General features: G+C 64.9%; 64 protein-coding genes and 1 pseudogene (2 of these 65 running past the window's edge). 37 read left to right on the forward strand and 28 right to left on the reverse strand.

What is annotated here, in order from left to right; genetic code table 11:
• A protein-coding gene (locus C444_RS01470; RefSeq protein ID WP_004590414.1) for a PAS domain-containing sensor histidine kinase crosses the window boundary here: on the forward strand, positions 1-634 show its 3' portion. The gene continues 716 nt to the left of window position 1, outside the view; the window shows 634 of its 1,350 coding nt (coding positions 717-1,350); its start codon lies beyond the left edge, outside the window; the stop codon is at positions 632-634.
• Between the two features lie 70 nt (positions 635-704).
• Here the strand turns inward: C444_RS01470 and C444_RS01475 are convergent, their stop codons facing one another.
• The 6 genes from C444_RS01475 to C444_RS01500 all read right to left on the reverse strand — a co-directional run bounded on the left by C444_RS01475 (position 705) and on the right by C444_RS01500 (position 5,533).
• Entirely contained in the window at positions 705-1,187 is a 483-nt protein-coding gene (locus C444_RS01475) for a DUF7519 family protein (protein WP_004590415.1), read from the reverse strand.
• Positions 1,184-2,440 carry a DUF58 domain-containing protein gene (locus C444_RS01480; protein ID WP_004590416.1) on the reverse strand — a complete coding sequence of 419 codons (1,257 nt, stop codon included), beginning with the start codon at positions 2,438-2,440 and terminating at the stop codon, positions 1,184-1,186. The genes C444_RS01475 and C444_RS01480 overlap by 4 nt, the downstream gene beginning before the upstream one ends.
• On the reverse strand, positions 2,437-2,964 hold the full coding sequence (locus C444_RS01485; RefSeq protein ID WP_004590417.1) for a DUF7269 family protein: 528 nt from the start codon (positions 2,962-2,964) through the stop codon (positions 2,437-2,439). The genes C444_RS01480 and C444_RS01485 overlap by 4 nt, the downstream gene beginning before the upstream one ends.
• Positions 2,961-3,674 carry a DUF4129 domain-containing protein gene (locus C444_RS01490; RefSeq protein WP_004590418.1) on the reverse strand — a complete coding sequence of 238 codons (714 nt, stop codon included), beginning with the start codon at positions 3,672-3,674 and terminating at the stop codon, positions 2,961-2,963. Before C444_RS01490 ends, C444_RS01485 begins: the two co-directional genes overlap by 4 nt.
• A gap of 103 nt (positions 3,675-3,777) precedes the next feature.
• Positions 3,778-4,758, reverse strand: a complete 981-nt coding sequence (gene hemB, locus C444_RS01495; protein WP_004590419.1) for a porphobilinogen synthase — start codon at positions 4,756-4,758, stop codon at positions 3,778-3,780.
• A 46-nt stretch (positions 4,759-4,804) separates the two neighbouring features.
• Positions 4,805-5,533, reverse strand: a complete 729-nt coding sequence (locus C444_RS01500) for a competence/damage-inducible protein A (protein ID WP_004590420.1) — start codon at positions 5,531-5,533, stop codon at positions 4,805-4,807.
• Between the two features lie 171 nt (positions 5,534-5,704).
• Between C444_RS01500 and C444_RS22870 the strand changes: the two genes are divergently transcribed.
• Together C444_RS22870 and C444_RS01505 are read left to right on the forward strand one after the other, a co-directional pair.
• A complete protein-coding gene (locus tag C444_RS22870) occupies positions 5,705-5,833 on the forward strand; it encodes a hypothetical protein (protein WP_275039443.1) in 129 nt (42 codons plus the stop codon).
• An 87-nt stretch (positions 5,834-5,920) separates the two neighbouring features.
• Positions 5,921-6,667 carry a potassium channel family protein gene (locus C444_RS01505; RefSeq protein ID WP_004590421.1) on the forward strand — a complete coding sequence of 249 codons (747 nt, stop codon included), beginning with the start codon at positions 5,921-5,923 and terminating at the stop codon, positions 6,665-6,667.
• A 111-nt stretch (positions 6,668-6,778) separates the two neighbouring features.
• On the opposite strand, the gene C444_RS01510 is transcribed toward C444_RS01505, so the two are convergent.
• Positions 6,779-6,982, reverse strand: coding sequence for a hypothetical protein (locus tag C444_RS01510; protein ID WP_004590423.1), 204 nt, complete (start codon positions 6,980-6,982; stop codon positions 6,779-6,781).
• Between the two features lie 46 nt (positions 6,983-7,028).
• Positions 7,029-9,116: a (Fe-S)-binding protein gene (locus C444_RS01515; protein ID WP_004590426.1), complete on the reverse strand. Its 2,088-nt coding sequence runs from the start codon at positions 9,114-9,116 to the stop codon at positions 7,029-7,031.
• Between the two features lie 143 nt (positions 9,117-9,259).
• Here C444_RS01515 and C444_RS01520 point away from each other — a divergent pair, with 143 nt between their 5' ends.
• Both C444_RS01520 and C444_RS01525 read left to right on the forward strand, forming a co-directional pair.
• A complete protein-coding gene (locus C444_RS01520) occupies positions 9,260-9,880 on the forward strand; it encodes a hypothetical protein (RefSeq protein ID WP_004590428.1) in 621 nt (206 codons plus the stop codon).
• A 118-nt stretch (positions 9,881-9,998) separates the two neighbouring features.
• Positions 9,999-10,661, forward strand: coding sequence for a CRISPR-associated protein Cas4 (locus C444_RS01525; RefSeq protein ID WP_004590430.1), 663 nt, complete (start codon positions 9,999-10,001; stop codon positions 10,659-10,661).
• Positions 10,662-10,691: 30 nt separating this feature from the next.
• On the opposite strand, the gene C444_RS01530 is transcribed toward C444_RS01525, so the two are convergent.
• The 3 genes from C444_RS01530 to C444_RS01540 are packed head-to-tail and all read right to left on the reverse strand — an operon-like array spanning position 10,692 to position 12,066.
• Positions 10,692-11,276, reverse strand: coding sequence for an L-threonylcarbamoyladenylate synthase (locus C444_RS01530; protein WP_004590432.1), 585 nt, complete (start codon positions 11,274-11,276; stop codon positions 10,692-10,694).
• Positions 11,277-11,278: 2 nt separating this feature from the next.
• Positions 11,279-11,788, reverse strand: a complete 510-nt coding sequence (locus C444_RS01535) for a redoxin domain-containing protein (protein ID WP_004590434.1) — start codon at positions 11,786-11,788, stop codon at positions 11,279-11,281.
• A complete protein-coding gene (locus tag C444_RS01540) occupies positions 11,788-12,066 on the reverse strand; it encodes a glutathione S-transferase N-terminal domain-containing protein (RefSeq protein WP_004590436.1) in 279 nt (92 codons plus the stop codon). Before C444_RS01540 ends, C444_RS01535 begins: the two co-directional genes overlap by 1 nt.
• A 98-nt stretch (positions 12,067-12,164) precedes the next feature.
• On the opposite strand from C444_RS01540, the gene C444_RS01545 reads away from it, so the two are divergent.
• Both C444_RS01545 and C444_RS01550 read left to right on the forward strand, forming a co-directional pair.
• Complete coding sequence (locus C444_RS01545; protein WP_004590437.1) at positions 12,165-13,553, forward strand: hemolysin family protein; 1,389 nt, start codon at positions 12,165-12,167, stop codon at positions 13,551-13,553.
• A gap of 50 nt (positions 13,554-13,603) precedes the next feature.
• Positions 13,604-13,975 carry a cupin domain-containing protein gene (locus C444_RS01550; RefSeq protein WP_004590439.1) on the forward strand — a complete coding sequence of 124 codons (372 nt, stop codon included), beginning with the start codon at positions 13,604-13,606 and terminating at the stop codon, positions 13,973-13,975.
• A 27-nt stretch (positions 13,976-14,002) separates the two neighbouring features.
• Here C444_RS01550 and C444_RS01555 read toward each other — a convergent pair whose 3' ends face one another.
• Positions 14,003-14,215, reverse strand: coding sequence for a hypothetical protein (locus C444_RS01555; protein ID WP_004590441.1), 213 nt, complete (start codon positions 14,213-14,215; stop codon positions 14,003-14,005).
• Positions 14,216-14,328: 113 nt separating this feature from the next.
• Here C444_RS01555 and C444_RS01560 point away from each other — a divergent pair, with 113 nt between their 5' ends.
• The 3 genes from C444_RS01560 (at position 14,329) to C444_RS01570 (ending at position 15,394) form a co-directional block, all read left to right on the forward strand.
• A complete protein-coding gene (locus tag C444_RS01560; RefSeq protein WP_004590443.1) occupies positions 14,329-14,643 on the forward strand; it encodes a hypothetical protein in 315 nt (104 codons plus the stop codon).
• A gap of 30 nt (positions 14,644-14,673) precedes the next feature.
• Positions 14,674-15,087: an SRPBCC family protein gene (locus tag C444_RS01565; RefSeq protein WP_004590445.1), complete on the forward strand. Its 414-nt coding sequence runs from the start codon at positions 14,674-14,676 to the stop codon at positions 15,085-15,087.
• 100 nt (positions 15,088-15,187) lie between these two features.
• Entirely contained in the window at positions 15,188-15,394 is a 207-nt protein-coding gene (locus C444_RS01570) for a hypothetical protein (protein WP_004590447.1), read from the forward strand.
• On the opposite strand, the gene C444_RS01575 is transcribed toward C444_RS01570, so the two are convergent.
• The gene (locus tag C444_RS01575) at positions 15,391-16,671 is read right to left on the reverse strand and encodes a CobW family GTP-binding protein (protein ID WP_004590448.1); all 1,281 of its coding nucleotides are present in this window, start codon (positions 16,669-16,671) and stop codon (positions 15,391-15,393) included. The two genes, C444_RS01570 and C444_RS01575, sit on opposite strands and share 4 nt — an antisense overlap.
• A gap of 145 nt (positions 16,672-16,816) precedes the next feature.
• Here C444_RS01575 and C444_RS01580 point away from each other — a divergent pair, with 145 nt between their 5' ends.
• From C444_RS01580 to C444_RS01590, 3 genes are all read left to right on the forward strand, one after another.
• The gene (locus tag C444_RS01580; protein WP_004590450.1) at positions 16,817-17,113 is read left to right on the forward strand and encodes a hypothetical protein; all 297 of its coding nucleotides are present in this window, start codon (positions 16,817-16,819) and stop codon (positions 17,111-17,113) included.
• Complete coding sequence (locus tag C444_RS01585) at positions 17,113-18,087, forward strand: ArsA family ATPase (protein WP_004590452.1); 975 nt, start codon at positions 17,113-17,115, stop codon at positions 18,085-18,087. The genes C444_RS01580 and C444_RS01585 overlap by 1 nt, the downstream gene beginning before the upstream one ends.
• 173 nt (positions 18,088-18,260) lie before the next feature.
• Positions 18,261-20,126, forward strand: a complete 1,866-nt coding sequence (locus tag C444_RS01590) for a carbon starvation CstA family protein (RefSeq protein ID WP_004590454.1) — start codon at positions 18,261-18,263, stop codon at positions 20,124-20,126.
• Positions 20,127-20,165: 39 nt separating this feature from the next.
• Here C444_RS01590 and C444_RS01595 read toward each other — a convergent pair whose 3' ends face one another.
• The gene (locus C444_RS01595; RefSeq protein WP_004590456.1) at positions 20,166-20,765 is read right to left on the reverse strand and encodes a DUF6517 family protein; all 600 of its coding nucleotides are present in this window, start codon (positions 20,763-20,765) and stop codon (positions 20,166-20,168) included.
• The gene (locus tag C444_RS01600; RefSeq protein WP_004590458.1) at positions 20,762-21,445 is read right to left on the reverse strand and encodes a hypothetical protein; all 684 of its coding nucleotides are present in this window, start codon (positions 21,443-21,445) and stop codon (positions 20,762-20,764) included. Before C444_RS01600 ends, C444_RS01595 begins: the two co-directional genes overlap by 4 nt.
• Positions 21,446-21,620: 175 nt before the next feature.
• Here C444_RS01600 and C444_RS01605 point away from each other — a divergent pair, with 175 nt between their 5' ends.
• A complete protein-coding gene (locus tag C444_RS01605) occupies positions 21,621-21,836 on the forward strand; it encodes a hypothetical protein (protein WP_004590460.1) in 216 nt (71 codons plus the stop codon).
• Between the two features lie 5 nt (positions 21,837-21,841).
• Here C444_RS01605 and C444_RS01610 read toward each other — a convergent pair whose 3' ends face one another.
• Positions 21,842-23,041 carry an inorganic phosphate transporter gene (locus C444_RS01610; protein ID WP_004590462.1) on the reverse strand — a complete coding sequence of 400 codons (1,200 nt, stop codon included), beginning with the start codon at positions 23,039-23,041 and terminating at the stop codon, positions 21,842-21,844.
• Between the two features lie 125 nt (positions 23,042-23,166).
• On the opposite strand from C444_RS01610, the gene C444_RS01615 reads away from it, so the two are divergent.
• Positions 23,167-23,448, forward strand: coding sequence for a hypothetical protein (locus C444_RS01615; RefSeq protein WP_004590464.1), 282 nt, complete (start codon positions 23,167-23,169; stop codon positions 23,446-23,448).
• 82 nt (positions 23,449-23,530) lie between these two features.
• Here the strand turns inward: C444_RS01615 and C444_RS01620 are convergent, their stop codons facing one another.
• Positions 23,531-24,229, reverse strand: coding sequence for a DUF5828 family protein (locus C444_RS01620; RefSeq protein WP_004590466.1), 699 nt, complete (start codon positions 24,227-24,229; stop codon positions 23,531-23,533).
• Positions 24,230-24,420: 191 nt separating this feature from the next.
• On the opposite strand from C444_RS01620, the gene C444_RS01625 reads away from it, so the two are divergent.
• The 8 genes from C444_RS01625 to C444_RS23210 all read left to right on the forward strand — a co-directional run bounded on the left by C444_RS01625 (position 24,421) and on the right by C444_RS23210 (position 32,129).
• Positions 24,421-25,113: a type 1 glutamine amidotransferase domain-containing protein gene (locus tag C444_RS01625; RefSeq protein WP_004590468.1), complete on the forward strand. Its 693-nt coding sequence runs from the start codon at positions 24,421-24,423 to the stop codon at positions 25,111-25,113.
• Between the two features lie 199 nt (positions 25,114-25,312).
• Positions 25,313-26,365, forward strand: a complete 1,053-nt coding sequence (locus C444_RS01630; protein ID WP_004590470.1) for a TAXI family TRAP transporter solute-binding subunit — start codon at positions 25,313-25,315, stop codon at positions 26,363-26,365.
• Between the two features lie 61 nt (positions 26,366-26,426).
• On the forward strand, positions 26,427-26,915 hold the full coding sequence (locus C444_RS01635) for a DUF1850 domain-containing protein (protein ID WP_004590472.1): 489 nt from the start codon (positions 26,427-26,429) through the stop codon (positions 26,913-26,915).
• Positions 26,912-29,713 (forward strand): TRAP transporter permease, encoded by a 2,802-nt coding sequence (locus tag C444_RS01640; RefSeq protein ID WP_004590474.1) that lies wholly within the window; start codon positions 26,912-26,914, stop codon positions 29,711-29,713. The genes C444_RS01635 and C444_RS01640 overlap by 4 nt, the downstream gene beginning before the upstream one ends.
• Positions 29,714-29,753: 40 nt before the next feature.
• On the forward strand, positions 29,754-30,431 hold the full coding sequence (gene upp, locus C444_RS01645; protein ID WP_004590476.1) for a uracil phosphoribosyltransferase: 678 nt from the start codon (positions 29,754-29,756) through the stop codon (positions 30,429-30,431).
• 264 nt (positions 30,432-30,695) lie between these two features.
• Positions 30,696-31,133 (forward strand): hypothetical protein, encoded by a 438-nt coding sequence (locus tag C444_RS01650; protein ID WP_004590478.1) that lies wholly within the window; start codon positions 30,696-30,698, stop codon positions 31,131-31,133.
• Positions 31,134-31,179: 46 nt separating this feature from the next.
• Entirely contained in the window at positions 31,180-31,764 is a 585-nt protein-coding gene (locus C444_RS01655; protein WP_004590480.1) for a DUF7090 family protein, read from the forward strand.
• 206 nt (positions 31,765-31,970) lie between these two features.
• On the forward strand, positions 31,971-32,129 hold the full coding sequence (locus tag C444_RS23210) for a DUF7563 family protein (RefSeq protein WP_044952319.1): 159 nt from the start codon (positions 31,971-31,973) through the stop codon (positions 32,127-32,129).
• A 104-nt stretch (positions 32,130-32,233) separates the two neighbouring features.
• Here C444_RS23210 and glmM read toward each other — a convergent pair whose 3' ends face one another.
• Together glmM and C444_RS01665 are read right to left on the reverse strand one after the other, a co-directional pair.
• The gene (gene glmM / locus C444_RS01660) at positions 32,234-33,550 is read right to left on the reverse strand and encodes a phosphoglucosamine mutase (protein WP_004590481.1); all 1,317 of its coding nucleotides are present in this window, start codon (positions 33,548-33,550) and stop codon (positions 32,234-32,236) included.
• 82 nt (positions 33,551-33,632) lie between these two features.
• Complete coding sequence (locus C444_RS01665) at positions 33,633-33,809, reverse strand: hypothetical protein (RefSeq protein WP_004590482.1); 177 nt, start codon at positions 33,807-33,809, stop codon at positions 33,633-33,635.
• 58 nt (positions 33,810-33,867) lie between these two features.
• On the opposite strand from C444_RS01665, the gene rpiA reads away from it, so the two are divergent.
• Positions 33,868-34,554, forward strand: a complete 687-nt coding sequence (rpiA, locus tag C444_RS01670; protein WP_004590483.1) for a ribose-5-phosphate isomerase RpiA — start codon at positions 33,868-33,870, stop codon at positions 34,552-34,554.
• Positions 34,555-34,601: 47 nt separating this feature from the next.
• Here the strand turns inward: rpiA and C444_RS01675 are convergent, their stop codons facing one another.
• The gene (locus C444_RS01675; RefSeq protein ID WP_004517708.1) at positions 34,602-34,769 is read right to left on the reverse strand and encodes a hypothetical protein; all 168 of its coding nucleotides are present in this window, start codon (positions 34,767-34,769) and stop codon (positions 34,602-34,604) included.
• A 288-nt stretch (positions 34,770-35,057) separates the two neighbouring features.
• On the opposite strand from C444_RS01675, the gene larB reads away from it, so the two are divergent.
• The 4 genes from larB (at position 35,058) to C444_RS01690 (ending at position 37,875) form a co-directional block, all read left to right on the forward strand.
• Positions 35,058-35,822 carry a nickel pincer cofactor biosynthesis protein LarB gene (gene larB / locus C444_RS01680; RefSeq protein WP_049909023.1) on the forward strand — a complete coding sequence of 255 codons (765 nt, stop codon included), beginning with the start codon at positions 35,058-35,060 and terminating at the stop codon, positions 35,820-35,822.
• Between the two features lie 102 nt (positions 35,823-35,924).
• Complete coding sequence (locus C444_RS23215) at positions 35,925-36,074, forward strand: DUF7563 family protein (protein WP_420182198.1); 150 nt, start codon at positions 35,925-35,927, stop codon at positions 36,072-36,074.
• Between the two features lie 27 nt (positions 36,075-36,101).
• Complete coding sequence (locus C444_RS01685) at positions 36,102-36,386, forward strand: GIY-YIG nuclease family protein (RefSeq protein ID WP_049909024.1); 285 nt, start codon at positions 36,102-36,104, stop codon at positions 36,384-36,386.
• A gap of 91 nt (positions 36,387-36,477) precedes the next feature.
• Positions 36,478-37,875, forward strand: a complete 1,398-nt coding sequence (locus C444_RS01690; protein WP_004590486.1) for a phosphoglucomutase/phosphomannomutase family protein — start codon at positions 36,478-36,480, stop codon at positions 37,873-37,875.
• Between the two features lie 2 nt (positions 37,876-37,877).
• Here the strand turns inward: C444_RS01690 and C444_RS01695 are convergent, their stop codons facing one another.
• From C444_RS01695 to samp2, 3 genes are all read right to left on the reverse strand, one after another.
• The gene (locus C444_RS01695) at positions 37,878-38,453 is read right to left on the reverse strand and encodes an RDD family protein (protein ID WP_004590487.1); all 576 of its coding nucleotides are present in this window, start codon (positions 38,451-38,453) and stop codon (positions 37,878-37,880) included.
• An 84-nt stretch (positions 38,454-38,537) separates the two neighbouring features.
• Positions 38,538-38,918, reverse strand: coding sequence for a GNAT family N-acetyltransferase (locus C444_RS01700; RefSeq protein WP_004590488.1), 381 nt, complete (start codon positions 38,916-38,918; stop codon positions 38,538-38,540).
• Positions 38,919-38,948: 30 nt separating this feature from the next.
• Entirely contained in the window at positions 38,949-39,149 is a 201-nt protein-coding gene (gene samp2, locus C444_RS01705) for a ubiquitin-like small modifier protein SAMP2 (protein ID WP_004590489.1), read from the reverse strand.
• A gap of 79 nt (positions 39,150-39,228) precedes the next feature.
• Here samp2 and C444_RS01710 point away from each other — a divergent pair, with 79 nt between their 5' ends.
• The 4 genes from C444_RS01710 (at position 39,229) to C444_RS01725 (ending at position 44,314) form a co-directional block, all read left to right on the forward strand.
• Entirely contained in the window at positions 39,229-40,206 is a 978-nt protein-coding gene (locus tag C444_RS01710; RefSeq protein WP_004590490.1) for a replication factor C small subunit, read from the forward strand.
• Positions 40,207-40,298: 92 nt separating this feature from the next.
• A complete protein-coding gene (locus C444_RS01715) occupies positions 40,299-40,928 on the forward strand; it encodes an archaellin/type IV pilin N-terminal domain-containing protein (protein ID WP_049909027.1) in 630 nt (209 codons plus the stop codon).
• Positions 40,929-40,991: 63 nt separating this feature from the next.
• Positions 40,992-43,775: an alanine--tRNA ligase gene (alaS, locus tag C444_RS01720; protein ID WP_004590492.1), complete on the forward strand. Its 2,784-nt coding sequence runs from the start codon at positions 40,992-40,994 to the stop codon at positions 43,773-43,775.
• Between the two features lie 347 nt (positions 43,776-44,122).
• The gene (locus C444_RS01725) at positions 44,123-44,314 is read left to right on the forward strand and encodes a DUF7511 domain-containing protein (protein WP_004590493.1); all 192 of its coding nucleotides are present in this window, start codon (positions 44,123-44,125) and stop codon (positions 44,312-44,314) included.
• Positions 44,315-44,332: 18 nt separating this feature from the next.
• Here C444_RS01725 and C444_RS01730 read toward each other — a convergent pair whose 3' ends face one another.
• Positions 44,333-46,195 (reverse strand): cation:proton antiporter domain-containing protein, encoded by a 1,863-nt coding sequence (locus tag C444_RS01730; RefSeq protein WP_004590494.1) that lies wholly within the window; start codon positions 46,193-46,195, stop codon positions 44,333-44,335.
• A gap of 82 nt (positions 46,196-46,277) precedes the next feature.
• Between C444_RS01730 and C444_RS01735 the strand changes: the two genes are divergently transcribed.
• From C444_RS01735 to C444_RS01755, 5 genes and pseudogenes are all read left to right on the forward strand, one after another.
• Complete coding sequence (locus tag C444_RS01735; RefSeq protein WP_004590495.1) at positions 46,278-47,039, forward strand: alpha/beta fold hydrolase; 762 nt, start codon at positions 46,278-46,280, stop codon at positions 47,037-47,039.
• A 42-nt stretch (positions 47,040-47,081) separates the two neighbouring features.
• On the forward strand, positions 47,082-47,669 hold the full coding sequence (gene hisB, locus C444_RS01740; protein ID WP_004590496.1) for an imidazoleglycerol-phosphate dehydratase HisB: 588 nt from the start codon (positions 47,082-47,084) through the stop codon (positions 47,667-47,669).
• A 66-nt stretch (positions 47,670-47,735) separates the two neighbouring features.
• Positions 47,736-48,048, forward strand: a pseudogene (locus C444_RS23080) (amino acid-binding protein); the annotation flags it as partial.
• A gap of 72 nt (positions 48,049-48,120) precedes the next feature.
• On the forward strand, positions 48,121-48,588 hold the full coding sequence (locus C444_RS01750; RefSeq protein WP_394324804.1) for a 2Fe-2S iron-sulfur cluster-binding protein: 468 nt from the start codon (positions 48,121-48,123) through the stop codon (positions 48,586-48,588).
• A gap of 58 nt (positions 48,589-48,646) precedes the next feature.
• On the forward strand, positions 48,647-49,249 hold the full coding sequence (locus C444_RS01755) for an IMPACT family protein (RefSeq protein WP_004590499.1): 603 nt from the start codon (positions 48,647-48,649) through the stop codon (positions 49,247-49,249).
• Positions 49,250-49,255: 6 nt separating this feature from the next.
• Here the strand turns inward: C444_RS01755 and ygfZ are convergent, their stop codons facing one another.
• From ygfZ to mutL, 4 genes are all read right to left on the reverse strand, one after another.
• Complete coding sequence (ygfZ, locus tag C444_RS01760) at positions 49,256-50,341, reverse strand: CAF17-like 4Fe-4S cluster assembly/insertion protein YgfZ (RefSeq protein WP_004590500.1); 1,086 nt, start codon at positions 50,339-50,341, stop codon at positions 49,256-49,258.
• 38 nt (positions 50,342-50,379) lie between these two features.
• A complete protein-coding gene (locus C444_RS01765; protein WP_004590501.1) occupies positions 50,380-51,552 on the reverse strand; it encodes a carboxypeptidase regulatory-like domain-containing protein in 1,173 nt (390 codons plus the stop codon).
• 114 nt (positions 51,553-51,666) lie between these two features.
• Positions 51,667-52,611, reverse strand: a complete 945-nt coding sequence (locus C444_RS01770) for a PfkB family carbohydrate kinase (RefSeq protein WP_004590502.1) — start codon at positions 52,609-52,611, stop codon at positions 51,667-51,669.
• Positions 52,612-52,691: 80 nt separating this feature from the next.
• Positions 52,692-53,541, reverse strand: the 3' end of a protein-coding gene (gene mutL, locus C444_RS01775) for a DNA mismatch repair endonuclease MutL (RefSeq protein WP_004590503.1). It continues 1,304 nt past the right edge of the window; 850 of the gene's 2,154 nt are visible here — the last part of the coding sequence; its start codon lies off the right edge, out of view; it ends in the stop codon at positions 52,692-52,694.

Below are 53,541 nucleotides of genomic sequence, written 5' to 3' on the forward strand. Positions count from 1 at the left end.
CATGTTCGGGACGTCCGAATACGTTCGTGCCCACGCAGCCGACTCGTCCGTCTCGCTGGCCGCCTCCCGCGCCCTCGACGCGGCTGACCGCCTCGCCGCCGTCAGCGAGAAAGCCCGGAGCGTCGAAACCGCGCTCGACGGGGACGCCGACCAGTCGGTCGACGCGGCGGCATTGGCCCGGTCTGTCGCTGATAGCTATCGCCCGGATGCACCGGTCGAAACGGCACTCCCGAGCACACTCCCTGTCACTGGTGGGACGGCCGTCTACGACGCCGTCGACAATCTTGTCGAGAACGCAGTCGAACACACACTGCCGGGTACGGCCGTCCGAATCACAGCTGAACAGGCCAACGGCGACGCGTTCGTCCGTGTTCTCGATGACGGCCCCGGTATTCCCGCCGCCGAGCGAGCCGTCGTGTTCGAGGACGCGGACATCACGAACCTCCAGCACGGGAGTGGCCTCGGTATCTGGCTCGCCCGGTGGGTCGCCGAGACGGCCGGCGGCAGCATTGAGTACGACCGAACCGACGGGTGGACGACCGTCTCGCTTCGGTTCCCGCTGTCCGATGCCGATACCGAGGACGTGCTTACAGTGCTCGATGCCCCGGAATCAGCGGCCGAGCCGACGCGGTAGTCGCTGCGACGCTCTCAGAAGTATCCTGCCCCAGTAGCCACGGCCGGCGAGGCCGACGCAGACCGGGACGTTATCGCCTGAGCGCCGCAGTGAGTGCGATTGCACCCAGCACGACGCTTGCCAGCGCCAGCGGCGACAGCGGCGGTACGTCGAGCTGAAAAAGCAGCGTCGTCACCACGACAGCTCCCCCGACCAGCCCTGTCGTCCCCGCGATGTGGGTGAGTTCGACGGGCGTACCGGGTGCTGTTCCGAGGTCCGCGTAGAGGTCGATAGCCGCATGGGCAAACGTCCAGGCCAGCACCGTCGCACCGCCGGCGACCAGCACTGTCGTCGTGGTTGCTCCCTGAAGCGCGGCCACCAGCAGTGCCAGAAACAGCGACGCGCTGGCGAAGTCGACCAGCCGTCCGGACTGAATCAGTTGCCCGCCAGCGAGCAGGACCACGCCGACGAGGGCGGCGGCAGTCGAGACGGCGCTGATACCGGCGACGAACAGCGTCACAACGCCCGCCGCCAGCGCCGCACTGCCACAGACGACCCCGGTCCGGGTACTCATCGGCCACCCCGCTGGGCCCGTTCAGTGACTCGTTCCAGCGACTCCGCCGCGGGCCAGTCGTGGACGGCGATGCCAGCGGCTCGCAGTCGACGGAGCCGTTCGCGGCGTTCGAGCCGCGCCAGCCGGTGGCCCGCCGTATCCGTCGCAGTCGGGTCGGGGCTCAAGACCGTCACCGGGTGGCCGCTGGCGGCGAGTCGGCGGACCAGCGCCTCGCTGTCGTCGTCACACAGCGGGCCGAGAAAGACAATGTTCGCCGCCGTCGGCAGTTGCGCGATGAGCTTCGTCGTATCCGGTGTTCGGGTGACTGATGTCGCGGCGAACGCACGGTCGGTCCTGAGCAGGTCCCGGGCCTGTTGCTGGTGTGCGGCGCTCGTGCCTGGTGCGAGCCACGCGCCATGTGGCGAGTACGCCGCGACGCCGACCTCGTGGCCGTCTTCCGGGAGTCCCTCGACGAGGGCGACGGCGGCCATCGTGGACCGCTCGATTGCCGTCTCGGCATCTGGACGCGGCGCGAGCGCGGCGGCTGCTCTGGCGTCGACGACCACGACGACCGTCGCCGACTGTTCGCGGCGGAACTCGACGGTCCGCAGGTCGCCCGTACGGGCGTACTGATTCCAGTCAACGCGGGAGAGCGGGTCGTTCGAACGGTGCTCCCTGACCGCGTAGAAGGAAACTCCTTCGCCGCCCTCGTCGACAGGCACCGTCCCGGGCCGGCGAGCCACTGCGGGGACCAGCGGCAACAGTGCCGAACTGGCCGGCTGCTCCCAAGTAACGGTATCAGGCTCGGCCGTGACGGTCGTTCGTCGGGCGACGACGCCGACCACGTCCCTGACGACGACTGTCGCCGGGTCGAACACGCAGCGGTCGGTCCCCCCGGTAATCTCGTAGGTGATTGTCGTCGATGCGCCGGGGCGCAGCGCCGCCCCCAGTGACGCCGATCCCTCAACGACGCGGACGGAATCCGGGACGCCATCGGCGAGCCGGAGGTCCGGAATCGTCCGTGACCCGTCGTTGCGGACCGTGAGTGCGACAGTCACTCGCTCACCCAGTGCCGGTTCAGTCGGTGTGATGGACCGCTGTATCGACACGTTCGCGGCTGGCGGGACGGCGACGCGGTCGTACGCGCTCAGCGTGACGCCGAGCCCGCCCAGCAACACGAGCGCGGGGACCTGTCCCACAAGCCCGACGCCGACGGCGACCAGCGCGGCCCCGGCCAGCCCGAACCAGCGGCCGGTGCGGTGAACCTCGCTCATCGCTCCTCGTCGCGCCGTCGGAGTTCCGCCGTCGCGTGAGCGACACGCCGCTGGAACGGGTGGATGCCCGAGAGCCACCCGGACAACCGCGCCCGGAGCGATATCGGCGTCCCGTCGAACAGCTCCCGGGCCGGCTCCCTGTCCGCCCACGCGCCGGATCGGAGCGCGTCCGTCGCCTCGTCGGGCGAGAGCCCGTTGCGCTGGAGGACGGTGACAGCGACCCCCTCGACACGTTTCCGAATGGCTTCTTGCCCGGCCCCGGCACTAAGCGCCTCGTCGATGTCGTCGCCAGGGACCGTGACGTACTGGCTGTCAGTGTCCGGGAGCGCCATCCCGCGGTCGCTGTCGAGGGAGCGAACGAGGAGCGCCAGCAGTGCGACACCGCCGGCGAAGACAGCCGCGGCGAGTATCGGGAGATCCGAGACAGCGCCAGCGGGCAACAGCGGCGCGCCGATGGCAGCGAGACCGACACCGATGGCTGTTGCGACGAGGCCGAGTGCCAGCGGAACCCGGCGCAGTGTCACGTCTCTGCCTCCCCTGCGTACTTGTCGGCGTCTTTGTTCTCAGAAGCCACGTCGTCGGGATTCGCTGCGATGTCGTCCGTATCGTTGGTCGCCCGTTCCAGCGCCTCGCGGGCCTGCGATTCCAGAGCCGCGTCCAGCTGGTCTCGGCCGTAGCGGACCCGTTCGAACGCCGACCGTAGCGAGGCGACGGCGTCGGGGTCGGCACCAGCCGCTGTCGCGTCCGCCTCGATATCCTGTGGCGTCGAGGAACTGCGGTCCGGGGCTACCGCGTCTTCGAGGGCGGCCCACGCGCGGTACACGTCGTTGGTAAGTGGGATATCTATCTCGGCAGCGCTATGCGACGGGCTCCTCGCGGACTCCGCCGTTGCGACGGCTGGCGTCTCGCCGCCTGTTTCGTCGATTGTCCGGCTCTGGCCGGCCAGTCGCCACAGCACCGCGAGCCCGACCGCGAGGCCGACGGCGAGCGCACCGACTGCCGGGGCGGGGACACTCGGCAGCAGCGCGCGGGCACCGTTCTCGCTTTCGGGCGGGTCGATGCTACCTGGTGGGTCGCTGAGGCCCTGTCCGTCGGGGTTGTCGATCTCGCTGTCGTCCCGGGTCATCTCCGCCTGATCGGACCCGGTAGCCGCGTCGAGGCTTGCGGCCCCGACGCTGAACGACAGCAGCGCAATCGCGGCGACAACCGCCACGAGGAGGGACTGTCGCTGCATACAGCCACTCCGCTCCTGGCACATGAATAGGTTAGGGACCTGTCGTTCGCTGGAACGCTCCACGGGCGCGATTCGAACAGGTACACGCGGAGAACGGCCCCGCTCAGAGTTCGTCTGCGAGGTCCTCGGCGAAATAGGTGAGAATCAGGTCCGCGCCGGCGCGTTTGATCGATAGCAGTGACTCGTAGGCGACCGCTTCGAGGTCGAGCCAGCCTTTCTCGGCGGCGGCGTGCAACATCGCGTACTCGCCGGAGACGTTGTAGGCGGCGACGGGGTGGTCGTAGGACTCCCGGACCTCCTTGACGATGTCCAGGTACGGCAGCGCCGGCTTGACCATCAGCACGTCCGCGCCCTGCTCGACATCCAGGTCAACCTCGCGGCGGGCCTCGCGTGCGTTCGCGGGGTCCATCTGGTAGTGCCGGCGGTCACCGAAGGCCGGCGCGCCGTCGGCGGCGTCCCGGAACGGGCCGTAGAAGGCCGACTCGTACTTCGCGGCGTAGCTCATGATCGGCACGTCGGTGTTCCCCTGGGCATCTAAGGCCGCCCGGATCGCGCCGACCATGCCGTCGATCATGCCCGACGGCGCGACCATATCGGCTCCGGCCGCGGCGTGGCTCGCGGCGATTTTCCCCAGCAGGTCCAGCGTCTCGTCGTTGCGCACCGTCAGCCGCGGGTCCTCGGCGGCGGCGTCTTCGAGGACGCCGCAGTGGCCGTGGTCGGTGTACTCACAGAGACAGACATCCGTGATGACGTAGGCGTCGGTTTCGTCGGTGATCCGGCGGGTCGCCTCCTGCACGACGCCGTCCTCAGCCCAGGCACGGCTCCCGCGCTCGTCTTTCGACTCCGGGACGCCGAACAACATCACCGCTTCGACGCCAGTTTCGAGAACTTCTTCGACGCGATCCACGGCGTCCGCAACAGGGACCCGCTCGTGGCCCGGCATCGTCTCGATGGGGACGCGCTCGTCGGTCGTCGCGTCCACGAACACCGGGGCGATGAGGTCCGACGCCGAGAGGTCCGTCTCGCGTACCAGCGGTCGAACGCCGTCAGTCCGCAGGCGGCGCGGGCGCTGTGTCAGGTTCATACTGCCCTGTCAGTCCGTGGGCGGCATCAACCCACCGCTTACCGACCTACTCCGTCTCGATTCGCTCGCGGAGCCAGGCCGCCGCGTCGGCGACGGCCGCCGGGTCGTCGCCGGTGATCTTCACCCGCCCCGGCGTGTCGTCCTTGCGGGGATAGCTCCCGACAGCCACGTCGAACTGCTCGCGGGCCGCAGTGATGTGGGTGACGAGCGCGCCTTCGGGCGCGGGCGTGTGCATCGTCTCCGTCGTCCGGTCGCCGTCGAACTCGTCGGCCACGGTCTCGTACATCGCTTGCAGTTCCTCGGGGATGCCCGGGAACACGTACACGCGGTCGATGACACAGCCGGCGGCGAAGCTCTCGTCGGTCAGCAGCGCCTGCCCGCCCTCGGGGACCGACGCCCACGCGTCGAGATCCAGGTCCATGTCGTAGCGGTCCACCATCTCGGGGTTATCGTCGGCGAACTGTTCGGCCTTCGCTTCGAGATGGGCCCGAACGTCGTCCGGAACGACGAGGTCACGGCCGAACGCCCGCGCTACGGCTGCTTTCGTCACGTCGTCCGGCGTCCCGCCGATGCCCCCAGTGACGATGACCGCGTCGAAGGCGTCGTGATACCGCGCCACGGCTTCGGCGATGACCGCCTCGTCGTCGGGCACAGTCAGGACGCGGGTGACAGTGGCTCCTGCGGCCGTGAGCCGGCGGCCCAGCCACGACGCGTTCGTGTTCTCCGTGTCGCCAGCAAGCAGTTCGTCTCCGACGGTGAGCAGTGCGACCTCCATTACGTCGTCGTGGGTGGCTGGCGGCGTTAAGGGTTTGGCCGGTCGGCAATCCGTTCTCCGGATACACCGCCATGTTACGGTCCAATCGGTATTAATGGTATATTATGACATTAGATCTAGTCTAGCCATATTTCGGTAACATACATATACTGGGTCCTGTTAATCTATATCATGGTACTTGTCAGCAATTGCGTCGACTGCCTCAAACCCGTCGACCCGGACCGACACCGCTCGGCGAACACAGCTAGTGAAAACCGCGGCGAGGAATCCGAGACACGCCCGCGGGAAGTGACAGACTGACCGCACAGCCGACAGCGGAGTGATTCGTCGCCACGCACCGACACCGCCCAGTGTGGCGGGACCGGACAGCCGTAGACAGCTACAGCAATGGGACTCGCTAACAGTACAGACACGGACCGGTCGCTGCTCCGGCGGCTCGCCCGACCGGTGCTCGCGTTCGTCGGGCTGGTCGTCGCCGGTGTGGTCGGGTTTGTCACGCTCGGCGGCGTCGGCGTCGTCAACGCACTGTTCTGGCTGCTCGATCCCACGAGCATCGAACTCCACTTTCAGAGTCACGACGGACCGGCAACGCTGGTCAAGAGCTACGCTATCGTAGTGCTTACTGGTCTCGTCATCGCCGGTCTGTGGACCGGCGAGACAGCGCTATCGGCGGCCTTCGGCGGCCGGATTCAGGAAGAACTCACACGCATGCAAATCGCACAACGAATCGAGGACCTGGAGGACCACGTCGTCGTCTGTGGCTACGGAACGTTCGGACAGACCGTCGCCGACCAGATCGGCGACACGGACACACCGGTGGTGGTCCTCGAACACGAGACCGACCAGTACGAACGGGCGCTTGACGACGGCCATCTCGCCCTGGAGGCCGATGCGAGCCGCGAGGACGCGCTGACAGATGCGGGTGTCAAGCGAGCCGACACGGTCATCGGTGCAATCGACGACACGAACGCAAACATCCAGATCGCGGTGCTGGCGAGCCAGCTCGCGCCCACGGTCCGGCTCATCGTTCGAGCCGGGGACCAGCAGGACGAGACCGTGGCCCGCCGCGTCGGGGCAGACGAGGTGATAATCCCCGAGGTCGTGAGCGGGAAGCAGGTCTGTGAACGGCTGTAACTCAGGCCTCGCCAGCCGCTTGTGTCAGCAGTTCGGTCACGCCGATGGCGAGTAGTGCGACGGTCAGATCTATAATTGGGAGTCGACAAACGGAATATACCGGGTCGGTCGTTACTCCTCTGACAGCTTGGATTCGAGTGTTTCGACCTGGCTTTCGAGTTCGGAAATGCGCTTTTCGTAGCCGCGTTTGCCGTCGAGAAAGTTGTAGATGAGTATCATGCCGGCGGCTGGCAGTCCGACATACATCGCTAATACCATCACCATGACGATGAGTTCCGTTGTGCCGGGTAACCCTGCGACTAGGAGGAGGGCCATGCTGGTCTTTTTCCTTTAAGCTACTTGGAAATTTATATCCGAGCGATCAGACTTCCTCTTCGCCGACCGCTTCAGCGAGCAACTCCGTCACCCCGACGATTTCGAGGTCGTCCTCGTAGCCACCGGTCTTGCGCCCGTCCTCGTACATCGTCATGCACATCGGGCAGGCGACGACGAACTTCTCGACGGCCGCACCCGCCTCGGTGTCTTCGAGGGCCTCGCGCAGGCGTTCCTCACTGGGCTTCGTCTCCTCTTCGAGGTCCATCCAGAGGCCGCCGCCGCCACCGCCACAGCAGAAGGAGTCGTCCCTGTTGCGGGGCATCTCGTGGAGGTCAGCCCCGGTCGCGCGGATGAGGTCCCGCGGGGCTTCGAACTCACCGTTGTACCGCCCGAGGTGGCAGGGGTCGTGGTACGTGACGGTGTAGTCGAGTTCCAACCCGGAGAGGCCAAGCGCGCCCGAATCTGCGAGATCGGCGACGACCTGCGTGTAGTGGAACACGTCGTCTTCGCCCCACTCGCAGGCCTCGAACTCGGGGTACTCGTTCATGAACGTGTTGTAGGCGTGGGGGTCCGTCGTGACGATAGACTCGAACTCACAGTCCAGAATCGCCTCGGCGTTGTCCTCGACGAGCATCTCGTAGAGGCCCTCCTCGCCGACGCGGCGCACGTCGTTGCCGTCGGTCTGCTCGGCCTCGTAGAGGATGCCGTAGTCCACGCCGGCGGCCTCGAAGACGCGAGCCAGCGCGCGCGCTATCTTCTGATTGCGCTCGTCGTAGCTGGGGTAGTCGCCGACGTACCAGAGGTATTCGACCGGTTCGTCACGAGCATCTGGAACTTCAAAACCGAGGTCCTCGGTCCAGTCCGGCCGGGCGCGCTCGGGGTCGCCGAAGGTGTTGCCGTGCTGGAACACGTTCATCATCGCGTCCTGGACGTGTTCGTCCATCTCGCCGGCCTCGGTCAGCCGGCGGTTCATCTCGGTGAACTGCGTGACGTGTTCGATATCGACCGGGCAGGCGTCCATACAGGCCATACAGGACATGCAGGACTCCATCGTGTGGGCGTCGATGACCGAGGTACCGCCGTCGGCAATAATAGGTACGTCTTCGCCGCCGGCGTCGCGCTCCTCACGGTAGCGTTTCAGGTCCAGAATGACGTTCCGTGGGTCCAACGGCCGCCCAGACGCCTTGGCCGGACAGACCGACGAACATCGGCCACACTTGGTGCAGGCGTCGTGGTCAAGCAACTGTTTCCAGGAGAAGTCGTCGATGTCGCTGGGGCCGATCTCCTCGGGACTCGCGTCGCTTGGCACGCCCGGCAGTCGCACCCCGGCCTTCTCGTCACGGGCGATAAGGTTGGCAAACGACGAGAGCATGTGGAACGGTTTCGCGTAAGGAATCCAGGCGACGAACCACAGCGCGACGAGCGAGTGGCTCCACCAGACAAAGGGGTACGCGCCCGCTGCCATCTCCGGTGTCATCCCGGCCGTGACGAGCACTTCCTTGACTGACCAGCCGACGAAGCTCACCGTCTCGAAGGAGACATCCCGGACCGTCGAGGTGCCGAGAATCCGAATGCCCTCAGTCAGGTAGCCACCGACGCCAAGCACGAACAGCGCGCCGAGAAACAGGTCGTCCTCGCGGGAGGTGTGGCGGTCGTGGAGGCGGTCGAGTTTACGGCCGTAGCGTCGCCACAGCGCGACGCCGACGCCGACGACAAACAGCAGCCCCATCGCGTCCATGACGAGCGAATACGAGAGATAGAACTGGCCGACAAAGAATGACTCACCGGTCAGCGGCCGGTAGAGGTCGATATCGATACCAAGAATCGTCGTTCCGATGAGTAGCGTCAGAAAACCCCAGACGACGAACGCGTGCATCACGCCAGCGACGGTGTCGCGGTCCAACTGCTTCCGATTTGACAGCGCTAACCGTGCCGCTGCAACCGTCCGCTGGGGCAGGTCGTCCAGTCGCTCGAAGGCGTCCTCGTTGCCTTGGGCATAGCGGTTGACGCGGTTGTACACACCGTACAGAAAGACGATGACGGCGAGCGCTGCCAGATAGTAGAACAGTACTTTCCCCACGTCGCCGATACGCCAGAACGTCGGGCGCGTGGTCGTCTGGAGTATAGATGACATACGGTAACACGTGTTTCATGCCCGCTTAAATCTTGCCACGAACCGCCGCAGTCCTGCGGGAATTAGACAACTGTTGAAAGTTCTTCCCTATTACGTTGTCGATCCGACAGATATATGACTCCCGAGAAGTAGTTTCATGTTCGATGGACGAGAAGACCGAAGAACTCCGTGACATCTTCATCGACGTCTCCGGTGAGGAGGCTGTGACGGAGTCTCAGGAGGCGTCGAGAGGGTCCTTGGCTGATACTGACGAGGCCGGTGTCGCGGACCGACTCGGTGATGTCATCGCGCGGATGCACGAGCGATACGAGTTCCGGACTGACCTCGACGACGAATCCCTGGTAACAGTGGTCCGACTGTTCTACGAGGGCAGCGACGACGGGACTATCGCAGCCGAAATCGGCGCGGACGAGTCCGATGTGGTCGAGGCGCGACTGGACCTGCATCTCCTCCGCGACGAGGACACAGAGGCACCGTTCGATCTGGCCGAGTTCCGCCGCCGCGTTACCGACGACGACCCGTCCGTCGCCGAACTCGCGGCCGAGTTCGATATAGACGAGTCCTGGGCCGCCCACTACCGCCGAGTCGTCGCCGCACAGGACGCCGCCCGCCGTGTCTCCCATCGGTTCCAGAGCGAGTTCGAGGACGTACTCACCGACGCTGGCCTATCAACACAGCACGCCGCCGGCCTCCGCGACGACGGCCTCGACGAGGCCACCGAAGACATCGACTCGCTGGATTCCGGCGCTGACGTGTCGATGTGACCCTCCGATATCTTTTGTCGTCGTCTCCTGTCACAGTAGGCTTGGCTAACTGCGCGACTGTTTCAACAGCCAGCGGTGCGCCGAACCTTCTTGTGGGAGCACACGACCACGCCGGCCCATGCCGACCCACACGTTCAGGGAACTGGAAACGGCCGCCTACTGTCCACGGAAGCTCTACTACCGCCGCCGCGACGGCGCGAGTGAGGTCCCCGACGAGGTCGAACCGGTCCGTCGGCTGGCCCTCGACTACGAGCGACTGCTGACCGACGACGCCGCCCTGCTGGCCGCCCCAATCGAAATCGATCCCGACGCGTACCGCGACCGTCTCAGAGGGCTTCGAGAGCGGCTGGTCGACTGGGACGGGCTAGCCGCCCCGGCGGCGACCGACGCGTATCTCGAAGGGAAGGACGCCCGCGGAATCGCACACAAGGTCATCGCCGGAAAAGATGGCCCCGTACCGTCGCTCGTGTTCGCCGGTCAGCCGCCCGAAGACGGTGTCTGGGAACCCCAGACCGTGCGGCTTGTCGCCGCCGCGAAGGCGCTCTCCTGGGAGCGCGAGCGTGATATCGACGTCGCCTACGCGGAGTATCCAGCGTACGGTGTGATCCGGCGTATCGAGGTGAATACGAGGCGGGCTGGTGTCTACCGTCGCGCGGTCAGAACTGCCGACAGTATCGACGGGCCGCCAGGGCGGGTACGAAACGACGCCAAGTGCACGCCCTGTGAGTTCAGTGACGACTGTGGTGTCAAAACACGGTCGCTACGGTCGATGCTACGCTAAGGAGGACAATCGCCCGGATAGCGGCAGGTTTCAGTCCCGGTCTTCGAGCCACGACTCGACGGCGTCGGCGCGTGCGCCGTGGCGATGAATCGTTCCGCTGTCGACGTTCACGACCGTCGACCCGGTCCCGCCGTCGGTCTCGCCAGCGTCGAGGACCACCGCGGCCCGGTCGCGGATAGCGTCGAGGCCGTCGACGGTGCGGGTGCTTGGATTCCCAGAGATGTTCGCGCTCGTTGCCGTGAGCGGCCCAGTTTCGGCAAGCAGTTTGAGCGCGGGATCGTGGTCTGGGATGCGGACCCCGACGCGGTCCCGGCCGGCGACCAGTACGTCCGGAACCGCGTCGCGGCGTTCGACGACGACAGTAACCGGGCCGGGGAGGAACTCACGCATGAACGCCAGTTCGCGGTCGCTCAGGCGCGTGTACTCGCGGGCGGACTCGACATCGGGAACGGCCATCGACACCGGCTTGTCGCGCTCGCGCCCCTTCGCCTCGAACACCCGTTCGACAGCGGCAGCATCGAGCGCGTCCGCGCCGAGGCCGTACACTGTCTCCGTGGGGTAGACGACAAGCTCTCCGTCGCGGACTGCCGCCGCGGCGTCGTCGACTGTCGCCATCGTTAGAGCTGTGCTTCGACTTCGTCGTAGTCCGGGAAGTCGGGCCATTCCTGAGCTACCCACGCGTACTCGATGGTCCGGTCGCTATCGAGGACGAACACCGACGGGCGCGGCTCCTCGATACCGGCCATTCCGTCGAGGTCCATATCGATGCTGTACTGCTGTGCGACGCCGTTGGCGGGGTCCGAGAACAGCCGGTAGTCACCCTCTATCTCCCGCTCTTCGAGCAGTTGCTTGTGCTCGTACGGCGTCGAGATGGAGACGCCCACGACGGTGGCCTGCTCGTGCCACGCGCGGTCGCGGATCTCGTTCCAGATGTACGTCGCCGGGAAGGCCCCGTCCATCGCGTGGAACACGAGGACGACCCGGTCGCTGTCGGCACACACGGACGCGAGCGATTCGTCCTCCCAGAACTCGTCGTTGACGAGCGGGCGGGTGAAATCCGGCGCGGTGTCACCTTCTTCGGGGTGGTCAGCCGGGTCGAGGTCGACGATGTCGAAGTCGAGTTCCATCAGGCCACACCCCCTGCAGTCTCTTCGCCCTCGCCGTAGGTCCGTTCCAGATACGCCACGATATTCGCGCTCTCGGACATCGTGACGCCGGTGTTCTCGTCGACGATGGCCGGGACGGTCCGCTTGCCGGACAGTCGTTTGACTACGTCGCGGTCGGAGTGCATCGGCTCGACGAACCGGGACTGGTAGTCGAGACCGTATTCGTGCAGCTTCCGGACGACACGCTCACAGAACGGACACGCCTGCAGCCGATACAGTGTGATGTCGGACTCGCTCATACTCTGTGGGACGGTACGCGTGAAAGCCGGGTAAGGGCTTCGCTGGCAACCCATTCATGACAAGCCTTAATCCCCGCCCATTACAACTTCGACCGTTGATGGCCCTGGATCCACCTGCGCCGTTTGAGCTGTCTACAGCGATGTTACAGGGCGTCGAAATCGTCGGCGTCCCAATACCGCAGGACGCGGTGCTCGTCGCTGGTATTGTCACGCTCGTCGCACTGGTTGTCCTCTCAGCGTTCTTCTCGTCCTCAGAAATTGCGATGTTCTCGCTGCCTGCACACCGGACGGAAGCGCTCGTCGAAGACGCCGTTCCGGGTGCGAAGACGCTCAAACAACTCAAATCAGACCCCCACCGCCTGCTGGTGACGATTCTCGTCGGCAACAACCTCGTCAACATCGCGATGTCTTCCATCGCTACTGGGCTCCTTGCGATGTACGTCGATAGCCAGGGACTGGCTGTCGCCATCGCGACGTTTGGCGTCACTGCCATCGTGCTGCTGTTCGGCGAAAGCGCACCCAAGAGCTACGCGGTGGAGAACACCGAGTCCTGGGCGCTCCGCATCTCCAAGCCGCTCAAGGCTGCCGAGAAGGTGCTACTTCCGCTCATCCTGCTTTTCGATTACCTCACCCGCGTCGTCAACAAGATCACCGGGGGCCGGTCGGCCATCGAGACCTCTTATGTCACCCGTGAGGAGATACAGGACATCATCGAGACGGGTGAGCGCGAGGGCGTCCTTGACGAGGACGAACGCGAGATGCTTCAGCGGACGCTCCGGTTCAACGACACCATCGCCAAGGAAGTGATGACCCCGCGCCTGGACATGACCGCGGTCGCCAAGGACGCCTCCGCCGAGGAGGCCCTGGAGACGTGCATCCAGAGCGGCCATGCCCGAATCCCGGTCTACGAGGGCAGTCTGGACAACGTCATCGGCGTCATCCACATCCGCGACCTCGTCCGGGACCTCAACTACGGCGAGGCGCTGGCCCGCGATATGGAACTCGAGGACCTCATCGAGCCGACCCTGCACGTCCCCGAGTCCAAGAACGTCGACGACCTGCTGACCGAGATGCGGGCCGAGCGCCTGCACATGGTCATCGTCATCGACGAGTTCGGCACCACCGAGGGACTGGTGACGATGGAGGACCTGACCGAGGAGATCGTCGGCGAGATACTCGAAGGCGAGGAGGAGGAGCCGATCGAGTACGTCGACGACGACACGGTCACGGTCAAAGGCGAGGTCAACATCGAGGAGGTCAACGAAGCGCTGGACTTGGACCTGCCCGAAGGCGAGGAGTTCGAGACCATCGCCGGCTTCATCTTCAATCGCGCCGGCCGACTGGTCGAGGAGGGCGAGACAATTACCTACGACGGCGTTGAGATCCGCGTCGAACAGGTCGAGAACACCCGCATCATGAAAGCTCGCGTCGTCCGCCTCGAAACCGACGAGACGGAGCCGGTCGACGCCGAAGAAGCCTCGGACTGAGTCCTCACAGGAGCAGTCGTTTTAGGTCGGTCGCCGTCAACAGGGATGACATGGGCTATCACCACCTCGCGGTCGACGACATCGAACCGACGCCGGACCGGCCGAGCATCCAGCGCTCTATCAGCGATGCGGCCGGCCTCGAAAACGCCGCCGTCAACGTCTACGAGGTCGCGCCCGGCGAGGACATCCCGCTCGCGTACCACTACCACGACGACCAGGAAGAACTGTTCTACGTCCTCTCGGGCACGCTCGCGGTCGAGACGCCCGAGAAGACCTACGAGGTCGGCGCAGACGAGGTGTTTGTCGTCGAACCGGACAGCCCCCAGCGGGCGCACAACCCCGAGTCGGCGACCGACCACGTGAAGACCGTCGTCATCGGCGCGCCCGCGGTGGACGACGTGCATCCCTACGACCCCGAGTGAGCCGAACCGTGGCCGCTCCGCGGACTGTTACTGTAGCGTGATGGCGTAGGTCAGCGCGAACAGGAGTATCGCCCCGGTCGCGACGTTGATCGCCGTGAGCTCTACCGCGCCGATGACGCTCAGCCCCCAGACGATAGTACTCGCAAACACCGTCGACAGCACGGCGTTCATCGCGATGAGTACCCGCGGGTCGCCCTGTGACCCGCTTGCCCCCTCCTCGAACCCGTTCGCGTCGCTCATGCCCACGAACACGGACGGGACGCCCCTTAGCTCTTTGGCAGTGTCCGGTGCGTTCGCTCTGCTCGCCGTGGCCAAGTCGCGCAACTAAACACATTCGAAGCCTAGTCCAACATATGGACGTTCAAAATCGTCATGGGGACCCGGTCGACCCGGTCCCGTTTCTCGTCTGCACTGCGATGGCGGTGATGCTGCTGTTCTCCGTCGGCCCACTGTACGGCCTCGCCTACGGGCTCCCCGTCTGGGCCGGCCTGACCGTTGCAACAGCCGGGACCATCACTGTCGCCGCCGTTGCGTACCACCGACTGGTCTGGACTGCGCCGCCGCCCTCGGTACAGATTGCCCCGGAGCTTCGCTTCCAACGCCTCATCTACATCGGCGTCGGCTTCGCTGTGTTGCTGGTCGGCGTCTCGGCCCCGCTAGCCCTGTGATTTACCACCCCGGTCCGCATGTGGACTGGTATGCGCGAGGTCGAACGCTCTCGGTTCGTGATGGCACGGCCGCCGGCTGTCCACCGCTCCCTCTCGCCGGAGGCAGTCGTCGCGGCGGAGGGGACGTTCACCGTAACGGCCGTCGAGGAAACTGAGACGGGAACGCTCGTCACCGCTGCTGGCCCGGGGATGTCGGTCCCGCTGCGCTTCGAGTCGCGGGACGACGGACTCCGATACACCGCTGAGGGCGAGGTCGGCCCCTTTGACCATCTTGAGACGCGAATCACCGTCACACCGGAAGAAAACGGCTCCCGGATCACGATGCGTTCGACCGTTTCGCTGAACCTGCCACTTCCCTTCGCTGACCGCATCGCCGCCTGGAAGCACGGCAACGAGCTGGAGCGAGCTATCGAAAATCTGGCGGCCGACGTGCCCGGAGGCTGAACGGGTCGATAGCCCGACCGTTCGGCCGGTTCGGCACTGCCCATGAGACAACTGCGCACAACCACGACACGTTTAGTAGCTGTAATCTCAATATACGTCCATGAGCATCATCGACAGCGTCAAGGAGGCACTCACGTCACAGCCCGACGCGAAGGCTCGCCCCGACGACGGGTCGAAGGGCGCGTACTGGTGTGACGACTGCGGCGTTCGCATCAGAGACGTCGAACTGGAGGGCGAGCCGGTCTGTCCGGACTGCGGCGAGGAGATGCGCTTTGAGCGCGCGGCCGGCCGTGACTGCGCCTGCTAGGGGCTCCGAATCACCGTCTCATCGCCCTGCTCCACCGGGAACGGTCCGGTAAGCGACTCGCTTTCGGCCCATTCTTCGTCCGTCACCAGTCCGTCGTCAAGCGCCGTCCGAAGGGCATCTTCGTCGTAGTCGGTCCCGATGAACACCAGCTCCGTCCGCCGGTCGCCGTGCTCGTCGTGCCAGTCGAGCTCCGGCCGGTTCGAGCGGTACATCTCTTGCTCGACTTCGGGGAGGCTCGCGATCCACGGGCCCTGCGCTTCCGCCCGTATCGAGGGACCGGCTTGCCCGATGACGACCCGTAGCTCTGCGCCCGCCAGCCAGGCGGTGCCTTTCGAGCGGACGACGCCTGACGGCAGGTCCCGCAGTACGTCGGCGAGACGGTCGGGGTGGAACGGTCGACGGCGGCGGTAGGTGAAGGAGGTGACGCCGTACACGTCCTCTGGATGGTGGTGGTCGTCGTGTCCGGTATTGTTGTCGCCCGCATGGTCATCGTGGTCGTGGCTGCCTCCGCCGTGGCTGTGCCCGGCTTCGGCCAGCGCCCGCTTCCAGCCGGGCAGGTCGTTGATCTCGGTCTGGTCGAACAGCCCGCGGTCGAACAGCCGGTCGGGGGCGACCTGTGAGAAGGTCGTCCGGACGGTCTCAGCGTCGGGCTGGAGTGCCCCGACCAGATCTTCGGCTTCATCCAGTTCCTCGTCCGTACAGAGGTCCGTCTTGTTCAGCAGGACGATGTTGGAGAGTTCGACCTGTTCGACCATGAGATCCGAGAGCGGCCGGTCGGCGTCGTCGGCCGCTGTGTCGCTGCTGTCCCCATCGGCGTTCGCTTCCACGGCCCCCCGGCGCTCGGGGGTCTCGCCAGCGAACGAGTCGAGAAACAGCCGGGTATCCAGCACCGTCACAAGCGTGTCGACGCGATAGAGCGCCGCCACGCGCGATTCGGTGGTGAACAGCCGCGCGACGGGGGCTGGTTCCGAGATGCCAGAGGACTCGACGACGAGCGCATCGAAATCGCGGTCGTTCGCCAGCCGGACGACTGCGGTTTCGAGGTCGTCCTGCAGTTCACAGCAGATACAGCCGTTCGACAGCTCCGCGACGCCGTCGTCGACATCGAGTTCGGACCCCTCGGCGATGAGTTCCGCGTCGACATTGACCGTCCCCATGTCGTTGACGAGGACGGCGATGTCGCGGTCGCCGGCCTCGGTCAGCAGATGGTTCAGCAGTGTGGTCTTCCCGGCCCCGAGGCTTCCGGAGAGAATCGTGACGGGAATGGTGTCGCGCATACCTCCCGTTGTGGGCCGGCTCCCTTCAAATCGCGCCTCGTTTCCGGCAGCCGAACACGACCGCTGTCCCGTCACGGCGGCTGGGTACTGTCGACGGGTAACTGCGACAGCTTTTACTCTGTGCCTCTCGCACACATGACCCACGATGGAACTGGCCGACCGAATCGAGCGCTTTCGCCGGACGCTACGGGAGTGGGCCCGCGGGCTGTACCACGGCATGATAACGCACCCGGCCTACGAGAAAATCGAGAAGGAGGCCGAAGATATCGAGGACGCGTTCATGCTCGCCTGTTTCCCCGACGCCTTCGGCATCCCGTCGCCGGTGTCGTACTACACCGCCGAACTGCTGCCGTACCTCGAAGACGCCTTCGAGGCCTGGGAGCGGCGGCTGTGGGACCGGGGCTCGTACATCGAACGCAAAGGCCAGCAGTACCACTTCTGATGGAGCCGTTCGTCTTCTTCGGCGGCAAGGGTGGGGTCGGCAAGACCACTGTCTCCTGTGCCTACGGGGTGAAGTCCGCACGGGCTGGCCTCGACACGCTCGTCGTTTCGACGGACCCGGCCCACTCCGTCACGGACGTGTTCGACCAGACGTTCGGCGACGACCCTGCCGCCGTCGAGGGTATCGACGGCCTCGATGCGATGGAGATCGACCCCGAGACCGAGACCCAGCGCCACCTCAACGGCATCCGTAATGACCTCTCCGAGCAGGTGTCGGCGGCGATGGTCAACGAGATCAACCAACAGCTAGAGATGGCCCACCAGACGCCGGGGGCCTACGAGTCGGCGCTGTTCGACCGCTTCGTCGACGTGATGCGCAACGCTGACCCGTACGACCGGGTGGTCTTCGACACCTCGCCGACCGGCAGTACGCTCCGCCTGCTCGGTCTGCCGGAGTTCCTCGAAGGCTGGATCGACCGGCTGATGCACAAACGCGAGAAGAGCATCGACCTCTTCGAGAAGGCCGCCATCGGCAGCAACGAACCCCGGCGCGTGATGGACGGCGACCCGGTGCTGGCCCGCCTGCAGGACCGCAAGGAGTTTTTCGAGTTCGCCGGTGGCGCGCTCCAAGCCGACGCTGCCTTCTTCCTCGTGCTCAACCCCGACCAGCTCTCGGTCAACGAGACACGGCGCGCTATCGCCGAGATGCGAGAGCGCGACCTCTCGGTTCGGGGCCTCGTCGCGAACAAGCTCACGCCCGAACCGGACCCCGACGAGGACGGCCGCGGGGCTCGCTATCTCCGGGACCGCGTCGCCACCGAGAACGAACGACTGCAGGAAGTCCGCGAAACGCTCGACCCCCCGCTGGTCGCGGAAATCACGACTCGTACGGCGGAGGTGAAAGGCGACCTGCTCGACGATGTCGCCGCCGAACTCGACGTCGAGACGGATGCCGAGGTGCCGACGTTCGTCTGAGCTACCGACCGCCGCTCATGTGTGGGCTGCGCATAACCGATAAGTAATCGGATACGGGTTTTTGTCTACGGGATGAGACAGTGTGACCGAGCGGATTCTAACGGACTTAAGATATGTTGGAAATATATAATAACTATTAATAGCTTGATGTTGGTTACCATTCATGCACATACATGACACAGGTAATCTGGATCGTCCTGGCAGTACTGGTGACGTTCAGCGTGGGGTATCTGGGGTATTCGAAGTACCTCGCGCGTTTCCTCGAACTCGACAACGACAACGAGACACCGGCACACAAGTACGAAGACGGGCAGGAATACGTGCCGTCGAAAAAACCGGTGTTGCTGGGTCACCACTACTCCAGTATCGCGGGTGGGGCACCGATTGTCGGACCGATTACTGCGGGGGCTATCTGGGGGTGGGTTCCCGCACTGCTGTGGATCGCCATCGGCAATCCGCTGATGGGCAGCGTCCACGACTTCGTCTCACTGTCGGGGTCGCTCCGACACGAGGGGAAGTCCATCGGCTACATCGTCGGTGAGTACGTCGGCGAGGGCGGGAAGAACATGCTGCTGTGGTTCGCGTTCCTGACGATTATCCTCGTCGTCGCAGTGTTTGCGCTGGTGGTCGGGATCGTGTTCAACGCATATCCCGAGGTGGTGACGGCGTCGCTGGTCTACATTGCTCTCGCGCTGGCGTTTGGCGTGTACCTCTACCAGCTCAACGGCCCGTTCATCCCGGGGACAGTCCTGTTCGTCGCGGGTGTTTTCGCCGGCGTCTACGCCGGTATCCAGTTCCCGATTGCGCTGTTCGAACCGACGGCCGAGCGAACCGCGGAGATGTCCGTTATCGTGTTGCTGGGCGGCAGCGGTTCCTGGGTGCCCGGCGCGGGCGCACTGGGCGGCAATACCGCGGCGTGGATCCCGGTCATCATGGCCTACGCCGCCATCGCCAGCGCGCTCCCGGTGTGGGTGTTGCTCCAGCCGCGTGACTACCTCTCCTCGTTCCTGCTGTACACCGGCGTCGGCGGCGCGCTGCTCGCCATTATCGTCGGGACCATCCTCAGCTCGTCGAGCCAGCCGCTGGTCATCGACAGCTCCATCGGCGCGTTCAACGGGTTCTGGGGCGTCGAGGGAGCGGGTCTGTACCCGCTGTTCCCACTGCTGTTCATTACTATCGCCTGTGGAACAATCAGCGGTTTCCACTCGCTGGTCTCATCCGGGACGACGGCGAAGCAACTCGATAAGGAGACCGACGCCCGCCTCATCGGCTACGGTGGGATGCTGGGTGAGGGCCTGCTCGCGGCCGTCGCGCTGTCGACGCTCGCGGTCGCCGGCTTCCCCGACCCCGCGGGCGGTATCGGCGCGGCGCTGCCGAACTTCGCGACCGGTGGTGGCATCATCCTGACGAGCCTCGGCCTCCCACAGTCCTTCGGTGCGCCGTTCATGGCGCTCGTCCTCGTGAGCTTCCTGCTTACGTCTACTGACACGGCTGTCCGACTCGGGCGCTACATGATGGAAGAGATCGTCGGCCTGCCGGCCGGCCAGACGTCGAGCGGGCTCGACCTCGGCGGCGGCATCCGTTCGACGCTTGGTGAACTCGGCCGCGGCCGGTACACGAACCCGATCATCCAGTGTGGCCTCGCGTACGTGATGGTCGTCTCCGGCCAGTGGGTCGTTCTGTGGGCGCTGTTCGGTGGTGCGAACCAGCTGCTGGCCGCGCTCGCACTACTGACCGGGACGGTCTGGCTGGCTAACTGGGACAAGAGCAAACAGCTGTACTCCACGGGCGTGCCGATGGCCGTCATGGTGGCGATAACCGTGCTCGGCCTCGGCTGGCTCGCGTTCTACCAGAACATCTACCAGACGATTATCGTGGGCGGTGCGAGCGGTGTGCAACTGTTCGCAACGATTATCCAGACGCTTCTGGCACTGACCCTCATCGGCCTCGCTCTGGCGCTGGTCAAGAAGGGGTACGACAACATCAGCACCGTCCGCGAGAGCTACGGCGGCGGTGTCGTCGAACCGAGCGACGACTGACAGCGGCTCCTTCTCCGTTTTCACCGTCGGAAGCGCAAGCTACGCGTTCCGCGTGACCGCGCCAAACGGCGGTACGGTGTCGTCCGGGGCAGTCGCTATCGCCGTCACTGAGTCCTCACCGGCACGGACACGAACCCGAGCGATGTCCCGCTCGCTGCCGTCAATCGTTGCCATCGCTGCCATCCGTGTCGTCTCGGTCCCCAGAAGCGTCGCCGAGCCGCTTTCGCGCCACTCCGAAACGGTGTCCACGTCAGCATCCATCGCAAGCGAAACGACCCTGGCGCTGTCCACCGCCGTCAGCGGGTCACGGACGACCTCGGGCTGGTCGACGACCTGCACGGCCGGGGCCGTCAGCAGCCCGAACCGCTTCCCGCTCGCCGACTCGTACACGCGCTGGAACACCGTCGCGATCACGTCCTGCCGCGACGTTAGCTCCACGTCACCGGAGAAGTCGACCGTCACTGTCGTCTCGATGATGCGGCTTTCCTCGACAATGGGCGAATAATTACTGGATTCGGGGAGTACCGCCGGCGCGGTCGCACTGGCTTCGATGGGTTCGCTCTCTTCCGGCAGGATGCCACAGCCGGCCAGCGTGGCCGTGCAGGCGACGACAAAACCGCGGCGTGTCGGCGGCGTCATTTCCAGAACCGCTTGGCGAGCCGCGAGAGTACTCCTTCCTCGGGCTGGGTCACGTCCTCCCAGAGGACGAACGCTTCGACCACGTCGGCGGCCTCGCCGGCGACGGCTTCCTGCTCGTCCGGAACGACGACGCCCAGATTGACCTCGTAATGGCCGTAGTAGCCGTATTTCAACAGCGTTCGCTCGCGTTGGCCGTCCACGAACGACCGGACTTCCTCCGGCAGTTCGTCGGCGATGAGGACGAAGGTGAAGTCGGTGCGGTAGTGCTCCTCGTTCGGCGTGACCCGTTTGTCGGCCAGGTCGTGGCCCAGTTCGACCAGCCGCTTTAGTTCGCCGACCGTCGGCCGGTCGACACGGCGGGCATAGAGGTACTCCTCAGACTCGTGGTCGCCGTAGGACAGCGCCGGGTGAAAGAACTGTTTCTGATTGAGGACCCGCATCTCGCCGTAGAGGTCCCAGCGCTCGCCCCGGAGCCGGTGGTCCCGTTCCAGCGTGTAGTTGTACATCAGGCGGTCGCTCACCCGGTCGAAGTACGGGTCGTCTGTCCAGTGTGGGACCTCCTCGATGATTTCGTCGGGGAGCTCCGATTTCGGGACCGCCCCAGTGACGGGGTCCTCCCAGTCATCCGCACCGTAATCCGGCGGTTCATCGACCGACGTGGACTCGGATTCCTCGCTCATCGTATCGAGTCGCGTGGGCGTTCAGTTCGCACCGGACCCATGCCGCGGTAGCTCATACCATGCCGATGCCGTGTCGGAGTCTTAAGCCCGTCGGTCAGCCGATGGGTGTTCACGGGCCGTACACGACCGTCGCGGCAGGTTTTTGACGCTGGCTCCCAAATTATCACCAACAATCATGGCGAAAGACACCGAGGCCTGCGGCCGCTGCTCGATGACCGTCGTCGTCGATGCCGTCGACGAAACCGAGGGCGAGAAACCTCACGACCCGTTCGGCGACGACCGCATCGAGGTCGACCAGCGCGACATCGAACGGGTATCGCCCGAGGCCTGGATGGGCCGGCTCTCGACCAGGGTGAATGAGGTCGTCAGTCGCTACGTCTGGGGTCGCTGACTGAGTCAGAGCGCCGCGTCGATGAGCCAGAAGAGGCCGTAGCTCAGCGCGAACGCCAGCGCGAGCGACCCGATCCAGGCCAGCACCGTCTTGCCCATCTTTTCCCGACTGACTTCGCCGCCGCCGGCGGCCGCGCCGGACCCGACGATAGCCGAGACGATGATCTCGTTGAACGACACCGGGATGCCGAAGAAGACGGCCGCCTGCGCGATGATAAAGCTCGGAATCAACGCGCCGATGGAGCGCCGCGGCCCCAGCGAGGAGTAGTCCTGTGCCAGCGCTTTGATCATCCGCGGCGCGCCCGTCCAAGACCCGATGAGGAGACCGAGGCCACCGAACAGGAGGATGCCCGTGATGGGAATGGCGGCCGTCGGCCCCTCCCCGAGCAGGGGGACCAGCGGTCCCAGCGCCAGCCCGACCTGACTCCCCCCGGCGGAGAAGGCCACGAGCCCGCCCATCACCAGCAAGAAGTGCCGTTGCCCGGCGGCTGCATCCGCTCTGATATCTAGATACAGCAGTCCACCCGCGATTACGCCCGCGAGTAGCGTCACGACTGCCATCGACGGGAGTACCGGCGTCCCGGCCGCTCGGGCGACGGCGCGGGCGACAGACGCCTGCTCGTTGCCCGGTGCCAGCAGGACGAACTCGATGTTCGCCAGGATCGCGCCGACCAGTCCGCCGAGCACCGGCACGAGCCGTTCTTCGGTGGTGGCTTCGTGCCGGAGTGACCACGCCGTCCCGAAGGCGATACCGCCGCCGACGAAGGGAGTGAGAACCCACAACGAGACGATCTCGATGTACTTTGCTGTCGCCGGCTGGCCGCCCATTGCCAGTCCGACGCCGACTACCGCGCCGGTGACGGTGAAGGCCGTCGCGATAGGGTAGCCCGTGAAGATGCCGACGGCGACCAGCACCGCCGCGGTGAGGAGGGCGACGATAGCGGCGATAGCCGAGAGGCCGCCACCGCTCGGGAACAGCACGAGTTCGCTCCCGACGGCTTCGGTGACGTTGGCCCCCTGCAGGACTGCGCCGGCCAATCCGAGGATACCGACGAAGAACCCGGCCCGCATCACCGAGATCGCGTTCGCACCCACGGCCGGCGCGAACGGAGTGGACCCGGACGACCCGGCACCGATAGCCCAGGCCATGAACAGACTCGCGGCTGACGCGATAACAAGCGTCACAATCGTACTCGTCGCGACCATCTGTCACGGCGTTTGCCCCGCCCTGCAATGAGCCTACCGTTCGTACGTCCCTCGCGGTACCGTCCACCTGCCGCCGCAGACGGTACAGCCAAACGTTCACATGTCAGTGCGTAGTCCAGTTCCGTATGCCCGCCGCCGAAGAGACCGTCCGCGTCTGGCTGGTCGAACGGACTTACTCCGACGACGAACAGAACCTCATCATCCTCACGTACGCGACGCCCGACGGCGAACAGTACTTCCGCAAGGAACGCGCTTTGACCTCGTTTTCCGACGTTCGGGAGACGACGGCCGCCGTCGACGCCGACCCGGACAACCTCGGTGCCGTCGCCGACCCGGATCTGCGGGCACAGTACGCAGCCGAGGCGTCGCGGATGGCCGAGGCCCACGACCCCGACGACGCGATCTGACCGTCTGTACGGCCGCGCTCGTGGTTAGTTCGTCTTGGCGTCGGCGACACTGGAAGCCGATATCGCTCGCACGGCGGCGAGCTTAGTTCGTCTTCGCGTCGGTCTCTTCGCCCGGCTCCGTCGCGTCCACACCCTCAGCAGCCTCGACAGCCTCGGTGACTTTCTCGGTGTCGACGTGCCAGCGGTCGACGGCCTGCTCGAAGTCGGCGAGCTTGTTCGAGACGCGCATCTTCAGGTCGTCGTCGTTGACGTTGACCTCGAAGACGTACTCGGGGCGCTCCTCGTCGCCGACGCGGCGGAGGTTCGCGCTGATGAGGTCGTTGTCGAAGTAGTAGGGCGCGATCTGCGTCATCACGTTGCGGTAGACGGTGTCCTCGACCTTTCGCAGGGCCTTCCGGCTCGCGGAGTCGGCCGCGCGGGCCACGTAGTCGACGGACTCGCTCCAGCGCTCCATCGCCTCGTCCGGTTCGTCGAGGTTCTCGTAGGACTCGCTGAGTTTCTCGCCGGCGGTCTGGAGGTCCTCGTCCGGCCCCTTGCCGGCCTGTTCCCCCTTGCCCTCGTCGACGCTTGCCTGGTCAGCGGTTTTCTCGTTGACGTCCTCGTCCAGTCGTTCGTGGCTCTTGGGTCGCCACTCATCGAACTCACTGAGGGCGTCCTCGTCGACGGCTTCGCCCGAAGCGATGTCTTTGAGCGCCTGCGTGATGCGCTCGCCGTGCTCGACGATGTCGACCCAGCCGCCTTTCGTCTTGAATCCTGAAACGCTCTCTTCGATGTCTGCCATGGTATAATAGATCGGTCTATGACAGCCGCGGGACCTGCTGCAGTGGGCTGTCCATCTGTACACAGCGGATTGCTGCTCAGTGGGGTTAAACGTTTCCGCTGTAGTGACATATGCAGTACTCTACTACACCTGTCCCGCTTCGCTCAACACCGAACGGCCGCTTATAAGGATTGCACGCGAATAGTAGTTTGATGCCATCCGCACTATTCGTCGTAAGCGAACACGGGTACTGGGGCGAAGAATGTATCGAGCCGCTGACGACCCTCACAGACGCCGGTCTGGATATCACGGTGGCGACACCGACCGGCGAGCCGCCGGTGCTTGACGAACGCTCCGTCGACCCAGAAGAAGTCGGCGAAGACCTCTCGGAGCACGTTCGGGAAGTCCACGAGACCGACGAGCGCCTGAACAACCCGATTCCGCTGGCACAGGCCGACGCCGAGGACTACGACACTGTCGTGTTCCCCGGCGGTCACGGTGCGGAGTGGGATGTCACACAGGACACCCACGCCCGCGAACTGCTTCGCGAGAGCGTCGCCGGCGACGATGGCAAGGCCCTCGTCGTCTGTCACACGGTCGGGATTCTGGCCTTCACCAGAGACGCTGACGGCGAGTTCCTCGCCGACGGCCGCTCGGTCACCGGCTTCCCGAACGCTTGGGAAGAAGGCATCGTCGACGAGAACGACCTGCTCCCCGACGGCCGGAAGCTCCCGTACTGGGTCGAAGACGAAGTGAAGGCCGTCGGTGCGGACTGGGACGCCGAACTCGATGCCGACACCAGCGTCACGGTCGACGGTGACCTCATCACGGCTCGTGGCCCGCCGTCGTCGGCTGCGGCCGCCCGGACGCTCCTCGACGAACTCGGTATCGAGACGTCGGCGTGACGACCGGACGCCCGCTGATCACTACCACACCTCAATTCGGCTGAATTTCTCGGAACCGAGTACGTCCGGTCCGGGCACGGTTTCCCACCCGGTCGCCGTCCCGGAGAACACAGTGACATACGCTATCGCACGATATAGTCAAATAACGACTGTGTACTAGCTAACCTTCTTGAAGCCCCCGTGCAACGTAGACATACGTATGACTAACAACTCCACGCGCAGGCGGTTCCTCAAAACAGCAGGCGTTGCAGGTGTCGCGGCACTCGCCGGCTGTGGCGGCGGCGATGGCGGCGACGGCGGGTCGACTGAAGGCGACGGCGGCGACGGTGAGATGACCGAAGGTGACGGTGGGATGACCGAGGGCGACGACACGACCGAAGGTGACGGCGGTGACATGGAGACCCGCCTCTCGTGGCACGCTGGCGGCACCGGTGGCACCTACTTCCCGCTCTCGAACGAGTTCAAGACAGTCGTAGAGGACAACACGGACTTCACGCTGAACGTCCAGTCGACCGGTGCGAGCGTCGAAAACGTCGGCAGCCTCGCCAGCGGCGACGCCGACTTCGCGCTCATCCAGAACGACATCGCCTCGTTCGCGAAGAACGGTACCGGCATCGATGCGTTCCAGGATAACGCCGTCGAGAACCTCCAGGGCGTTGCGACCCTGTACCCGGAAACGATTACAGTCGTCACCCTCGCAGACACGGGCATCACGCAGCTCTCTGACCTCGAAGGGGCGACGATCAATACTGGCGACCTCGGGAGCGGGACCCAAGTCAACGCGCTCCAGATTCTGGAGTCAGTCGGTATCTCCGATTTCACCGAGCAGAACGCCTCGTTCTCACAGGCCGCCGACCAGCTCCGGAACGGCGACATCGACGCCGCGTTCGTCGTCGGTGGCTGGCCGGTCGGCGCTATCGAGGACCTCGCGAACACCAACGATCTCGTCATCGTCCCGATCTCCGGTGACAATCGTGCCGCAGCGAAGGAAGACGCCTCTTGGTTCGCTGACGACACCATCCCTGCCGACACCTACACCGGCGTTGACGAGGCTGTCGAAACAATCGCTGTGCAGGCGATGATTGCGACGAACGCCGAACAGCCTGAAGGGACGGTCGAGTCGGTCACCGCGGCCATCTTCGACAACGTTGACGACCTCTCTATCAAGACGGACTTCATCAGCGCGGACTCCGCACAGGACGGGATGTCCATCGAACTCCATCCCGGCGCAGCGGCCTACTTCGACGCATAACGTCGCCGGCCGACGCCATCCGTATCGTTAACTAACTACCTTCTATTACTCACCAACTGGAATGAGACGACGATACGTCGCTATCGCGGTGCTCGTTGCCCTCCTCCTTATCGGGACTGTAGCAGCGCTCCCCGGCGGACGAGCACTGGTCGTTGAAGACGTCGAGACCGGTGAGCAGTATCTAACGGTCTCGGTCGAAGACGGCACGACCGTGGCGCTGGAATACATGCACAGTGTCGAAAAAACGCGCGTCTACGACGAGTACACGGTCCGCGGCGACCACCTCGAAATGACCCGCATGGAGTTCGAATCGTTCGGCTGGGGGCTCCCAAGCCGGGCCAACGTCACCCGTGAGGACGGGATGTATGTCTTCGACCCGCCGGGCAACTACACGCGGGTGACAGTCTCTCCCGGTGATGTTGCAGGACATAAACTTCACGTCGGAGCCGAAACCTACGACTTGGTAGCCCGCACCAACGGCCGCTCGGTCCATCTCTATGTGACTCAGCGCTCGGCGTTCGGTGCCGCGACAGACCAGCTAAACACATGACTGAAAACACACGACCTGACGACGGCGGGGAGGCCGTATCGGACGAGGAAGTCGACGAAGTACTGCAGGAGATCGAGCGGAAACGCTCGCTCACAGGCTGGGCAGTCGTCCTCGTTGCGCTCATCGGCATCTCGTTTTCAGTGTTTCAGATGTGGCTCGCGGCGAAAGGCTTCGTCCTCTCGCTCTCGCTGCCCGGCGTCGGTGACGTCGTGTTCGCGTCCCTGCAACTGCTCCAGATCAACGCCGTCCACGTCTCCTTTGGCCTCATTCTGACGTTCTTGCTGTATCCCGGCAGTACCGGTGACGGTCCGCTCTCCCGGCGCTGTATCGCGCTCGGGTCGCTGGTCGACGAGAAACTCGGCGCGGAGCATCCGGTGTCTCGTGTCGTCCACGCTATCGGGAGCGCCCTCGCCTGGGCGTTCCTCGACGCTAAGATGGACCGCGTGACGCCCTCGGATTTCGCCTTCATTGTCCTGTCGGTGCTGTCGGCCGCGTACTTCATCACTGACTTCAACGAGATCCAGCGCATGCGTGCGCTGGGTGTTCAACGTGGCCGCCCAATTCAGGAAGTGTTCACCTTCTTGGAACCGATAGCGGGCCTGCTTGGACCGCTCGCCGACACCTCCTACGCGTTCGTGCTGGGCGTGGTCGGCGTTTTGCTCGTGCTCGAAGCGACCCGCCGAGCGATCAGCCTCTGGCTGATGGTCATCGTCGCGGCGTTCGTCGTCTACGCCCGTTTCGGTGTTCTCATCCCACAGGACGCCGCCTACGTCGGCGTCCTCTCGATTCCGGAACTGTCCTGGCCCTCTATCATCCAGAACCTCTGGTACAACACGGAAAACGGGGTGTTCGGGATTCCGGTCACCGTCTCCGTGCAGTTCATCTACATCTTCATTCTCTTTGGCGCGTTCCTCGAGATGTCCGGCGCGGGACAGTGGTTCATCGACCTCGCGTACGGCGCGACGGGGACGCGGAAGGGCGGCCCCGCGAAGGCGTCCATTCTCGCCAGCGGCTTCATGGGGACCATCTCGGGTTCGTCCATCGCCAACACGGTGACGACCGGTGCGTTCACGATTCCGCTGATGAAGCGGTCGGGCTACTCGCCGGAGTTCTCCGGCGGTGTCGAGGCGTCTGCCTCATCGGGCGGTCAGATTCTTCCGCCGGTGATGGGGGCCGCCGCGTTCCTCATCGTCCAGTACACGGCGACGCCGTTCGCTGACGTCATCGTCGTTGCGACGATTCCCGCTATTGTGTTCTTCTTCGGCGTCTGGGTGATGGTCCACTTTGAGGCGGTCAAGGAGAACATCGGCGGCCTCGACTCTTCAGAACTGGTCAACCTCCGGAGCCACTTCAAAAGCGGGTGGTTCTACCTCGTCCCGCTGGGCCTCCTGCTGTACTACCTCATCATCGAGCGGCTGTCGGTCGCCCGCTCGGCGTGGTTCACGCTCATCGCTATCGGTGCGCTCATCACACTTATCGCAGCTTACAGCGATGAGACGCGTGCCCGGCTCGGCGCTATACTTGCGTCTCTCTTCGGGCTGACGACGCTCACGCAGTTCCTCACTGGGGAAGGCATCTTCGGGTACCTGTTCAATCGGTTTGTACAGGCCACTACAGCGTTCCCGGCGCTGTTCGACCGTATTGATGGACTTGTCGCGGCAGACCTGACAGCAGAGGGTGCGCTTGCACTGCCCGGTCCACAACCACTTGGCTCCGCGCTTTCGGCCACCCTCGGTAACGTCGGCACGCTGATGATTCTTGCCGGTGTCATCACGTTGATTACGCGGCCCCGACTCGACTCGCCGCTGCTGTCGTTCGACGGTGCTGTCGACGAAACCGCCGAATCGACCGCTGACGCTGTTGGTCGCCCAGATCTGGCATCGAACGGGCTGTACAAGCTTGGCGTCTTCCTCGGGAAGTCGATGGAAAGCGGGGCCAGAACTGCGGTGCCGGTCGTCATCGCCGTCGCCGCTGCCGGTATCATCCCGGGCGTCATCAGCGTCTCCGGCCTCGGCCCGAACCTCGTCTCGCTCATCACGGCCGTCGCCGGCGGCTCGCTGGTCTTGCTGTTGCTCGTCACCGCGTTCTCCTCGATTATCCTCGGGATGGGGATGCCGACGACAGTGACCTACATCATCCTCGTCTCACTGCTCGCGCCGGCGCTGACCAAGTTCGGCGTTCCGCTGCTTGCGGCGCACCTGTTTATCCTTTACTTCGGTGTCATCGCCGACATCACGCCGCCGGTCGCAGTGGCTGCCTACGCCGCTTCCGGTGTCGCGAAGTCCGACGCTTTCGAGACTGGTATCGAGGCGTTCTCGTTGTCGCTCAACAAGGCCATCGTCCCGTTCGCGTTCATCGTTTCGCCAGGCATCATTCTGCTTCGGCGCAACCCCGACGCTGCCAGCCTCGATATCGGGGACAAGTACCGGGTCGTCGGGACTGCGGACCTTCTCGATGTCGGCTACTCCGTCCCCGAGATACTGATTCCGGTGATCGGCGTCTTCCTCGGCGTCGTCGCGCTGGCCGCGACAGTCATTGGATTCGCGTACGCGCCGGTCTCTCGGGGTGAGCGCGCGGCGTTCGCGTTCAGTTCGCTACTCCTGATGGCTCCCGGCCTCGCGGTGTCCGGTGTGTACGACCTCCTCGGACTCGTCGGCATCGCCGGCGGCGAGATGACGGTGCTGCTCGACGTTGTGCTCCGCGGCGTCGGCCTCGCGCTGTTCCTCTTCCTCATGGCCAAGAACCGCCAGCGTGGCGGTGACCCTGCGGTACGGTCAAACACGGCTGAGCCGGCGTGAGTGAGAACCGTTTAACCCATCGGGGGTCAACGGGCACGATATGCCAATCGAACAGCGCGGCGACGCCTCTGTCGTCACGCACGCGCTGGCGCGAGACGAACTGACACGCATACGAAACGTCGAGACCGAACAGGTCGCGTTCCGGAAAGGACTGGTCCGTCTCGGCCGTATCTGTGGCTACGAGATCATCGACGGTCGGATGGAGACCGAATATACGGAAATCCAGACGCCGTTGACTACGACGATGGGCGAGCGCGTCAAAGGGCTCGAAGACGTCGTCATCGTTAACGTCCTTCGCGCCGCGACGCCATTTGTCGAGGGACTGCTCAAAGCGTTCCCCCGCGCCAGACAGGGCGTCATCTCCGCCAGTCGCGACGAGGAAGCTGGGATGAACGATGACGGCGAGTTCCCCATCTCGGTCGAATACGTCAAACTGCCCGAAATCACCGAGGACGACACCGTCATCATCGCGGATCCGATGCTTGCAACTGGGTCAACGATGGCCACGGTACTGGACTACATCACCTCGGAGAAGACAGAGCCGGAGAACCTGCTCGTCCTGGCCGCGGTTTCCGCGCCCGAGGGTATCGTCCGGGTTTCGGAGGCTCAGCCGGATGCTGATATCATCAGCGTCGCTATCGACGACAAACTCGATGATGACGGGTTCATCGTTCCGGGGCTCGGGGACGCCGGTGACCGAGCCTTCCGGACGACGTAAGCCGTCACGACCCGCTCGCCCTGTTGGCTAGGTGACGAAACGTTTTTGTTTGCGGCCCGAATGTCCCGATGATGTCGCGATTTTCCGCCCCCTCACAGCCGCTGTACCCCCTTGCTTCACCTGGAAACCGAGGGACGGTGGCATATTTTCTGTCCAGTTGAAACGAGAAAGACGGCCGTGAACCGCCTCGCGGCGGTTGGACGTGGTTCCTGTTGGGCAGTGGCAGACCGGGAGACTTTCCTGCTGACGGGACAGCAACCCGGTATGGCTCGACGCCGATACCGGGTCGCGGACACTGCCCAGCAACTCGTCGGCGGGTTCCTGCTCGCGGGACCGTTCGTCGTGACCGAGGAGGTGTGGGTACTGGCCGAGAACATGTCCTGGTATCACGCGGTGCTCGTCGTCGGCATTGTGTTCGCTATCGGGTACGGGGCGCTGTACAAAGCCGACGCCGGCCGGGACGTGGATACCGAGGCGGAGGTGGCCGGTATTCCGGTCCGGTTCGTCTCACTGATGGGCGTCGCGTTCGGCTCGGTCGCCATCCTCGCGATGGCGCTGACCGCCCCGGATACGTTTCTCGTCGACGGTGGGATTCTGCCGGACCCGACGCCGATGGCGGTCACCCTGACGACGCTGAAAGCCATCACTGTCGGTGCGATTTTCAGCGTCGTCGGGGCTGCGACGGCAGACAGCGTATTCTGACCGTGACCCGCACACTTAATTGGGTGCCACCCTCCTTGATGTGCATATGGAGTACACGCTGGCTATCGACAACGCGCCGGAGACTGTTCCGGGTGGCACAGGGATACTGCTCCTGCACCCGAGTACCGGCGAGACGGACCGACTGGACACGGACTTCCTTGCGACCGACACGGACTCGATGCTCGTTATCTCGACCCGGACCACTGCCCGGGAGGTCAAGCAGAAACTGGAGTACTACGAGGTCGACGAGTCGAAAGCGACCATCCTCGACACGCTGTCGGTCGAACGGGGCTACACCCGCCGCCGCTCCGAGGGCGTTCGGTACGTCTCTGCACCGGATGACCTGTCCGGTATTGTCTCGGAAACTGAGACGTTCCTGCAGGAACACGACGGGAAACTCCGCGTGACCTTCGACTCGTTGACGGAACTCATCTACTACGCTGACGAGGACGGCGCGCTGTCGGCCGTCAAAGACATCCTCGACCTGCTAGACGAGTACGACGCCGTCGGGATGTTCCACCTCGCTGACGAAGTCCACGACGAGGAGACGGTCGCGGCGTTCCGGGAACTCTTCGACGGTGTCATCGAACTGTCCGAGGACGGAACCATCACCAGTACCTTCGAGGCGTAACCGGACACACCCTGTCCAGAATCCACCGCTCCTTCGACCGATTTGTGACAGCTGAACGACACTCACTCCCTCGTCGAGTACCCCGATGCTGTTTCCCTCTTTCGAACGAAATGGCGTTTTCACCGGGTAGCGACGCCAACGCCCCGTATGCGAACTCTTACCAAACCAATAACAATTAAGAGGGTATAACCCACATACAGGGTTGTATGCCGGAATGCCAGAACTGCGGTAATTTTGTAACGGCTGACTACGCGCGTGTGTTCACGCCGAACGGGGTCGAAAAGCCCAGGGTCTGTCCGCAGTGCGAGGACAAGATTCGCGACGGGGCAGACGTCCGTGAGGCCCGGTCCACACGTCGCGGATAGAACCGGTCAGGAACTGCCGCCCTGTGACCTGACGGTTGCGGGGACGTTTTCCTCGCCGGCTACACTCGCTACCAACCGCTGTTTTCCCGGTATTCTCGTTTCATCTATACCAGCGCGTCCGTGAGGCGTGTGCGTGCCTCCTCGAATACCACATCTGCACGGTCTGCGTCGCGGGCTTCGGCGGTGATCCGAACAAGCGGCTGTGTGCCGCTGGCTCGCAAGAGGAACCACGCGTCGCCGAGGTCGACACGGACGCCATCGAGCGTCGTCACGTCGTCGTAGGCGTCGGTCACTGTCTCCCGAACGCGGTCCATCACCGCTTCCTTCTCGTCGGTTTCGACGCTGTCCCGGCGGATGGGGTAGTCCGGTACGTCGGCGGCGCGGTCACCCAGCGGACGTTCGCTGTCCAGCGCCGCGGCGGTACAGGCTGCCAGCGGCCCGTCCGGACACAGCGTTCGCTCAGGCCAGATCCACGCGCCGCTTGGCTCGCCGCCGAAGGCCACGCCCTCGCCGCTCGCGGCCTCGGCGACGTACACGTCTCCGACAGGGGTGTACTCGACGGTCACGTCGATATCGTCGAGGTGATCCGCGACGGCGAGGCTCGTATCGACTGGGACGGCGACCCGTTCGCCCGGTGACGCCGCGGCACGGGCGAACACAGCCAGCAACACGTCGCCGGAGAGGAAGGTCCCGTCGGCTGCGACCGCCCGCATCCGGTCGGCGTCGCCGTCGTGGGCGATACCGAGGTCGGCGTCGGATTCGGCCACCAGCGTCGCCAGCGACTCGCAGTGCTCGGCTTTCGGCTCCGAGGGGCGACCGGGGAACGCGCCGTCGGGCTGGCCGTTGAGCGTCTCGACGGCACAGCCCAGCTCGGTGAGGGCATCGACGCTGACCTGGCCCGCGCCGTTGCCGAGGTCCACGACGACATGGCTGTCGAGAGCCCGTTCGCCGACTGCCGAGACGAGCGCGTCGACGTGGCGCTGGCCGGCGTCCCAAGACTCGATGTCGCCGCCGTCGTCCCAGCCGGCCGGCTCGAACGCGTTCTCTTCCAGTCGCTGTTCAATCGTCTCTCGCAGTTCTGCATCGAAGGCCTGGCCGCTGGGCTGCCAGAGCTTGATGCCGTTGTCCTCCGGCGGGTTGTGGCTGGCCGTCACCGCGACGCCGGCGTCGGCGTCCTGCCATGCGACTGCCCGTCCGATAGTCGGCGTCGCCGCGCCGCCGAGTTCGACCACGTCGACGCCGCTCTCCCGGAGCCCGGCCACCAGCGCCGCCTGCAGGTACTCGCCGCTCGCTCGCGGGTCCCGGCCGACGACGACCCGCTCGCAGTCGATGCCCAGGGCCCGCCCCACCGAGAGCGCCAGCTCGGCCGTGACCGTCTCACCGACTGGCCCCCGAATCCCGCTCGTTCCGAACTGTGTCATTACTGGCTCCTGCGTCGGGCCGCCCTAAAATCTATCCGGCATCGGACAGGTACTGGGGGCCGGTAGTGCCGACGCCGCTCCGCTACTGATTCGGCGACCACTCGCAGGCCGTCCCGGTCGTCAGCCCCGCTTCGTCGATGTGGGCCGACAGGCAGCCGTAGTTGCAGAACTGCCCTGTCGGCGCACCGTCGGGCGAATCGCTGACGAACACGGGGTCGTGGGCCTCGACCGGACAGCCGCAGTACGTGCAGTCGGTCATACGGGCGCTTGCGGCCGGGAGAACAAACGTTTTGTCCGCGTCTGTTGACCCACCGCATATGAAACAGGGTGGCTCCGACGCGGCGAAACAGGCGGCGGGCGAATCAGCGGCCGAGGCAGTCGAGGACGGCATGGTCGTCGGCCTCGGCACGGGGTCGACGGCGGCGTACGCTATCCGCGCCATCGGACGGGCGGTCGATGCCGGTCTCGATGTCGTCGGCGTCCCCACGTCGTTCCAGTCCCGCGAACTGGCCCGGGACTGCGGGATTCCGCTGGCGGACCTCGACGACGTGTCGGTCGACCTCGCCATCGACGGGGCCGACGAGGTGGCCGGCGGCGACTTGGTCAAGGGCGGCGGCGCGGCCCACGCCCGGGAGAAGATAGTCGACGCGAGCGCCGACCGCTTCCTCGTCGTCGCCGACCCGACGAAGGAGGCGAACGTGCTCTCATACCCCGTCCCCATCGAGGTGCTCCCGATGGCCCGTTCGACGGTCGCCACGGCGGTCGAGCATTTGGGTGGTGACCCGGCACTTCGCCGTGCAGAGCACAAGGACGGCCCCGTCGTCACCGACAACGGGAACCTCGTGCTCGACTGTGACTTCGGCCCCATCGACGACCCCGCCGCGCTCGCCAGCGACCTCGCTGGGCTCCCAGGCGTCGTCGAGCATGGGCTATTCGTCGATATGGCTGACGAGATCCATGTCGGCACTCCTGACGGCGTCACCCTTCGACCGTTATCGGAATAGCCGTCGCTGGTCGGCTTGCGTCAAAAAATACGCTGCTCGAAACGACCTTACAGGTCGCGCGGCTGGACCGTCTTGCGGTCGTTCTCGTCGGCTCGTCGGGCTGCGTCCTGAAGCAGCTCCTCGACTTCCTCGTCGAGTGCGTCGTAGAAGTCGGACGCTACGTTCATGTCGTTGAGCTCTTCCTTAACGGCGGCTTTGACGATTAGGTCTGCCATACAGACGAGGTATCGACGGGGGTTACTTATATACTTTCTCCAATTAGTTCGCTCTCGACCCTATTACCGGCAGTTTGAGGCATTATACGACACATAACCCCTTATAAATCGCCGGTTGTGTCCGCCCGAATCCGTCAGAATACGTCCTTTGCCCTGCTCCAGACGGCTATTGTCGCGTTACTCCGGCCGAGCGTCGCTCACGCGCGCTCCCACAGGTCCGACCCTGATGCGGCAATACGCTTGTCCCGGACCGACGGATAGGAGTGGTCGTATCCCTGAATGGGTCCTATGCGCGATATACTCGATTCGGTTGCGGCGGGCGACCTCTCCCCGGCAGAGGCCGAAGCGGCGCTTGCGGGCTACGCGACCAGCGGGGCGGGTCGGTTCGACGCCGCTCGTGAGGACCGCGCCGGCGTCCCCGAGGCCGTCCTCGCGGACGGGAAGACCCCGGAGGAGGTAGCGGAGCTGGCGGCGACAGCTATCGAAACGACTGACCGGGCTATCGTGACGCGGCTCGACACGTCCACTGCAACGGCCGTTCGGGAGCGACTGGACGAAGCCGCCCCCGATGCGACAGTTCGCTGGGACGACCGCTCGAACTGGCTGGTAGCGACGACCCCCGCGTTCGAGCGCCCGTCGCTGGACGCGTCAGTGGGTATCGTCACCGCCGGGACATCCGACGCAGTTCCGGCCGGTGAGGCCGCGCTCATTGCCGAGGAGATGGGCGCAACCGTGACCCGTATAGACGATGTCGGTGTTGCGAGCCTCGCGCGGACGATAGACGCGGTCGATGGCCTTCGGGAGCAGGACGTGCTTATCATCGCAGCGGGCCGCGAAGGAGCGCTCCCGACGGTTGTCGCCGGTCTCGTGGATGTGCCAATCATCGGTCTGCCCGTTTCGACCGGCTACGGCCACGGCGGCGAGGGTGAGGCAGCCCTCTCGGGGCTGCTCCAGTCCTGCACAGCCCTCTCTGTCGTGAACATCGACGCCGGTTTCACTGCCGGAACGCAGGCCGGCCTAATCGCCAGACAGATCGACGATGCACGGTCGTAGACACTCCCTCGAATCGAAGGCATACCCAAGTATTTGGGTAAAGAGCTATGGGAACAACGCGCGTACGCGTATACGTCGGCGGTGGTGTCGCCGACGAACACGATGCCTGAATGTGATCATTGCGGCGCGCACGTCTCAGACCAGTTCGCCCGAGTGTTCGCGGATGAACGTGGACATATCCGGGCGTGTCCGAACTGCTCGGCAAACGCTGGCATTGCCGAGGTATCGAGAGAGCGCGCCCAACAAGTGTGAGGCCCACTGGGCCACCAGCATCGTGCGATGACTACCGCGCGGAGCCCTTACCACGTGTACGTCCTCCGTTGTAGCGACAACACGTTTTACACTGGCTACACGACCGATGTGGAACGCCGCGTCCGCGAGCATGACGCCGGTGACGGCGCGAAGTACACGCGCGGCCGAACCCCGGTCGAGCTCATCCACGTCGAGTCGTTTGACTCACAGTCCGATGCAATGAGCCGTGAGTACGAGATCAAGCAGTACTCCAGAGCGGAGAAGGAACGGCTCGTCGAATCCAGCGACGCCGAAGCGGAGTTCGATACCTGAACTGCCGCTTACCGCTCGCTATCGATACCGGCAACATGACAGCTTGCCGATGAGGCGTGACTTTTTGTCTGGGGGCTGAGAACCGCGAGATATGGACAACGACGCGGATGTCGACGCAGGTGCAATCGCCTTCGGGACGGACGGCTGGCGGGCGACGCTGGACGTGTTCACGAAGCCGCGGGTCCGGATGGTGGGACAGGCCGTCGCCACGACGCTCGCCGAACGCGGGGCGAGCGGGACTGTTGCAATCGGGTACGACGCTCGCGAGGGTTCGCCCGGGTTCGCCGACGAACTCGCACACGTCCTGCGCGCGAACGGTTTCGACGTACTCTTGCCGGACCGGGACACGCCAACACCGATCCTCGCCTGGACGGTGAAAGACCGCGATCTGGCGGGGGCGCTCCAGATCACGGCCAGCCACAACCCGCCGGAGTACAACGGCGTGAAGTTCATTCCCGGCGACGGGTCGCCGGCGCTGCCCGACTGGACGGCTGCCTTCGAGGAGAACCTCGCCGTCCTCGACCCGCTCCCCGAAGACGAGTGGGGCGAGCGAACGGAAGAAGACCTCATCAGCCCGTTCCACGACCACGCGCTGGACTACGTCGACACCGACCTCGATGGCCTGCCGGTCGCCTACGATGCGCTGTACGGCAGCGGCCGCGGCGTCACCGACGCACTGCTCGAAGCGGCCGGCGCTGACGTGACTCGCCTCAACTGCGTACAGGACCCCGAGTTCGGCGGCGGGTCGCCGGAGCCATCGGCGGAGAACGCCGAGGGGCTCGTCGAGGAAGTCAGTCACGGCGACGCCGCGCTGGGGATCATCAACGACGGCGATGCCGACCGTATCGGCGTCGTCACGCCCGACCGGGGTTATCTGGACCCCAACCTGTTTTTCGCCGCGATGTACGACTTCCTGCTCGAAGACGGGACGGGCGACGTCGTTCGGACGGTCTCAACGTCCAGCATCGTCGACCGCGTCGCCGAGGCCCACGGCCAGGACGTCCACGAAGTCGCCGTCGGCTTCAAGTGGGTCGCCGAGGCGATGGCCGAGCACGACGCCCTGTTCGGCGGCGAGGAATCGGGCGGCTTCGGGCTGCCGGACCACCTGCGGAACAAGGACGGCGTGCTGGTGGCGCTGGTCGCTGCCGCCGCCGAGCACGAGGAATCCCTCGACGACCGCGTCGACCGACTGCTCGACGAACACGGCGAGATCCACCAGAGCCGTATCAGCGTCGACTGTCCGGACGACCGCAAGGAGCCCGTCCTCGAAGACCTCGAAGTCGCGCTCCCGGAGACGCTGGCTGGGGTCGCTGTCGACGGCATCAACACGGTCGACGGGTTCAAGATCCGGCTCGAAGACGGGACGTGGGTGCTCGTCCGGCCCTCGGGCACGGAACCGAAGCTCCGCGTCTACGCCGAGGCGTCGAGTCCGGAGCGCGTCGAGGACCTACTCGAAGCGGGCCGCGAACTGGTCGAACCGCTGGTCTGACCTCACTTGTTTGCGCTGACGACGTACGTGCCAGCCACGCGGTCGCCGAGGCGCTGTGCGTCGTCGCTCACAAACATGACGGCCGCTTCGACGAGGAGCCAACCGGCCATGAGAACGAGCGCGAAGACGAACCCGATTCCGCCGAGGATGCCGCCGAGCAGGAGCATGATCGGGAACGGGGCGAGCAGCACTGCCGTTCGGACCAGGCGGTCCCGTTGGGACGGCGGCGTGCCGTTCTCGTCGACGACCGCGACGTTCTGGGACCGTTTTCCGACCGTCTCGTTGGACTCGGCGTAGTAGCCGAAGTAGTAGACGAGCGCCGCGCCGATGGCGAGCCACAGAGCGAAGTTGATGACGATGCCAAGGAGCCCCGCGGCCAGCATCGAGCCGCCGCCCATCGCACCCGGATCTCCGGGAGAGGCGGCGGCCATCGCACCGACCGAGAGGACCGTGTTGAGAACGAACGTGACGAGCCATAGGCCGAACGCGACGGCGCTCAGGATGGCGAAATCGATGAGGTATGCGACGACTCGGTCGTCCCTCGCTTCGACTGCGTCTTCAGCGACAGTTGCTGCCATTGTCTTAAAATCGTTCTCGAAACCATCTAAAAAATGTTACGACGCTGTGAGAACAGTTCCGGTCTCTCTGCGGAGTTGCCATTCCTACTCACGCTCGCCACGATAGCGGTCTGGGTCGTCCAGCGGTTCGATGTCGAATCCAAGCGCCTCGTAGAAGGGCCGAATGTCTGCGTCGAACTCGGCGGTGACCCGGTCACGCCGGTCGAGCGCGGCCTCGACGAGCGCCGTCCCGATGCCCTGTCCGCGTCGACGCCGACGGACGGCGACGGCTTCGATGTGGGCCCCATCGAGCACAAGCGCGCCGAGGACGCGCTCGGCCGCCGCGTCGTCGTCCGATACTGCAACGAGCGTATCACCGTTCTCGATACCCGCTCGCACGGTTTCCACGGCTATCGAGAGGACCGCCCCGTCGAGGACGTTCATCACCGCGGGCACTTCGCCGGGGGTCGCTGTTCGGACGTACATAGCTGTGCTAGCGGGTCGCTGTTCGGCGGCTCATCCGCCTTTGATGAGCCTGACGACCCGAACGTGGTCGTGCTCGACGGGCTGGTCCGTCGGCACGTGTTCGCCGTCGACGAGGACCGACACCTCGTGGGGGCTCAGGTCGACCGGTGCGAGCAGGTCGCCGTAGGTCGCGTCCGTGTCCACCTCCAGTTCGTGGGTGTCCTCGCCGGCGATTTCGACGGTGACGTGCATGCCCGGCCGTACTCCGCCGACGCACCTGAGACTGTCGACTCTCGCGGGGTTTAAGACCGGCCCACGCCTCCCATCGTCCATGAGTGAGGCCGAGTCCGAGTCGCGGGCGGGACGCGAGGAGGTCTGGATCGAAAAGTACCGCCCACAGACGCTCGACGACGTGATGGGCCACGAGAACATCGTCGGGCGGCTCAAGAGCTACGTCTCGCGCAACGACCTGAGCCACATGCTGTTTTCCGGCCCCGCGGGAACGGGGAAAACGACGTGTGCGACAGCTATCGCCCGTGAACTGTACGGCGACGACTGGCGCGAGCACTTCCTCGAACTGAACGCTTCCGACGAGCGCGGTATCGACGTGGTCCGGGACCGCATCAAGAACTTCGCCCGGACGAGTTTCGGTGGCGTCGAGTACCGCATCATCTTCCTCGACGAGGCCGACGCCCTGACAAGCGATGCCCAGTCGGCGCTGCGCCGGACGATGGAGCAGTTCTCGAACAACGTCCGCTTCATCCTCTCGTGTAACTACTCCAGCCAGATCATCGACCCGATTCAGTCCCGCTGTGCGGTCTTCCGGTTCTCGCCGCTGGCAGACGACGCCGTCGCCGATGAGATCCGAAACATCGCCGCCGAAGAGGACATCGAACTGACCGAGGACGGACTGGACGCGCTTGTCTACGCCGCCGACGGGGATATGCGGAAAGCCATCAACGGCCTGCAAGCGGCCTCCGTCAGCGGCGACACGGTCGACGAGTCGGCGGTGTATGCCATCACCTCGACGGCCCGCCCGGAAGAGATTCGGACGATGGTTCAGTCGGCGCTGGACGGCGACTTCACCGCCTCGCGGGCGACCCTCGATAGACTACTGACCGAGGAGGGTATCGCGGGCGGCGACATTATCGATCAGCTACACCGCTCCATCTGGGAGTTCGATATTGACGACGAAGCCGCTGTCCGGGTGCTCGAACGTATCGGCGAAACCGATTATCGGATCACCCGCGGCGCGAACGAGCGCGTCCAGCTGGAAGCGATGCTGGCCTCGCTCGCTCAGGGCGAGTAAGGCTCTCGCACCGCGCCATTCCAATTTTTCACACCTGATAACTGGCAGGTGAGGTTTATGATGAAAGCGCTTTAAGAATATCAACAACTGAAATGCAACGTTTACGACCATCTACGGAGGGTACGGGTGAGGGTCGCGGACAGGTCGGGATCGGCACCCTGATCGTGTTTATCGCGATGGTGCTGGTCGCGGCAATCGCGGCGGGCGTGCTGATCAACACTGCGGGGTTCCTGCAGAGTTCCGCGCAGGCGACGGGCCAGCAGTCCAGCGATTCGACGACAAACCGAATTCAGGTCGTGGGCATGACCGGCGATCACTTCACCAGTAACAGCGAAGTCGGCGTGGTTGATATCGTCGTCAGGCGTGCGCCGGGAGCAACCAATGTCGATCTCGATAAGACGACGATCCAGTGGATCGGTCCGAGCGGGTCGTACTACCAGCTCGCGGCCGGCGGCGCAGAGGGTAACCCTGACGGTCGATTCAATGTTTCGACCGTACAGGATAACGACGGCTCCCAACCAGTGCTCAACGACGTTGAAGACCGGTTCAGAATAACGCTCGACCTGGGCAACGACAACAGCGTTGGCGCTGTGCCGTTCGGCACTGAACTGCCTGAAGGCGAGACTGCGACACTGCGTATTACCTCGCCAGCGGGCGGGATGACGACTGAGGAAGTCGTCGTTCCGAAGACCCTCTCCGGGGAATCCTCAGTCACGCTCTGACGGTCAGGGAGACGCCGGCCCCTTCGGAACAGTTTTAGGCGAACGTGGGCCAACTGAACACCAATGAGCGACCTCGACGAGGCCTACCAACTCGACTACTTCGAAGAGGAAGGCTTCCACAGACAGGAGTGCGTCTCCTGTGGCGACATGTTCTGGTCCCGCGTTGAGCGCGAGACCTGCGGCGAACCGCCGTGTGCGGAGTACGACTTCATCGACAACCCCGGCTTCGACGAGTCCCACTCGCTGACGGAAATGCGTGAGGCGTTCCTCTCCTTTTTCGAGGACCGTGACCACGAGCGCATCGACCCGTACCCGGTCGCGGCGAACCGTTGGCGCGACGACGTCCTCCTGACGCAGGCGTCGATTTACGACTTCCAGCCGCTCGTGACCTCGGGAACGACGCCGCCGCCGGCGAACCCGCTATGTATCAGCCAGCCCTGCATCCGGATGCAGGACATCGACAACGTCGGCAAGACCGGTCGGCACACGATGGCCTTCGAGATGATGGCCCACCACGCGTTCAACGCGCGTGAAGACATCGAAGACCCCGAGCAGTACGCCTATGAGGGTGAGGTGTACTGGAAGAACGAGACGGTCCAGTACTGTGACGAACTGTTCGAGGAGATGGGGGCGAATCTGGACGAAATCGTCTACATCGAGGACCCGTGGGTCGGCGGCGGCAACGCCGGCCCGGCCATCGAGGTCATCTACCGCGGGGCCGAACTCGCGACTCTCGTCTTCATGTCCATGGAGCAGGACCCCGACGGCGAGTACGAGATGAAAGACGGCAACCGGTACTCGCCGATGGACACCTACATCGTCGACACCGGCTACGGGCTCGAACGCTGGACCTGGATGAGCCAGGGGACTCCGACGGTGTACGAGGCCGTCTACCCGGACATGATCGCCTTCCTCAAGGACAACGCCGGCATCGAGCTCACTGACGAGGAAGAGCGAATCGTCCACGAGGCCGCGAAACTGGCTGGTCGGATGGACATTGACGAGGCGGAAGACATCGAAGCCGAACGTGACACCATCGCCGCCGAGATCGGCGTCGAGGTCGAGGAGATGCGGGATCTGATGGCACCACTCGAGGACATCTACGCCATCGCCGACCACTGCCGGACGCTCGCGTACATGCTCGGCGACGGAATCGTCCCCTCGAACGTCGGCACGGGCTATCTGGCCCGGATGGTGCTGCGCCGGACGAAGCGGCTGGTCGACGGCATCGGCGTCGACGCACCGCTGGACGAACTCGTCGATATGCAGGCCAAGCGCCTCGACTACGAGAACCGCGACACCATCCGCGACATCGTCCGCACCGAGGTCGAGAAGTACCGCGAGACGCTTGACCGCGGTGGCCGGCGCGTCCGCCAGCTGGCCGACGAGTACGCTGAAAAGGGCGAACCGATTCCGACCGCGGAACTGGTCGAACTGTACGACTCCCACGGCATCCAGCCGGACATGGTCGAGGAGATCGCCGCCGAGAAAGGCGTCGCGGTCGACGTACCCGACGACTTCTATGCGGTCGTCGCCCAGCGCCACGGCGGCGATGACACCGCCACCGAGGAGTCACAGACCCCCTACGAGGACCGGCTCGAAGAACTGCCGGAGACCGACCGGCTCTACTACGAGGACCAGCAACGGACCGAGTTCGAGGCCGTCGTGCTGGAGGTGTTTGACCGCGACGACGACACCTACGACGTGGTGCTCGACCAGACGATGTTCTACCCCGAAGGCGGTGGCCAGCCGCCGGACAAAGGGACACTGTCGACCGACGACGTCTCCGCCGAGGTGACCGACGTTCAGCAGTACGGCGATGTCATCGTCCACACCTGCGACGACGACCCCGGCAAGGGCGAGTTCGTCCGCGGGCAGGTCGATGCGACCCGCCGCCAGCGCCTGATGCAACACCACACGGCGACCCACATCGTCATCCACAGTGCCCGGCAAGTACTCGGCGAGCACGTCAGGCAGGCCGGGGCCCAGAAGGGCACTGATTCCGCCCGCATCGACATTCGTCACTACGAGTCGGTGAGCCGCGAGGAGGTCAAGGAGATAGAGCGCCTCGCCAACGACATCATTCAGGACAATATCGCCGTCACGCAGGAGTGGCCCGACCGCAACGAAGCAGAGGAGCGCTACGGCTTCGACCTCTACCAGGGCGGGATCCCGGCCGGCGAGCAGATCCGGCTCATCACCGTCGGCGACGACGTGCAGGCCTGCGGTGGTACCCACGTCGCCCGAACCGGCGATATCGGGGCTACCAAGCTCCTGAACACCGAGCGGATTCAGGACGGCGTCATCCGCCTGACGTTCGCGGCGGGCAACGCCGCCATCGAGGCCACGCAGCGCACCGAGGACGCGCTCACCGAGGCCGCAGATATCCTCGACGTCGCGCCCGATGCCGTTCCGGAGACCGCCGAGCGGTTCTTCGACGAGTGGAAGGCCCGCGGCAAGGAGATCGAACAGCTCAAAGAGCAACTCGCTGAGGCCCGTGCCAGCGGCGGCGGTGACAACGAGGAAGTCGAGGTCGGTGAAGCGACCGCCGTCGTCGGGCGCATCGACGCCGACATGGACGAACTCCGCGCACAGGCGAACGCTATCGTCGAGCAGGGCAACATCGCGGTGCTCGGGTCCGGACTCGACGGCGCGCAGTTCGTCGTCTCCGTGCCTGACGGCGTCGATGTCGACGCCGGTGAAGTCGTCGGCGAACTCGCCCGCCGCGTCGGCGGCGGCGGTGGCGGCCCGCCGGACTTCGCACAGGGCGGCGGCCCCGATGCGGACGCGCTTGACGACGCGCTGGAAGACGCCCCGGAGATCCTGCGAACGGTCGCGAACGTCTGAACGTCCTCGTTTCTTCTCGCCGCCGGTTTTGTTTCCCTTCTTTGCTTCGGACAGTTGTCCGATTGGGGCTCGATATTCTGCCCGAACGATTCGAATACACCCAACGGATACAATTACATTTACTTGTATTAGGTATGTCTGGCTGTATTTCCAAAAGTATTTTCAGTAACTGCCCATCTATAGCAGATATGAGCGGAGAACGTGACATCACACACATTCGGTCTCACACCGAGTACGTTCGGTCACAACGGACGTGTCGGCGCTGTGGGACCAGTGTCCCCGCTGCCGGCGGTCGTGCTCCCAACGAACTGTGCAAAAACTGCAGTGCAACCCACGCTACCTGACTCATGAGTGCTACCACGTCACCCCTGTCGGACACCGATCTGAACGAAACGCCGGAGTTCGAACTGGACTGTCTGTACGACGACCCCGAGGACCCCTCGGAGCTGACGATTTTTCCCTCGGACCGCCAGCAGTCCGTGACCGAGTGGGTCACTGCGGACCGGTCGGCGACCGTCTCGCTTGAGAAGCTGCGCTGAGCGTCGCGTGCCGTCCGGCTATTCGCCCTGACACAGCCGTCTGGCGTCCTGCATCGCTTCGTTGGTCTCGCAGACGAGCGTCAGGTGATCACCGCTCGCGAGGCGGAAATCACTGTCGGGGACTCTGTCAGTTCCGTTGCGGCTCACCATTGCGACCAGACAGCCGTCCGGGAGCTTGTCGGCGGTTTCCTCTATCGTCCGGTCGATCAGCGACTCGTTTCTGAGCTCGACCTCCAGTACGTCCCCCGTTCGCCCGGAGTCCGACAGCCAGTGGGCCAGCGCCGGCCGCTCGACCGCGTCGTCGATTGCATCGGCGACGGCGAAGCCGGCGGAGATAGTCTCGACGTCGAGATCCTCGAAGGCCTCGACGTTGTCCGGCTGGTTCGCTCTGGCGACCACGGTGTCGACGTCGAACCGGGTCGTTGCCAGCTGTGCCACGAGTAAGTTCACGTCGTCGTCTGCGGTCGCAGCAACGACAACGGACGCCCGGTTCGCCCCTGCTTCTTCGAGGACGTTCGCGTTCGTCGCGTCCCCGTGAACGACGCGGTGGCCGTCGGCTCGGACCCGCTCGACCGTATCGGCGTCCCTGTCGATGAGGACGACCTCCTCGCCGCGTGACTCATACCGCACTGCCAGTTCCCGGCCGACACGACCGCCACCGACGATGAGTGTTTGCATGGGAAGGATGTCAAGCGCTTGCGCGAAGTGACGGGCCAGCCCGCCTTGAAACATGACGGTCGCGAAGATAACGAGAAAGACGGTTCCGACGAGAACCGTCGCGGCTTCGGGGTTCTCGGGACGCAGTTCGATGGCAAACAGCGTGGCGACGCTGGCCGGGACGATGCCGCGCGGCCCCATCGCGCCGACGAACATCCGTTCGCGAACACTCAGCCGTCCGCCCAGCGTTGAGAGAAACACGCCGAGTGGGCGGACGAGCGCAGCGACGACGATGACGACGATGAGCCCGCCAACCCCGAGCGCACGCAGGTCGCCGAGTGAGAGCTGTGCCGCCAGCACGATGAAAACGAACGAGAGCACAAACAGCGTAATCCCACCCTTGAATTCGGCGATCTCTTCTTCGTGGGGGATATCGGCGTTCCCAAGTACGATACCGGCAACGGCGGCGGCTGCGATACCGGCCTCAGAGAGCCACATACTCCCGAGCGCGTACGCCAGCAGCGCCGCGGTCAGGACCACGACCCGGGCGTTCTGGAGGGCATTGTCCGCTGACAGATGCCACCGCCGGAGCAGTAGTGCGGTGCCGCCGCCGACGGCGATGCCGACGACGTGGCCGACAGCCAGTCGGGCGACGAACGCCTCGATGACGACCACCGGTGAGGACTGGCTCGCGATGACGAACTCGAACGTCGCCACCGCGAGGATGGCAGCGGTCACATCGTTAATGATGCCTTCAGTCTCCAGCGCTGCGGCGACCCGGTCCCGCACCGGAACCACCTGCATGATTGGCGTGATGACCGTCGGTCCGGTGGCAATAAGCAGGCTCCCGACGAGGATGGCGACCGGCCACGTTGTCCCGAACACGACTTTGACGGCGACGGCAGTTCCGACAAGCGAGACGAACGCGCCGATTGTCACCAGTCCAAGCGCCTCCCTGGACGCTTCACGGACTCGCTCGACCGTGAGGTGGAATGCCCCTTCGAAGACAATGATGCCGACACTGAGGCCGACGATAGCCTGCAACCCGGCCTGCCCGAATATCGCGGGATCGACAATGTCGAGCGCCTGCGGGCCGACGAGGACGCCAGCGACCAGCAGGAACGCGACGCTCGGGATCTGAAGCCAGTCGGCGACCAGTTGTGCGGCGACCCCCAGACTCACGACCAACACGACGGCGCCGATAAGTGATTCTGCTCCGGACACAGGACTGACGGTCCTTCGACAGCCAGCGCTAAAGACCTATTCACCGAAAGAGACACACCCTCGGCGAAGGAACCGACAGCCAATGCCGACCGCACGCAACCGTGACGTGTCTCTCTACTACGAAGCCGACGGCGACGGCCCGACCGTCGTGTTCATCAACGACGTGGGGTACGGCGCATGGCTCTGGGGCTGGCACTACGATGCCGTCGCTGGCCCCTACGAGACGGTGGTGTGGGACCTCCGCGGGACCGGCCGGTCGGACGCGCCGGCGGGACCGTACGATGTGGAAACGCTGGCGACCGACCTCGAAGCCGTGCTGGCCGACAACGGTGTCGGGAGCGCCCACCTCGTCGGGGCCGGGCTCGGCGGGATGATCGCGCTCGAATACGCGCACCGGTACAGCCGCGCCCGCTCGCTGACGCTGTACTGCACGCCCGGATCCGGCGATGCCGTCGACCGGACGGCGCTTGACGACCTCGCACTGGACGCACAGTCATCGCTCGACGGCGCGTTCTCGCCGGCGTTCCGCGAACACGACCCTGACCTCATGGAGCGAATTACGGACTGGCGCGCCGACGAGGACGCGACCGGCGCGGCCCGCGATGCGCAGGCCGACGCAATGGCGACCTTCGACGCGCCGCCGCTGTACGAAATCACCCAGCCTGCCGAGGTGTACTACGGGCTGGACGACCCCGTTGTGTCGCCGGAGGCCGTTCAGTCGCTTTCGGCCGACCTCCCCCGCGGCACCGGAGAAGCTGTCGAGGGTCGCCACTGCTGTTTCATCGAGCACGCGCCGGCGGTGACCGACCGGTTGCTGGCGCTGCTTGACGAGCAGATCGAATGACCGGACACAATCCACAAATACACGGCCTGATACGTGTGAAGTATGACTGACCGGACGGCAGCCGTCACGCGGACCACGGCCGAGACGGACATCGAGGTCACGCTCGACGTCGACGGCGACGGCGACAGCACCATCGACACCGGCATCGGCTTCTTCGACCACATGCTCGACTCGTTCTCGACCCACGGGCTGTTCGACCTGACCGTGCAGTGTGACGGCGATTTGGACATCGACGACCACCACACCGTCGAAGACGTCGCCATCACGCTCGGCGAGGCGCTCACTGAGGCGCTGGACGACAAGCGCGGCATCCGCCGGTTCGCCGACCGCAGGGTCCCGCTGGACGAGGCGGTCGCGAGCGTCGTCGTCGACATCTCCGGCCGGCCGTACTTCGAGTTTGACGGCGAGTTCTCGCAGGACTCTGTCGGCGGGATGACCAGCCACATGGCCAAGCACTTCTGTCGCTCGCTGTCGATGAACGCCGGGCTGACGCTGCACTGTGGCGTCGAGGGCGAGAACGCTCACCACGAGATTGAGGCACTGTTCAAGGGGCTGGCTCGGGCACTCGACGACGCGACCCGTATCGACGAGCGACGGTCCGACGTGGCGAGCACGAAGGGAGAACTGTAGCCGACCGCGACCCCTCGTTTCGACCGCTGTCGGCATCGATTAGTGGCCTCGCGTCCACCCTTCCGTATGTTCGACGAGATTATGCAGAAATTCGAGGACTCTCCCGGCCAGCAGGACGTCATCCGCCTGCTGCTGGAACGGGGGTTCTCCGTCAACGAGGATGGCCGCGTCGTCTCGGGTGGTATCGAGATCCCGAACACGGGGATCGCCCGCGAGGCCGACGTCGACCGCCGCGTGGTCAACGCCACGACGGACGCGATTCTCGACGACGACGACCTGCGGCGCATCTTCCGCAACATCTCTTCCGTGCCGAGTCTGCTCGATCTCGCCCCGGTGCTCGACCTGCATGCGGTGACCGTCACCGTTCGGGCCGCCGACGAGCTGTCTCTTATACACATCTCTGAGCGGGCTGGCAANCGTTCCATATAGGTGAACAGCTGACTGCTGGCCCATGCGTCCTGAGCGAGGACCCCGAGTTCACCGACGAGCCGAAGCTATACGTCATCACCGACGAGGAACTCCCCGGCGACCTCATCAACGAAATCCGCCGCCTGGCGTTCGTCCGGACAATCGAACTGGCATAATGCCGGCGACGCTCACCGTCGAGACGCCCGCCGGCGAGACCCGCGAACTCACCGCCCAGGCCGGTGCGATCCTCCGAGATGTCCTCCTCGATGCCGGCCTCTCGCCCCACGGCCGCTACGCGACGCGGGTCAACTGCGGCGGCCGCGGCATCTGTGCCACCTGCGGCGTCCGCCTCGCCGAACCGCCCGAGCCCGACCACTGGCACGACGACCTCGCCGACCGATTCGGCTACCCGCGACTCTCCTGTCAGATTCAGGTCCGTGACGGGATGGCGGTCAAACTGCTGGACAAGCGAGTCTGGGGGTCACGACAGGCCGGTGACGGGACGGACTGACTCGATACCGGGAGCGCGAACGACAAACGCTATTCCGCCGCCGGGCGTATCCCGGCCCGTGACGGACAGCTATCGGACCGTTCCGGGCCGTGGCGAGGCACGCTTCGAGGTGCGGGGTTCGGAGTTCATCGGCCACGTCGCGCCGGCGACGACCGTCGAAGACGCCGAGGCGTTCGTCGACGCCGTCAGCGAGGAGTACGCTGACGCGACCCACAACGTCCCCGCCTACCGCGTTCGATCCGATCCCTTCCGGGAGTATTCCAGCGACGACAGCGAACCGAGCGGCAGCGCCGGCGACCCTGCGCTGAACGTCCTCCAGCAGCGCGAGGTCGAGAACGTCGTTGCCGTCGTCACGCGGTACTACGGCGGGACGAACCTCGGTGTCGGCGGTCTCGCCAGTGCGTACTCCCGAGCGGTGAAGGAAGGCGTCGACGACGCCGGCATCGTCGAGGAAGTTCCCCACGAGCAGTTCACCGTGACCGTCGCCTACGACGACTCGGGCAGCGTTCGAAGCCTGCTCGAATCGGCGGGCATCGAGTTCGAGGCCGACTACGAGGCCGAAGTCGTCTTCGACGCTCGAGTCCCCACGACGGAGGGCAGCGAACTGCGGGACCGGATCCGGAGCGCGACCAGTGGGCGGGCCGCTATCGAACTGGAATGACCCGCGCTACTCGTAGGTCGGCAGCCGCGCCGACTGCGCCGAGCCGTCGATAAAGGGCAGGTCGACCTGTTGTGCGCTGACCGGCTCACCGTCGATTCGGATTTTCAACGCTTCTTCGGGCCGTTCCCAGTTGAGGTTCGCCAGTGCGATAGGGGCTTCCCGCATCGGACTCTGCGCGGCGCGGGTCACGTCGCCGACGTGCTCGTCGCCGGCGAACACTGCGGCACCGGGGTCAGGACACGCTTCGACGGCGAGGCCGACCAGCCGCTGGGTCGGATGGCCCCGATTCTCGATGCGGGAGACGACCTCCTGCCCGACGTAACACCCTTTCTCGAAGTCCAAGGCATTGCGGAGGCCGAGGTCGTTCGGGAGCGCGCCCTCGATTTCGGTGTCGAACAGCGGCGTCCCGGCCTCAAGCGTCAGGGTCTCCCAGGTCTGGTAGCCGAAAGGGACGGCGTTGAGCCCGCGGTTGACCAGCGTGTCGAAGACTGGCTCGGCGTCGTCAGCGCTACAGACCACGTCGTAGCTCTCCTCGCCTGCGAGGTTATCCGTCCGGATGACGGAGACGCCGGCGTCGCCGAGTTCCCCCCGCTCGAAGGTCAGCGGTGCCGGCGGGGTGCCGGTCTGGTGGAGGACACTGGCGATTTTCTCTGTCGCTTTCGGCCCGTGGACGCCGAAGACGGCGAAGTCGTCGGTCGCCACATCGAACGCGACGTCCTGAATGAAGGTCTTGTCCGCCCACTCCCCGGCCAGTTCCTCGGCTTTCTGGGGCGGTGTGAACACGAGCAGGCGCTCGTCGGCGTTGTACACGTACATGTCCGTGTCGACGCGGCCGTCGGGGTCGAGCAAGAGCGCGTAACAGCCCGCGCCGTCCTCATCCGGGACGCGGTTCGAGACGGCGTTGTCGACGTAGTCGACGCGGTCCTCGCCGGTGACGACGATGACGCCGTAGCCGTACTCCATCGCGCCGACGACGTTCCGGACCGCGCGGTGGGTCCGCTCCGGTCGCCCGTAGTTGTCGACGACCCGCCGACCACCGACCTCCCTGAACGTCGCTCCGTGGGCCTCGTGAACGGACTCGAGAACAGTCATTGCACGATCATGCGGCCCTCGCGGGGAAAAACGTCCCGTTAGCGTCGCCGGCGTGCGAGGGCAGCGGCCGCGAGCAGCGCAGCCATCGTCAGGCCGACGGTGAAGCCCGGACCGCTGCCGTCAGTCGTTTCGGTCGCCGTCGGTTCCGGCGTCTGGGCCGCCCCTCCTGTCGTCGTCTCCTCGCCCGGTCTGAACGCGGTGACGTTCGTCGTCGTGGTGAGGTCGCCGGCTGTCGCGGTGAACGTGACGTTGCCGGCTGTGGGGACTGTTGCCGTTATTTCGCCGTCCGCGTCAGTTTGTCCGACCTCGGTCCCGTTCCGAGTCACTGTCGCGTTCGCCACCGGTTCGTCGTACTCATCGGTAACCGTGAGCCGGACGTTCGCGTCGACGACGACCTGTCTGTTATCGGGAGAGAGCGTAATCTCCGGAGTACGCCGGATGTCCACGTCGATAGACGTTTCGTCTTCAGCCACGCTGACGCGCCTCTCGACTGTCTCGTAGCCTTCCTTCGTCACTGTGACGTCGTAGCGGTCGTTGACCGGCACGCTGACCGACGCCGTCCCGTCGGAGAGCGTTGGCACGGTGCCGTCGAATCCGCTGTTTGATTCGACCCGGACGGTCGCGTCCCGGATCGGTCTGGAGTCATTGAAGTGGTCGTCGACGACCTCGGCCTGCAGCAGGACTGACCCCTCGCTAACTTGGACCGTCGTCGTCGTCTCGCCGGTGATGGACACGGTGGTCAGGTTACGGTAGAACCCCGGCTTGGTGACGATGACGCTGTACTCGCCTTCTTCGACAGGCTGTGTCGTGACGGTCCCGTCACTGCCTGCGTTCCTGTCGACCACGTAGTTCCCGTCCCGATACAGCCGGATGCGGGCGTTCTCGGCCGGCTGGCCGTCCGCCGTCACCGCGTTGACTGTGGCCGTCGCTGACTCCGAGACCGCTACCTCGATGGACTCCGCCTCGGCATCTTCGACGACGTAGGGGACGTTTCGGACGTATTCGTCGTCATCTATTTGCAGCATGACATCAGCTCCCTCGGGGACATCGATAAGTGCCTGCCCGTTTGCCCGCGTCGTCTCATTCGATGGCCCCCCTGCTCCGCCATCCCACGTCGCCGAGATGTCGATACCACTGAGCGGGTCGCCGTCCTGGTTAACCACGGTGACGGTGAGTGTCACCTGTGATTGTGCAGCAGCCGTTCCCGCCACTACTCCGGCCCCTACCAGTAGTGTCAGCACTGCAGTTGTTAACAAGGCACGGTGGCCGAGCATACCTGATTAATAAAAGTGTGGACGTAAATCAGTACTGCCGGTAGGGACTCCCTACGGCCGTCTAGACTGCTGTGAATCGACGAGCCGCTCGACTTCGGACGGTTCGAGCGGCGTCAACGGCCCGGACAGTGTCCGAGACAGCGCTGCTGCCGCGACCCCGTAGAGCAGCGCTTCGTCCGTGTCAGCACCGGCAGCCAGTTGCTGGAGCGTCGCGCCGATGAAGGCCTCGTGTTGTCCCGACTCGTCCACTGCGGACGTCTCGATGGCATCCTGCTCGTGAATGACGCCGTCGTGGTAGGCAACCGCGCCGTACTCGCTCCGTGTGAGAATCACGCGGGTGAGATCGTACTCCGTTGCGAGCGTGTGCACGACTTCGCGCGGGCTTCCGGTTGTATCAAACACCGCGGAAACCTGGTCTTCGGCAGCAAAGAGGGTATCGACGGCCGGCAGCAGATCTGCAAGCGCGTCGCGCGCGTCGTCGGCGTCCCACAGCCCTGGATGGAAATCGAGATCGAATGCTCGCATCCCTGCGGCCGCCCTGAGTAACGCCCCCGTCGTGTCGGCGGCTGTGTCAGACAGTGAGAGGGTAGTGCCCGAGGTGAACACTACGTCCGCGTTCTGTATCTCGCCCATCGGTAGCTCGCCAGGCGTCAGCGTCGCCATCGCGGTGTTGCCGCGGTCTTGTAGCAGCCGCTCGGCACGGGGCGGGGCAGCGTCCTCGTGGAACGTGAGCCCCTGCCGTCCGGCGTCCGGGTCTGCCCAGACGACCTCTGTCTCCAGACCGAACTCGTGGAGCTCTGCGACGACGCGCCGCCCGAGCGGTGTGTCCGGAACCTTCGACAGCCACCGTGCGTCAGCCCCGAGTCGGCCGGCCGTCGCCGCGACACCGCTCGCTGTCCCGTCGACGTGAATCGACGCCTCGCGAGCCGTTTCGAACCGCTGTCCGTCTGGGGGTGCAAATCTGAGAGCGGTCTCGCCGAACGTTACGAGTGACATACCGCGTGCATCGGGAGACGTAGGTTTAGTTTAATCGGCTGTATCGACTGCTGTGTCGGGGGACGGACCGGAATCCCTCGCTATCGCCGCCGACCGCCGTGTCCGGGGTAATCCCGCTCGAACCGGTCTTCGAGTTCCTGCCGGTCGATGTGGATGATCGTCGGTCGTCCGTGGGGGCACGCGTAGGGGTTCTCACACTCGTCCAGCGCGGCGAGTAGTTCCCGGACGGAGCCTTCAGTCAGCGACGTGTTTCCGGTCACAGAGGGGTAACACGCCAGATCGCCGAGCAGTTCGTCGGCCGCCGCTTCGACCGTTGCCGCCGCCTCGTCGTCGCCGGAGACGAACGCACCCAGCACGTCCCTGACGATGTCCGGACCGGCCGCGTCGGCGATAACGCCCGGGAGGGTTCGGACCTCGACGCTTCGTTCACCCGTCTGCGCCGTATGGAACCCCAGACTCGCCAGCGCGTCGCTGCGCCGGTCGAACACGTCGGCTTCGCGGGCGGTCAGTTCCAGTTCGACTGGATCTGCGAGTGCCTGTGTCGTCGTTTCGCCTTCGAACTTGGCCTTGAGCCGTTCGTAGTTGACCCGCTCGTCAGCTGCGTGCTGGTCGACCAGTACGAGGCCGTCGTCCGTCTCCGCGACGACGTAGGTGTCGGCTAACTGCCCGAGAATCCGCATCGAGGGTAGCGACTCGTGGCTCGCCTCTGGCGCGTCGCCAAGGTGTGTCTGCTCCTGGCCACCGGTGAACTTCCGTTCCCCGCGCTCCGTCTCCGTTCGTCCCGCTACCGACGCGTCGCGGCGCGCACCGGCGCTATCTCCACTCGAAACGCTGCCCTCCGTCCGTCGTTCCCCGGATCCGCCCGACGTGTCGTCTTTCGCCTCGGTCGTGGAGGCTCGTTTCGCATCGGCTGATCGATCTGATGAAGGC

The organism is Haloarcula japonica DSM 6131, from assembly GCF_000336635.1.
GTDB lineage: Archaea > Halobacteriota > Halobacteria > Halobacteriales > Haloarculaceae > Haloarcula > Haloarcula japonica.

Coding starts and splice junctions, on each gene's coding strand:
- C444_RS01475 (WP_004590415.1), bottom strand. CDS start 1,187: ATGAGTACCCGGACCGGGGTCGTCTGTGGCAGTGCGGCGCTGGCGGCG.
- C444_RS01480 (WP_004590416.1), bottom strand. CDS start 2,440: ATGAGCGAGGTTCACCGCACCGGCCGCTGGTTCGGGCTGGCCGGGGCC.
- C444_RS01490 (WP_004590418.1), bottom strand. CDS start 3,674: ATGCAGCGACAGTCCCTCCTCGTGGCGGTTGTCGCCGCGATTGCGCTG.
- hemB (WP_004590419.1), bottom strand. CDS start 4,758: ATGAACCTGACACAGCGCCCGCGCCGCCTGCGGACTGACGGCGTTCGA.
- C444_RS01500 (WP_004590420.1), bottom strand. CDS start 5,533: ATGGAGGTCGCACTGCTCACCGTCGGAGACGAACTGCTTGCTGGCGAC.
- C444_RS22870 (WP_275039443.1), top strand. CDS start 5,705: ATGGTACTTGTCAGCAATTGCGTCGACTGCCTCAAACCCGTCGACCCG.
- C444_RS01505 (WP_004590421.1), top strand. CDS start 5,921: ATGGGACTCGCTAACAGTACAGACACGGACCGGTCGCTGCTCCGGCGG.
- C444_RS01510 (WP_004590423.1), bottom strand. CDS start 6,982: ATGGCCCTCCTCCTAGTCGCAGGGTTACCCGGCACAACGGAACTCATC.
- C444_RS01515 (WP_004590426.1), bottom strand. CDS start 9,116: ATGTCATCTATACTCCAGACGACCACGCGCCCGACGTTCTGGCGTATC.
- C444_RS01520 (WP_004590428.1), top strand. CDS start 9,260: ATGGACGAGAAGACCGAAGAACTCCGTGACATCTTCATCGACGTCTCC.
- C444_RS01525 (WP_004590430.1), top strand. CDS start 9,999: ATGCCGACCCACACGTTCAGGGAACTGGAAACGGCCGCCTACTGTCCA.
- C444_RS01530 (WP_004590432.1), bottom strand. CDS start 11,276: ATGGCGACAGTCGACGACGCCGCGGCGGCAGTCCGCGACGGAGAGCTT.
- C444_RS01535 (WP_004590434.1), bottom strand. CDS start 11,788: ATGGAACTCGACTTCGACATCGTCGACCTCGACCCGGCTGACCACCCC.
- C444_RS01540 (WP_004590436.1), bottom strand. CDS start 12,066: ATGAGCGAGTCCGACATCACACTGTATCGGCTGCAGGCGTGTCCGTTC.
- C444_RS01545 (WP_004590437.1), top strand. CDS start 12,165: ATGGCCCTGGATCCACCTGCGCCGTTTGAGCTGTCTACAGCGATGTTA.
- C444_RS01550 (WP_004590439.1), top strand. CDS start 13,604: ATGGGCTATCACCACCTCGCGGTCGACGACATCGAACCGACGCCGGAC.
- C444_RS01555 (WP_004590441.1), bottom strand. CDS start 14,215: ATGAGCGACGCGAACGGGTTCGAGGAGGGGGCAAGCGGGTCACAGGGC.
- C444_RS01560 (WP_004590443.1), top strand. CDS start 14,329: ATGGACGTTCAAAATCGTCATGGGGACCCGGTCGACCCGGTCCCGTTT.
- C444_RS01565 (WP_004590445.1), top strand. CDS start 14,674: ATGCGCGAGGTCGAACGCTCTCGGTTCGTGATGGCACGGCCGCCGGCT.
- C444_RS01570 (WP_004590447.1), top strand. CDS start 15,188: ATGAGCATCATCGACAGCGTCAAGGAGGCACTCACGTCACAGCCCGAC.
- C444_RS01575 (WP_004590448.1), bottom strand. CDS start 16,671: ATGCGCGACACCATTCCCGTCACGATTCTCTCCGGAAGCCTCGGGGCC.
- C444_RS01580 (WP_004590450.1), top strand. CDS start 16,817: ATGGAACTGGCCGACCGAATCGAGCGCTTTCGCCGGACGCTACGGGAG.
- C444_RS01585 (WP_004590452.1), top strand. CDS start 17,113: ATGGAGCCGTTCGTCTTCTTCGGCGGCAAGGGTGGGGTCGGCAAGACC.
- C444_RS01590 (WP_004590454.1), top strand. CDS start 18,261: ATGACACAGGTAATCTGGATCGTCCTGGCAGTACTGGTGACGTTCAGC.
- C444_RS01595 (WP_004590456.1), bottom strand. CDS start 20,765: ATGACGCCGCCGACACGCCGCGGTTTTGTCGTCGCCTGCACGGCCACG.
- C444_RS01600 (WP_004590458.1), bottom strand. CDS start 21,445: ATGAGCGAGGAATCCGAGTCCACGTCGGTCGATGAACCGCCGGATTAC.
- C444_RS01605 (WP_004590460.1), top strand. CDS start 21,621: ATGGCGAAAGACACCGAGGCCTGCGGCCGCTGCTCGATGACCGTCGTC.
- C444_RS01610 (WP_004590462.1), bottom strand. CDS start 23,041: ATGGTCGCGACGAGTACGATTGTGACGCTTGTTATCGCGTCAGCCGCG.
- C444_RS01615 (WP_004590464.1), top strand. CDS start 23,167: ATGCCCGCCGCCGAAGAGACCGTCCGCGTCTGGCTGGTCGAACGGACT.
- C444_RS01620 (WP_004590466.1), bottom strand. CDS start 24,229: ATGGCAGACATCGAAGAGAGCGTTTCAGGATTCAAGACGAAAGGCGGC.
- C444_RS01625 (WP_004590468.1), top strand. CDS start 24,421: ATGCCATCCGCACTATTCGTCGTAAGCGAACACGGGTACTGGGGCGAA.
- C444_RS01630 (WP_004590470.1), top strand. CDS start 25,313: ATGACTAACAACTCCACGCGCAGGCGGTTCCTCAAAACAGCAGGCGTT.
- C444_RS01635 (WP_004590472.1), top strand. CDS start 26,427: ATGAGACGACGATACGTCGCTATCGCGGTGCTCGTTGCCCTCCTCCTT.
- C444_RS01640 (WP_004590474.1), top strand. CDS start 26,912: ATGACTGAAAACACACGACCTGACGACGGCGGGGAGGCCGTATCGGAC.
- upp (WP_004590476.1), top strand. CDS start 29,754: ATGCCAATCGAACAGCGCGGCGACGCCTCTGTCGTCACGCACGCGCTG.
- C444_RS01650 (WP_004590478.1), top strand. CDS start 30,696: ATGGCTCGACGCCGATACCGGGTCGCGGACACTGCCCAGCAACTCGTC.
- C444_RS01655 (WP_004590480.1), top strand. CDS start 31,180: ATGGAGTACACGCTGGCTATCGACAACGCGCCGGAGACTGTTCCGGGT.
- C444_RS23210 (WP_044952319.1), top strand. CDS start 31,971: ATGCCGGAATGCCAGAACTGCGGTAATTTTGTAACGGCTGACTACGCG.
- glmM (WP_004590481.1), bottom strand. CDS start 33,550: ATGACACAGTTCGGAACGAGCGGGATTCGGGGGCCAGTCGGTGAGACG.
- C444_RS01665 (WP_004590482.1), bottom strand. CDS start 33,809: ATGACCGACTGCACGTACTGCGGCTGTCCGGTCGAGGCCCACGACCCC.
- rpiA (WP_004590483.1), top strand. CDS start 33,868: ATGAAACAGGGTGGCTCCGACGCGGCGAAACAGGCGGCGGGCGAATCA.
- C444_RS01675 (WP_004517708.1), bottom strand. CDS start 34,769: ATGGCAGACCTAATCGTCAAAGCCGCCGTTAAGGAAGAGCTCAACGAC.
- larB (WP_049909023.1), top strand. CDS start 35,058: ATGCGCGATATACTCGATTCGGTTGCGGCGGGCGACCTCTCCCCGGCA.
- C444_RS23215 (WP_420182198.1), top strand. CDS start 35,925: ATGCCTGAATGTGATCATTGCGGCGCGCACGTCTCAGACCAGTTCGCC.
- C444_RS01685 (WP_049909024.1), top strand. CDS start 36,102: ATGACTACCGCGCGGAGCCCTTACCACGTGTACGTCCTCCGTTGTAGC.
- C444_RS01690 (WP_004590486.1), top strand. CDS start 36,478: ATGGACAACGACGCGGATGTCGACGCAGGTGCAATCGCCTTCGGGACG.
- C444_RS01695 (WP_004590487.1), bottom strand. CDS start 38,453: ATGGCAGCAACTGTCGCTGAAGACGCAGTCGAAGCGAGGGACGACCGA.
- C444_RS01700 (WP_004590488.1), bottom strand. CDS start 38,918: ATGTACGTCCGAACAGCGACCCCCGGCGAAGTGCCCGCGGTGATGAAC.
- samp2 (WP_004590489.1), bottom strand. CDS start 39,149: ATGCACGTCACCGTCGAAATCGCCGGCGAGGACACCCACGAACTGGAG.
- C444_RS01710 (WP_004590490.1), top strand. CDS start 39,229: ATGAGTGAGGCCGAGTCCGAGTCGCGGGCGGGACGCGAGGAGGTCTGG.
- C444_RS01715 (WP_049909027.1), top strand. CDS start 40,299: ATGCAACGTTTACGACCATCTACGGAGGGTACGGGTGAGGGTCGCGGA.
- alaS (WP_004590492.1), top strand. CDS start 40,992: ATGAGCGACCTCGACGAGGCCTACCAACTCGACTACTTCGAAGAGGAA.
- C444_RS01725 (WP_004590493.1), top strand. CDS start 44,123: ATGAGTGCTACCACGTCACCCCTGTCGGACACCGATCTGAACGAAACG.
- C444_RS01735 (WP_004590495.1), top strand. CDS start 46,278: ATGCCGACCGCACGCAACCGTGACGTGTCTCTCTACTACGAAGCCGAC.
- hisB (WP_004590496.1), top strand. CDS start 47,082: ATGACTGACCGGACGGCAGCCGTCACGCGGACCACGGCCGAGACGGAC.
- C444_RS01750 (WP_394324804.1), top strand. CDS start 48,121: ATGCGTCCTGAGCGAGGACCCCGAGTTCACCGACGAGCCGAAGCTATA.
- ygfZ (WP_004590500.1), bottom strand. CDS start 50,341: ATGACTGTTCTCGAGTCCGTTCACGAGGCCCACGGAGCGACGTTCAGG.
- C444_RS01770 (WP_004590502.1), bottom strand. CDS start 52,611: ATGTCACTCGTAACGTTCGGCGAGACCGCTCTCAGATTTGCACCCCCA.